Annotated in this window: 56 protein-coding genes (2 of these 56 only partly in view); 27 read left to right on the forward strand and 29 right to left on the reverse strand. The window is 67.4% G+C overall.

Going from position 1 to position 56321, the window contains the following annotated elements; all coding sequences use genetic code 11:
- Window positions 1-445, forward strand: partial view of an RNA polymerase sigma factor RpoD gene (gene rpoD / locus DES52_RS00565; protein ID WP_170130825.1) — the end only. Its footprint begins 1025 nt before the window's first position; 445 of the gene's 1470 nt are visible here — the last part of the coding sequence; the start codon falls outside the window, past its left edge; the stop codon is at window positions 443-445.
- Window positions 446-663: 218 nt separating this feature from the next.
- Here the strand turns inward: rpoD and DES52_RS00570 are convergent, their stop codons facing one another.
- The 3 genes from DES52_RS00570 to DES52_RS00580 form a co-directional block, all read right to left on the reverse strand.
- The gene (locus DES52_RS00570) at window positions 664-1530 is read right to left on the reverse strand and encodes a lincosamide nucleotidyltransferase Lnu(F) (protein WP_110884819.1); all 867 of its coding nucleotides are present in this window, start codon (window positions 1528-1530) and stop codon (window positions 664-666) included.
- A gap of 194 nt (window positions 1531-1724) precedes the next feature.
- A complete protein-coding gene (locus tag DES52_RS00575; RefSeq protein WP_110884820.1) occupies window positions 1725-3938 on the reverse strand; it encodes an ATP-dependent helicase in 2214 nt (737 codons plus the stop codon).
- A gap of 20 nt (window positions 3939-3958) precedes the next feature.
- Window positions 3959-4360: an adenine nucleotide alpha hydrolase family protein gene (locus tag DES52_RS00580; RefSeq protein WP_110884821.1), complete on the reverse strand. Its 402-nt coding sequence runs from the start codon at window positions 4358-4360 to the stop codon at window positions 3959-3961.
- 232 nt (window positions 4361-4592) lie between these two features.
- On the opposite strand from DES52_RS00580, the gene DES52_RS00585 reads away from it, so the two are divergent.
- From DES52_RS00585 to DES52_RS00600, 4 genes are all read left to right on the forward strand, one after another.
- A complete protein-coding gene (locus DES52_RS00585; RefSeq protein WP_211317834.1) occupies window positions 4593-5501 on the forward strand; it encodes an AfsR/SARP family transcriptional regulator in 909 nt (302 codons plus the stop codon).
- A gap of 119 nt (window positions 5502-5620) precedes the next feature.
- Complete coding sequence (sdaAA, locus tag DES52_RS00590; RefSeq protein ID WP_110884822.1) at window positions 5621-6469, forward strand: L-serine ammonia-lyase, iron-sulfur-dependent, subunit alpha; 849 nt, start codon at window positions 5621-5623, stop codon at window positions 6467-6469.
- A 94-nt stretch (window positions 6470-6563) separates the two neighbouring features.
- Complete coding sequence (locus DES52_RS00595; RefSeq protein WP_110885164.1) at window positions 6564-7709, forward strand: hypothetical protein; 1146 nt, start codon at window positions 6564-6566, stop codon at window positions 7707-7709.
- A 67-nt stretch (window positions 7710-7776) separates the two neighbouring features.
- Entirely contained in the window at window positions 7777-10323 is a 2547-nt protein-coding gene (locus DES52_RS00600) for a PAS domain S-box protein (RefSeq protein WP_110884823.1), read from the forward strand.
- Between the two features lie 3 nt (window positions 10324-10326).
- Here the strand turns inward: DES52_RS00600 and DES52_RS00605 are convergent, their stop codons facing one another.
- Entirely contained in the window at window positions 10327-11232 is a 906-nt protein-coding gene (locus tag DES52_RS00605) for a carbohydrate kinase family protein (protein WP_110884824.1), read from the reverse strand.
- Window positions 11233-11254: 22 nt separating this feature from the next.
- Complete coding sequence (locus DES52_RS00610; RefSeq protein WP_110884825.1) at window positions 11255-11899, reverse strand: HAD family hydrolase; 645 nt, start codon at window positions 11897-11899, stop codon at window positions 11255-11257.
- Between the two features lie 85 nt (window positions 11900-11984).
- On the opposite strand from DES52_RS00610, the gene DES52_RS00615 reads away from it, so the two are divergent.
- Complete coding sequence (locus DES52_RS00615; RefSeq protein WP_110884826.1) at window positions 11985-12752, forward strand: SDR family NAD(P)-dependent oxidoreductase; 768 nt, start codon at window positions 11985-11987, stop codon at window positions 12750-12752.
- A gap of 7 nt (window positions 12753-12759) precedes the next feature.
- On the opposite strand, the gene DES52_RS00620 is transcribed toward DES52_RS00615, so the two are convergent.
- Complete coding sequence (locus DES52_RS00620; RefSeq protein WP_110884827.1) at window positions 12760-13521, reverse strand: SDR family NAD(P)-dependent oxidoreductase; 762 nt, start codon at window positions 13519-13521, stop codon at window positions 12760-12762.
- Window positions 13518-14825, reverse strand: a complete 1308-nt coding sequence (locus DES52_RS00625; protein WP_110884828.1) for a family 1 glycosylhydrolase — start codon at window positions 14823-14825, stop codon at window positions 13518-13520. Before DES52_RS00625 ends, DES52_RS00620 begins: the two co-directional genes overlap by 4 nt.
- Before the next feature lie 379 nt (window positions 14826-15204).
- Between DES52_RS00625 and lexA the strand changes: the two genes are divergently transcribed.
- Genes lexA through DES52_RS00660 form a run of 7 tightly spaced genes read left to right on the forward strand, consistent with a single transcriptional unit; the run spans window position 15205 to window position 22354 of the window.
- Window positions 15205-15834 carry a transcriptional repressor LexA gene (lexA, locus tag DES52_RS00630; RefSeq protein WP_110884829.1) on the forward strand — a complete coding sequence of 210 codons (630 nt, stop codon included), beginning with the start codon at window positions 15205-15207 and terminating at the stop codon, window positions 15832-15834.
- Between the two features lie 59 nt (window positions 15835-15893).
- Complete coding sequence (locus tag DES52_RS00635; RefSeq protein ID WP_110884830.1) at window positions 15894-17165, forward strand: Y-family DNA polymerase; 1272 nt, start codon at window positions 15894-15896, stop codon at window positions 17163-17165.
- Window positions 17162-17437, forward strand: coding sequence for a hypothetical protein (locus DES52_RS00640; RefSeq protein ID WP_211317835.1), 276 nt, complete (start codon window positions 17162-17164; stop codon window positions 17435-17437). Before DES52_RS00635 ends, DES52_RS00640 begins: the two co-directional genes overlap by 4 nt.
- Before the next feature lie 13 nt (window positions 17438-17450).
- Window positions 17451-20615, forward strand: a complete 3165-nt coding sequence (gene dnaE / locus DES52_RS00645; RefSeq protein ID WP_245900540.1) for a DNA polymerase III subunit alpha — start codon at window positions 17451-17453, stop codon at window positions 20613-20615.
- 21 nt (window positions 20616-20636) lie between these two features.
- Window positions 20637-21323 (forward strand): 5'-methylthioadenosine/adenosylhomocysteine nucleosidase, encoded by a 687-nt coding sequence (locus DES52_RS00650; RefSeq protein ID WP_110884831.1) that lies wholly within the window; start codon window positions 20637-20639, stop codon window positions 21321-21323.
- Between the two features lie 9 nt (window positions 21324-21332).
- Window positions 21333-21686: a CidA/LrgA family protein gene (locus DES52_RS00655; RefSeq protein WP_245900542.1), complete on the forward strand. Its 354-nt coding sequence runs from the start codon at window positions 21333-21335 to the stop codon at window positions 21684-21686.
- On the forward strand, window positions 21683-22354 hold the full coding sequence (locus DES52_RS00660) for an LrgB family protein (RefSeq protein ID WP_110884832.1): 672 nt from the start codon (window positions 21683-21685) through the stop codon (window positions 22352-22354). The genes DES52_RS00655 and DES52_RS00660 overlap by 4 nt, the downstream gene beginning before the upstream one ends.
- Here DES52_RS00660 and DES52_RS00665 read toward each other — a convergent pair.
- A complete protein-coding gene (locus DES52_RS00665) occupies window positions 22326-24899 on the reverse strand; it encodes an ATP-binding protein (RefSeq protein ID WP_110884833.1) in 2574 nt (857 codons plus the stop codon). The genes DES52_RS00660 and DES52_RS00665 overlap by 29 nt on opposite strands.
- Before the next feature lie 205 nt (window positions 24900-25104).
- Between DES52_RS00665 and DES52_RS00670 the strand changes: the two genes are divergently transcribed.
- On the forward strand, window positions 25105-26496 hold the full coding sequence (locus DES52_RS00670; RefSeq protein WP_110884834.1) for an MATE family efflux transporter: 1392 nt from the start codon (window positions 25105-25107) through the stop codon (window positions 26494-26496).
- Between the two features lie 202 nt (window positions 26497-26698).
- Window positions 26699-28060 (forward strand): amidase family protein, encoded by a 1362-nt coding sequence (locus tag DES52_RS00675; protein WP_211317836.1) that lies wholly within the window; start codon window positions 26699-26701, stop codon window positions 28058-28060.
- A 9-nt stretch (window positions 28061-28069) separates the two neighbouring features.
- Here the strand turns inward: DES52_RS00675 and DES52_RS00680 are convergent, their stop codons facing one another.
- On the reverse strand, window positions 28070-29236 hold the full coding sequence (locus DES52_RS00680) for a trans-sulfuration enzyme family protein (RefSeq protein ID WP_110884835.1): 1167 nt from the start codon (window positions 29234-29236) through the stop codon (window positions 28070-28072).
- A gap of 94 nt (window positions 29237-29330) precedes the next feature.
- Between DES52_RS00680 and DES52_RS00685 the strand changes: the two genes are divergently transcribed.
- Entirely contained in the window at window positions 29331-30728 is a 1398-nt protein-coding gene (locus DES52_RS00685; protein ID WP_245900544.1) for a sensor histidine kinase, read from the forward strand.
- A complete protein-coding gene (locus DES52_RS00690; protein ID WP_110884836.1) occupies window positions 30725-31366 on the forward strand; it encodes a LuxR C-terminal-related transcriptional regulator in 642 nt (213 codons plus the stop codon). The genes DES52_RS00685 and DES52_RS00690 overlap by 4 nt, the downstream gene beginning before the upstream one ends.
- A 47-nt stretch (window positions 31367-31413) precedes the next feature.
- Here DES52_RS00690 and DES52_RS00695 read toward each other — a convergent pair whose 3' ends face one another.
- The 6 genes from DES52_RS00695 to DES52_RS00720 all read right to left on the reverse strand — a co-directional run bounded on the left by DES52_RS00695 (window position 31414) and on the right by DES52_RS00720 (window position 37030).
- A complete protein-coding gene (locus DES52_RS00695) occupies window positions 31414-33630 on the reverse strand; it encodes an AAA family ATPase (protein WP_110885169.1) in 2217 nt (738 codons plus the stop codon).
- A gap of 9 nt (window positions 33631-33639) precedes the next feature.
- Window positions 33640-33957, reverse strand: a complete 318-nt coding sequence (gene clpS, locus DES52_RS00700; RefSeq protein ID WP_110884837.1) for an ATP-dependent Clp protease adapter ClpS — start codon at window positions 33955-33957, stop codon at window positions 33640-33642.
- Between the two features lie 9 nt (window positions 33958-33966).
- Complete coding sequence (locus DES52_RS00705; RefSeq protein WP_110884838.1) at window positions 33967-34599, reverse strand: bifunctional 4-hydroxy-2-oxoglutarate aldolase/2-dehydro-3-deoxy-phosphogluconate aldolase; 633 nt, start codon at window positions 34597-34599, stop codon at window positions 33967-33969.
- Window positions 34596-35513 carry a 2-dehydro-3-deoxygalactonokinase gene (locus DES52_RS00710; RefSeq protein ID WP_170130826.1) on the reverse strand — a complete coding sequence of 306 codons (918 nt, stop codon included), beginning with the start codon at window positions 35511-35513 and terminating at the stop codon, window positions 34596-34598. Before DES52_RS00710 ends, DES52_RS00705 begins: the two co-directional genes overlap by 4 nt.
- Entirely contained in the window at window positions 35510-36670 is a 1161-nt protein-coding gene (gene dgoD, locus DES52_RS00715) for a galactonate dehydratase (RefSeq protein WP_110884840.1), read from the reverse strand. Before dgoD ends, DES52_RS00710 begins: the two co-directional genes overlap by 4 nt.
- A gap of 69 nt (window positions 36671-36739) precedes the next feature.
- A complete protein-coding gene (locus DES52_RS00720; protein ID WP_110884841.1) occupies window positions 36740-37030 on the reverse strand; it encodes a hypothetical protein in 291 nt (96 codons plus the stop codon).
- A gap of 157 nt (window positions 37031-37187) precedes the next feature.
- Here DES52_RS00720 and DES52_RS00725 point away from each other — a divergent pair, with 157 nt between their 5' ends.
- The gene (locus tag DES52_RS00725; protein ID WP_110884842.1) at window positions 37188-37418 is read left to right on the forward strand and encodes a hypothetical protein; all 231 of its coding nucleotides are present in this window, start codon (window positions 37188-37190) and stop codon (window positions 37416-37418) included.
- Window positions 37419-37715: 297 nt separating this feature from the next.
- Here DES52_RS00725 and DES52_RS00730 read toward each other — a convergent pair whose 3' ends face one another.
- The 3 genes from DES52_RS00730 to DES52_RS00740 are packed head-to-tail and all read right to left on the reverse strand — an operon-like array spanning window position 37716 to window position 38659.
- A complete protein-coding gene (locus DES52_RS00730; RefSeq protein WP_110884843.1) occupies window positions 37716-37922 on the reverse strand; it encodes a hypothetical protein in 207 nt (68 codons plus the stop codon).
- Between the two features lie 54 nt (window positions 37923-37976).
- Window positions 37977-38159 carry a hypothetical protein gene (locus DES52_RS00735; RefSeq protein ID WP_110884844.1) on the reverse strand — a complete coding sequence of 61 codons (183 nt, stop codon included), beginning with the start codon at window positions 38157-38159 and terminating at the stop codon, window positions 37977-37979.
- Between the two features lie 53 nt (window positions 38160-38212).
- On the reverse strand, window positions 38213-38659 hold the full coding sequence (locus DES52_RS00740; RefSeq protein ID WP_110884845.1) for a hypothetical protein: 447 nt from the start codon (window positions 38657-38659) through the stop codon (window positions 38213-38215).
- 162 nt (window positions 38660-38821) lie between these two features.
- On the opposite strand from DES52_RS00740, the gene DES52_RS00745 reads away from it, so the two are divergent.
- Window positions 38822-39277 (forward strand): RrF2 family transcriptional regulator, encoded by a 456-nt coding sequence (locus tag DES52_RS00745; RefSeq protein WP_110884846.1) that lies wholly within the window; start codon window positions 38822-38824, stop codon window positions 39275-39277.
- 44 nt (window positions 39278-39321) lie between these two features.
- The gene (locus DES52_RS00750; protein WP_211317843.1) at window positions 39322-40413 is read left to right on the forward strand and encodes a quinone-dependent dihydroorotate dehydrogenase; all 1092 of its coding nucleotides are present in this window, start codon (window positions 39322-39324) and stop codon (window positions 40411-40413) included.
- Between the two features lie 78 nt (window positions 40414-40491).
- Here the strand turns inward: DES52_RS00750 and DES52_RS00755 are convergent, their stop codons facing one another.
- From DES52_RS00755 to pyrR, 3 genes are read right to left on the reverse strand one after another with little or no spacing between them, the layout of a single operon-like run.
- Window positions 40492-41745: a dihydroorotase gene (locus tag DES52_RS00755; protein WP_110884848.1), complete on the reverse strand. Its 1254-nt coding sequence runs from the start codon at window positions 41743-41745 to the stop codon at window positions 40492-40494.
- Window position 41746: 1 nt separating this feature from the next.
- A complete protein-coding gene (locus DES52_RS00760) occupies window positions 41747-42664 on the reverse strand; it encodes an aspartate carbamoyltransferase catalytic subunit (RefSeq protein WP_110884849.1) in 918 nt (305 codons plus the stop codon).
- Window positions 42661-43200 carry a bifunctional pyr operon transcriptional regulator/uracil phosphoribosyltransferase PyrR gene (gene pyrR, locus DES52_RS00765; RefSeq protein ID WP_110884850.1) on the reverse strand — a complete coding sequence of 180 codons (540 nt, stop codon included), beginning with the start codon at window positions 43198-43200 and terminating at the stop codon, window positions 42661-42663. Before pyrR ends, DES52_RS00760 begins: the two co-directional genes overlap by 4 nt.
- Before the next feature lie 255 nt (window positions 43201-43455).
- Here pyrR and DES52_RS00770 point away from each other — a divergent pair, with 255 nt between their 5' ends.
- Window positions 43456-43923 (forward strand): Hsp20/alpha crystallin family protein, encoded by a 468-nt coding sequence (locus tag DES52_RS00770; protein WP_110884851.1) that lies wholly within the window; start codon window positions 43456-43458, stop codon window positions 43921-43923.
- Between the two features lie 42 nt (window positions 43924-43965).
- On the opposite strand, the gene DES52_RS00775 is transcribed toward DES52_RS00770, so the two are convergent.
- Window positions 43966-44763, reverse strand: coding sequence for a glutaminyl-peptide cyclotransferase (locus DES52_RS00775; RefSeq protein ID WP_110884852.1), 798 nt, complete (start codon window positions 44761-44763; stop codon window positions 43966-43968).
- Between the two features lie 69 nt (window positions 44764-44832).
- Here DES52_RS00775 and DES52_RS00780 point away from each other — a divergent pair, with 69 nt between their 5' ends.
- On the forward strand, window positions 44833-45177 hold the full coding sequence (locus DES52_RS00780) for a lipopolysaccharide assembly protein LapA domain-containing protein (protein WP_110884853.1): 345 nt from the start codon (window positions 44833-44835) through the stop codon (window positions 45175-45177).
- Between the two features lie 59 nt (window positions 45178-45236).
- Window positions 45237-47336 carry a single-stranded-DNA-specific exonuclease RecJ gene (gene recJ, locus DES52_RS00785; RefSeq protein ID WP_110885170.1) on the forward strand — a complete coding sequence of 700 codons (2100 nt, stop codon included), beginning with the start codon at window positions 45237-45239 and terminating at the stop codon, window positions 47334-47336.
- A 42-nt stretch (window positions 47337-47378) separates the two neighbouring features.
- Here the strand turns inward: recJ and DES52_RS00790 are convergent, their stop codons facing one another.
- The 3 genes from DES52_RS00790 to DES52_RS00800 all read right to left on the reverse strand — a co-directional run bounded on the left by DES52_RS00790 (window position 47379) and on the right by DES52_RS00800 (window position 48499).
- Window positions 47379-47894, reverse strand: coding sequence for a hypothetical protein (locus DES52_RS00790; protein ID WP_110884854.1), 516 nt, complete (start codon window positions 47892-47894; stop codon window positions 47379-47381).
- Complete coding sequence (locus tag DES52_RS00795; protein WP_110884855.1) at window positions 47891-48223, reverse strand: pilus assembly protein; 333 nt, start codon at window positions 48221-48223, stop codon at window positions 47891-47893. The genes DES52_RS00790 and DES52_RS00795 overlap by 4 nt, the downstream gene beginning before the upstream one ends.
- A 72-nt stretch (window positions 48224-48295) precedes the next feature.
- Window positions 48296-48499, reverse strand: coding sequence for a helix-turn-helix domain-containing protein (locus DES52_RS00800; protein WP_110885171.1), 204 nt, complete (start codon window positions 48497-48499; stop codon window positions 48296-48298).
- 241 nt (window positions 48500-48740) lie between these two features.
- On the opposite strand from DES52_RS00800, the gene DES52_RS00805 reads away from it, so the two are divergent.
- The 4 genes from DES52_RS00805 to DES52_RS00820 are packed head-to-tail and all read left to right on the forward strand — an operon-like array spanning window position 48741 to window position 52388.
- Complete coding sequence (locus tag DES52_RS00805; protein WP_110884856.1) at window positions 48741-49493, forward strand: DUF554 domain-containing protein; 753 nt, start codon at window positions 48741-48743, stop codon at window positions 49491-49493.
- Between the two features lie 22 nt (window positions 49494-49515).
- On the forward strand, window positions 49516-49803 hold the full coding sequence (gene gatC, locus DES52_RS00810; protein WP_110884857.1) for an Asp-tRNA(Asn)/Glu-tRNA(Gln) amidotransferase subunit GatC: 288 nt from the start codon (window positions 49516-49518) through the stop codon (window positions 49801-49803).
- The gene (serS, locus tag DES52_RS00815) at window positions 49803-51062 is read left to right on the forward strand and encodes a serine--tRNA ligase (protein WP_110884858.1); all 1260 of its coding nucleotides are present in this window, start codon (window positions 49803-49805) and stop codon (window positions 51060-51062) included. The genes gatC and serS overlap by 1 nt, the downstream gene beginning before the upstream one ends.
- Before the next feature lie 9 nt (window positions 51063-51071).
- On the forward strand, window positions 51072-52388 hold the full coding sequence (locus tag DES52_RS00820; protein WP_110884859.1) for an RsmF rRNA methyltransferase first C-terminal domain-containing protein: 1317 nt from the start codon (window positions 51072-51074) through the stop codon (window positions 52386-52388).
- Here DES52_RS00820 and DES52_RS00825 read toward each other — a convergent pair.
- The 4 genes from DES52_RS00825 to DES52_RS00840 all read right to left on the reverse strand — a co-directional run.
- Window positions 52369-53733, reverse strand: coding sequence for a leucyl aminopeptidase family protein (locus DES52_RS00825; RefSeq protein WP_110884860.1), 1365 nt, complete (start codon window positions 53731-53733; stop codon window positions 52369-52371). The two genes, DES52_RS00820 and DES52_RS00825, sit on opposite strands and share 20 nt — an antisense overlap.
- A 97-nt stretch (window positions 53734-53830) precedes the next feature.
- Window positions 53831-54616, reverse strand: a complete 786-nt coding sequence (locus DES52_RS00830) for an HAD family hydrolase (protein ID WP_110884861.1) — start codon at window positions 54614-54616, stop codon at window positions 53831-53833.
- 90 nt (window positions 54617-54706) lie between these two features.
- Window positions 54707-55510 carry an enoyl-CoA hydratase/isomerase family protein gene (locus DES52_RS00835; protein ID WP_110884862.1) on the reverse strand — a complete coding sequence of 268 codons (804 nt, stop codon included), beginning with the start codon at window positions 55508-55510 and terminating at the stop codon, window positions 54707-54709.
- 17 nt (window positions 55511-55527) lie between these two features.
- A protein-coding gene (locus DES52_RS00840; RefSeq protein ID WP_110884863.1) for an FAD-dependent oxidoreductase crosses the window boundary here: on the reverse strand, window positions 55528-56321 show its final stretch. Its footprint extends 970 nt past the window's final position; 794 of the gene's 1764 nt are visible here — the last part of the coding sequence; its start codon lies off the right edge, out of view; the stop codon is at window positions 55528-55530.

Below are 56321 nucleotides of genomic sequence, written 5' to 3' on the forward strand. Positions count from 1 at the left end.
TCAACTGCAGCAGGAATTGTCGCGCGAACCCACCTACGAGGAAATCGCCGAGGCGATGGGTCCAGGGTGGGACGCCGCGAAAGTCGAGGAAGTCCAGAAGGTCTCGCAAGAGCCCGTCAGCCTCGAAACGCCGATCGGCGACGAGAAGGACTCGTTCTACGGCGACTTCATTCCCGACGAGAACCTCGACTCGCCCGTCGAGAACGCCGCCAAGACCCTCCTGTCCGAGGAGTTGGAGAAAGCCCTCGGCAAGCTCACCGAGCGCGAGGCGATGGTCCTCAAGCTTCGTAAGGGCCTCGTGGACGGCCGCGAGCACACCCTCGAAGAAGTCGGCCAGTACTTCAACGTCACGCGCGAGCGCATTCGTCAAATCGAGAACAAGGCGCTTCGCAAGCTCAAGTACCACGAGAGCCGCACGCGCAAGTTGCGCGACTTCCTCGACTGAAGCGGGCGCCCGCGACCCTTCGACCTCCGCCCACGAGCGGAGGTCGTTGCTTACCGATGGATGCCTTCAGGAAGGCGGAGAGGCCGAGGGCACGCCGATCGAGGCTGATTTCGAAGTCGGCGTTCCAAGTTGGAAGGGTCGAGTTCCACGAGGGGCGCGGGTGCCGAGCAGCAGTCACCTTGCCTCCTGACGTTCGCGCAGCGGGCCGTCCGCCGATGTTACCGACACCTGCATGCGTTGGCCGAGGCTCGATCCTCGGGAGTTCGATCGGCTTCGGCGGCGAAAAGCGTCTCGAAGGCCACCTCGAAGACCGCGGGCCACTCCACCCCTTTCAGGCTCAGAAGCGTCCCGACCAGTTCCTTTCCCCATCCCCACGACTGAGCGTACGCGCGCTTCAACGCCCGAGGTTCCAAGGCAGACGTGCACTGGCGGAACCGCGCGTACGCCTCGGCAGACAGCTCGACTTCAGCATTTTTGCTGGGCGTGGGCCAGTGCCGTGTCGTGCCCTCCACGAGGCGGGCCAGCTGAAGGAGGTGGATGTGCACGATGCCGAGGGCGTCGAGGGCGCGGGCATGCTCGCCTCGACGCAAGACCTGCGCCCCCTGGACGTACCAGTTGATGAAGCTGTGCGCCAAACTCAGCACTTCGCTGGCCTCCCCATGCTTCGGGGGGTGGTCGTGCAGGTATCGAAGGTGCCCGTGGAGTTCCCCGGTCCGGTCGACGAGCAGCATGGCCTCGGGCGCGGGAAAGGGGCCGTTGCCGACCCAGGAGCGTACATCGCTCATCTCGCTTGCTCGCGCGAAGTGGAATTCACCTCGACGGTACCCCTCGAAGATCGCGAGGGTGAGGTGGGCCGGCAGATCGTCGAAGACCGCGAGGGTCGGCGTGACCGCCTCTATCCACCCGACACGATCGAGGTGCGCAAAAGCGTCGTCCCGGACGAAGAGCCAGAACTCGACGTCGCTGTACTGGTCACCTTCACCTTTCGTGAACGAGCCGTAGGTGAGGGCGGCCACGAGACGCTCGTCGGCCTGGGCGAGCGCACGGACTCGTTCGATCCACTCGTGCTGGACAAGGATCGTCATGCGGTCAGCGTACCCGACCTTCCGAGGTCGCTTCCAAGACGCCCTGACGCTTTGAGGCGCGCTCGCCGCCGTGGACTTGCAGAGCGGGCGAATCGTGGGTCCGTCGCGCTTTCACCACCGCGACTCGTATCCTCGGGAAACCGAGGAGGAGACTGCTGTGGCGAAACTTCCCGGTGAAGCGGGCGGCGGCGCCTTCAGGTGGTGGTGAGGTTGGCGAACTTCACGAGCAGTTTCTTCATGCCGACGGAGTCGAAGGCGACCGTGACTTCCTGCTTGTCGCCGAAGCCGGACACGGCGAGGACGCGGCCGTCGCCGAACTTCGGGTGCTTGACCTTCTCGCCGCCTTTGTATGCCATGCCCTCGGTCATGGGGCTGGTGTCCTTGCGGGCGCCTTGTTGAGGCACGTTCGGTACGGTGGGGCGCGAGTGGCGCCACGAGCTCTTTTTGTATTCGACTTTCTGGCCGTACTCGTCGATCGTCTCGAAGCCGCCGCCGAGTTCTTCGAGAAAGCGCGAGTCCTCGGTGGCGACGGTCTTGCCGTAGGTCATGCGGTTTTGAGCGGACGTGAGGTACAAGCGGTCCATGGCGCGCGTGATGCCGACGTAGAACAAGCGCCGCTCCTCCTCGATGCCGCCGGGCTCCATGAGGGCGTTCTTGCTGGGCAGGAGGCCTTCTTCGCACCCGACGATGAACACGGCGGGAAACTCGAGGCCCTTGGCATTGTGGAGGGTCATGAGGGTGATGGCTTCCTCGGGAACGTCCGAGTTTTCGCGCTTGCTGCGTCCGTCGTCGACGGAGGCGAGCAGAGCGGCGTCGTCGAGGAAATCGGCGATGGTGCCTTCGTTCTCGGCGCTCCACTCCTCGGCGGCGACGACGAGTTCTTCGAGGTTCTCCAGGCGGCCTCTTCCCTCTTCGCCTTCGGCGCGCAGCATGTCGATGTACCCCGTGACGTCCATGACGATGCGCAGAAAGCCTTCGGGCGGGTACGCTTCGACGGCGTCGGACAGTTCGCCCATGAGCTTGGCGAACTCCTCGGCCTTGCTCGCGCCGCGGTCCAAGATCTCGTCGGCTTGCGCGCAGGCGGCGAGGAGGCTCACGCTTTCCTTTTGCGCCCACTCGGCGAGCTTCGCGAGGGCTTGATCGCCGATGCCGCGTCTCGGGCGTCCGACGATGCGCCGCAGGGCGACGTCGTCGCTGGGATTGATGGAGAGGCGGGCGTACGCGAGGATGTCCTTGATTTCACGGCGGTCGTAGAAGCCGACGCCTCCGATGATCTTCGCGGGAATTTGCAGGCGGCGCAGGCTTTCTTCGAGGACGCGCGACTGGGCGTTCGTGCGGTATAAGATCGCGATATCGTCGAAGTCCATGCCTTCCGCGCGCAGGCGCGTGATGCGCTCGGCGACGAAGTCCGCCTCGCCTCGGTGGTCGTCCGAGCGGTGGTATTGCACGTCGTGCCCTTCGAGCTTGACGGGCCGCAAGGTCTTTTCGAGGCGCTCGGTGTTGTTTTCGATGAGTTTGTTCGCGAGTTGCAAGACTTTTGCGCTGGAACGGTAGTTGTGCTCGAGTCGGTAGACCTGGGCGTCGGGGTAGTCTTTCTGGAAGTCGAGGATGTTGCGGATGTTCGCACCGCGAAAGGCGTAGATCGATTGATCGGGATCGCCGACGACGAGCAGGTTCCGGTCGCGCGAAGCGAGCAGTCGGGCGAGCTCGTACTGAGCGCCGTTGGTGTCTTGATACTCGTCGATGTGGATGAACTTGGCGCGGTCTTGGATCTTGCTCAGAACGGCGGGCACCTCGTGGAAGAGGCGAACGGTCTCGACGATGAGGTCGTTGAAGTCGATGGCGTTTTGGGCGCGAAGGCGCGATTGGTAGCGGCGGTAGCCTTCGACGGCGGTGCTTTTGGGAAGGCCCGCGAGAAAGTCTTCGCCTTGGCGCTGCAGATCGTCGGGCGACCAGAGGTTGCTCTTGGCGCGGTCGATGGCGGCGCGCAGTTGCCGTGGGTTGGCGTCGGGACCCACGCCGGGAAGGTTGCCCAGGACCTCTTTCAGGAGGTCGAGTTGGTCGTCGTTGTCGTAGATGACGAAGCCGCGCCTGAGGCCGATGTACTCGCCGTAGGCGCGCAGGACGCGCACGCCCGCCGAGTGGAAGGTGCTCATCCAGAGGTCCTCGGCGCCGGGAACGAGGTGCGAGGCGCGCTCCCTCATCTCGGCGGCGGCCTTGTTGGTGAAGGTGACGGCGAGAATCTGGTTGGGGGCGACGTCGTGCGCGGCGATAAGGTGCGCGATGCGGTAGACGAGGGTGCGCGTCTTGCCGCTTCCCGCGCCGGCTACCACGAGCGCGGGCCCCTCGAAGTGAGAGGCCGCCTCGGCTTGCGCGGGGTTGAGTTGGGAGAGGAGGTCTCGGCTCACCGAAGGATTCTAGCGCTCCTTCACGGCAGGGGCGGACGCGTCACCTCGGCGGCCTTGAGCCAGCGGTCGACGCGTGGCTCGGCGCGGCTGGGCGGGACGAGCAGGAGGGGCAGGGTGGCGGCCGAGCGCAGGGCTGCGGCGAAGGACACGTTCGTGTCGACGACGAGCAAGTCGACGCGCTCTTTGTACGCGAGGGCGAGAAAGGCACGTTCGGGGTCGGCTTGTTCGGGCAGGACGACGAGTTCGGGCGTGCGCCTCGCGCCTTCGGCGAGGCTCGCGAGTCGAGAGAGCCCGTCGGCGGCGCTCGTCGACGCGACCAAGGTGACGCGGCAACCCAAGAGGCGCGCGAGGTCGAAGGCGTGCCGAGGCGCGAGGGGATCTCGAAGGCTGAGATCGATGGGCGTGAGGATAGAGCGGTACATATAGTCCTTTCAGAAGTGAGAATTGAGAGCAGAGGCGGATTTTTCCTTCAAGGTCTCGTTAAAATAGCTGCGAGGCACACGGTGTGTCGTTTCAGGTTCGACTTCGACCGCTCGTGAAGGGTTCGGTATTCCGTCAGCTTGCAGTCTCAAGCTCGCTCGTTACAGAAGTGTTACGTCCTTTTTCTTCGTCCTGCACGCGTCCGTAATGGCTTCGTAACGCCAGGAGTCCACCATGAACGACATGACCCCCCGCACCGCCGCCAAATCTTCCCGCGCCGCTCGCCGAGCGACGCCGCCCACTTCGTCGACGTTGCGAGTTCGCACGCTCGGCGCCCGGGAAGTCCTCGTGAACGGGGCTGTTGCCGAGTGGCACGCGGCGTCGGCGCGCGACTTGTTCTTCTACCTGCTGTCCTTTCCCGAAGGGCGCACGCGAGAAGAGATTTGGGAAGGCTTGTGGGAGTTGGGGCCGGACGCGGCGAGCGGCAACCGCTTTCGGGTGACGCTGCATCGTCTGCGCACGGCCCTGGGATGGCCCGAGGCGGTCGTGGAAGAGTACGGGCGGTACCGTCTCGCGCCGGAGGTCTTTCGGGCCTCGGACGTGCACGACGTGTACGCGGGCTTGCGCGACGCGGATCTCGCGGCGGGCGCCGAAAAGCTGGCGGCGTTGCAACGAGCGCTCGGAGCGTACAGCGGAGACTACTTGCCGGGCGAGAGCGCCGAGTGGGCGACGCAGGCGCGCGAAGAGCACCGCGCGGCGTACGTGCGCGCGTGCGTGGAGTTGTCGCTGCTACACTGCGAGCGCACCGAGTGCGGCGGCGCGGTGTCGGCGCTCGTGCGAGCGCTGCGCGCCGATCCGTTCATCGGGGAGAACTACCACCAAAAGCTCATGACCTGCCTCAGCGTCGTGGAAGGCAAGTACGCGGCGATCGAGCACTATCGCCGTTTCATCAAGTTTCTGCGCGACGATCTCGGCGACACGCCGATGAATGAGACGACGCAACTCGCCGAGCGCATCAAGACGGGCGAGCACATCTGCGTGGGCTCGCGTGGCAGCGACGCCACGCTGACGCTCAACTGCCCCCTCACGCCCGACGGGCATTGCCCGGGCGTACTCGGTGAGTTGCTTCAGTTGGAAGGATAAGCTAACCGATCGTGGCAAGCTCGCCGGATCGGCGAGCTTTTTTTCATGGCGGGTGCCCCGAGTCGCATTGTCTAGACGCGAACACGCTATAGTGAACCGAACGACCGTTTGGTGACGCTATGACTCTGGATGACATTCTGAACGCTCCGTCGCCCGCTTCCCAGTGGGTCCTGCAAGCCGATTGCGAGGAAACCGGCCTCTCTCCCGACGACGTGAAACGCGTCATGCGCTCGCGCATCACCGAGATGCGCGCGTCGATCGAACGCGGCCTCAAGACGGACGCGAAGAGCATCACGGGCATGGTGGGCTGGAACGCCAAGGGCTTGTGGGACGCGCCCGACGCTTTGGGCGCGCCGCTTCTCAAGCGCGTGCAGGCGTACGCGATGGCCGTCAACGAGGAGAACGCCCGCATGGGGCGGATCGTCGCCGCGCCCACGGCGGGCAGCGCGGGCACCATTCCGGGCGCCCTCCTCGGCGTAGCGGATCACCTCGGTCTCGACGACGACCGCCTCGTGATGCCCCTGATTCTCTCGGCGGGCATCGGAAAAGCAATTTCGCGCCAAATGTACATCTCGGGCGCGGCGGGTGGTTGTCAAGCCGAAATCGGGTCGAGCGCCGCCATGGCCGCCGCCGCCGTCACGGAACTGCTCGGCGGTAGCTCGCGCGCTTGCGTGCACGCCGCGAGCCTCGCGCTGATGAACACCATCGGCCTCGTGTGCGACCCGGTCGGCGGATACGTGGAGGTGCCGTGCGTGTCACGAAACGCCTTCTACGCCGTGCACGCCGTGAGCGCCGCGCAACTCGCCCTCGCGAGCCTGGAGTCGTTCATTCCGCCCGACGAGGTCGTGACGGCCATGGCGGAAGTCGGACGCATGATGCCGCTGGAGCTCAAGGAGACGGCCGAGGGCGGCCTGGCCCAGACGCCGACCGGACGGCGCGTCATGGCCGACTTGGAGCGCGGCGGTTGAGTGACGACGACTTCGATCAAAACGAACGTGAAGGCGTCTTGAGAGATGAAGGTCGGCGCTTGTCGCCTTCACGAGACGCTTGTACGCTGGTTCGGTGACGGTCGCACGCCCTCCCGAGCAACGAAAACGAATCCGGCGGCACATCGCGGCGGCCAGTGCGATCGTCGTGATCCTCGTGGCGTTCAGCCCGAGCGTCGCGTGGCTCGCGACTCAGCGCCTGGACGCCGTGAGCGCCTCGGGCCAGCTCGACGCGCCGCAACTGCCGCCCCCGAGCGCCCTCACGCTCGACGTGACGCGCGACTACGTGAAGTTCGCCGCACGGTACGAGCGCGTCCTGAACGACTCGAAAGTTTCTTCGAGGCGGCGCGTACGCTTGCTCGAAGCGCACTTCGACGTGTACCGCCACGCGCACGACTTGTTCGGAGCCGCCCAAGCGAGCGCGACGATGCGGCTGCTGGAAGTCGAGACGCGCAACCAGACGCCCGCGCTGGGACGCCGCTCGGCCTTCTCCAGCCCCGAGGCGGCCCTCGCGGACGCGTCGCGCTGGCTGGCCTTCGCGCACTTCACCTTGCACGAGGCGCCGCGCAGTGACTCGGAACGGCTCGCGCGCGCCATGACCGCGCACAGCCCCGTTCCGATGGCGCCCGACGTCGTCTTCGAGAACGCCCGCTGGATTCAGCGCGCGGCGAACGCCACGCGCTTTCCCGCCGCCGTCCTCGCGGCGATCGTCGACACCGAGCAGGGCGGCGACACCGTCGCGTACGGCTTGTCGGGCACCTTGCGCAAGGCGGCCGACACGATCGCGCTGCGCACCTCGCAAATCTACGGATCGAGCGGCGTGAGCGGCGAGGTGAGCCAAACGGTGGGCTTGACGCAGATGTCGTGGCAAGACGCCCTCGGACAAGAAGCGCGCTTGAGCGCGCTCGGAGTGACGCTGGGAGTGCCGTTTCCGCAAAACGAGGCGGACGCCCGCTCGCTGTTGATGAGGCCGTACGCAAACTTGGTGCTGAGCGCGTCGCGACTCATCGGGTACATGAATTACGTGGCGGGCATCGGGCCGAACTCGGCCGTGCCGCACGAGGACGCCTGGCTGTACTTTCTCGCGCCCGGCTGGCACAACAACCCCGCGCTCGCCTCCAGCGGGCAGACGTGGCCGTACGCTTGGAACGCGTTTTTCAAAGCCTGCTTGTACCAACGGCTGCTGGACACGCGGCGTATGACGGCCCTTGGCCTTCTTTAGGATTTCTTAAAGGAGTCGCGCACTTTATCGCGCCGCCGCGAGGCAGTCGCTACAGTCTGAGTCACTCGTGAACGGGAAATCGTCCTCACCGCATTCCTCGCTGCACAACACGCCGCGCTCCACCCTCGAATTCCTGCCCGACCCGCTTTGGCTGCTCGACGCGAACGGACGCGTCACGTACGCCAACCCGGCCGCGGGCACCTTCGCGGGCACTACGCCCGACGACCTTCTCGGCCAAGGCGTGCGGGACGCCTTGCCGTTCGCGCGCGACACCGACTTGCTCCGCGCGGTCGAGCGCGCCTCGAGCGGCGAGGTCGTCGACGGTGAGGTGACACTCGCCGTCGGTAGGGACGTCGCCTACCGCGCCTTTCCGCACGAAGGCGGCGCGGGCCTGCACGTGCGAGACGTGACGCGAGAGCGGCGTGACACCGAGACGTCGCGGACGGACGAGGCGCTGTTCCGCACGCTCTTCGAGGCTTCGCCGCGCGTCGTCTTGATGCTCGCGCCCGACGCACGCGTGCTGCGCGCCAACGAGCGATGGCAAGCGTACACGGGCGAGCGGCTCGAGCTCGGCGGGGACTGGACGGCCGTCGTGCACGACGAGGACCGCGAAGCGCTGCGAGCGCGCGTGCGAACGCACGTGGCGGAAGGCTCGCCGCTTGTCGCCGAGGTGCGGGTCAAGGGCCGCGACGGCGAGGCCCGCTGGCATCTGTTGCACATGAACCCCGTGCGGCACGAGGAGCACGTCGGGTGGGTCTTGTCCATGAACGACGTGCACGAACAGAAGCTCGCGGAGGCGCGCTCGACGATGCTGCTGAGCGAGTTGGAGGCGCGCGTTGCGAGCCGCACGGCCGAACTCGGCGCGCACGCCCGAGCTCTCGAAGCCTTCGCGACCTTCACGGAAGCGGCGGGCGGCGAGCTCGACGAGGGTGTCCTGGCGCGGCGCGCCATCGACGTGTTGCAAGACACCTTGGGATCGAACGTCGACTTGTGCTACTACGTCTTGGACGATCGGTCGGGCGGGTGGCGCGCGACGGCGTTGTCGCAGGGCTTCTCCGAGGCGGACGCGGCACGTCTGCGTGAAGGGCCCGCCTTCGAGGCGTCCACCCTCGCGAACGTCGCGAGAATTCGCCGCCCCGCCTTCTTCACGAATTTGGCGGCCGCCAACGAGTCGGAGCACGCGCGTTCCGCCATCAACGACTCGCCGTTTCCAGCGCCGACGTACCACACCGTCGCCTTCTATCCGTTCGTCTCCAACGGCGAGGCGCGGAGCATGATCGCTCTCGGCGACAAGGGCGGGCGGGCGTGGACGGACCGCGACCGTGCCGTGCTCGGCGCGGTCGGTCGCAGCCTCGCGCTCGCCTTGGAGCGCGCGGAACTCGGACGCCGCCTCGAGGAGCAACGCGACGAGCTCTCGGCGAGAAATCGCGCGCTCACCGCCTTCTCGGACCTCGCGCGTGAGCTCAGCCTCGAAGGCGACGACCTCGCCCTCATTCGGCGCGCCCTCGACCTCGTGATGGCCCTGCTTCCGCCCGGCGCCGGTCTCTACTACGAACTCGACGAGGATACGTGGCGTCTCAAAGCGCAGCACGGCAGCCTTCGCGACGACACCCTTCAAGCGGCCGTGGACGCGGGTCTGCCCAAGCGCGCCATGCCCAACCTCACGGGACCGTTCGAGACGGGCGTGCCCGATTACCAAACGCTGTACGACCGCGAAGACGACCTCGGGAACAACGCGAACCACATCGGCGGCATCGCCAACGTTCCGCTGCTCGTGGCGGGCAAGGCGCGCGGCATCTTCGGCGTGGCCCTGTTCGGACGGCACGAATGGACGCCGCCCGAACGGGCACTGCTCGAAACGGCCGTTTCGAGCCTCGGATTGGCGTTGGAGCGCTCCAGCGCGGTGCGGGAAGTGCAAGACAAGCAGGCCGCCCTGGTCGCCGCGAACCGTGACCTCGAAGCGTTCGCGTACAGCATCTCTCACGACTTGCGCGCTCCTCTGCGTCACATCTCGGCCTTCGTGGGGTTGCTGCGACGGGCCGTCACCGTGGACGAGAAGAGCGGTCGCTACCTCGACATCATCGAGTCGGCGACTACCCGCATGAACGCCCTCATCGACGACTTGCTGAGCTTCTCGCGTTTGGGACGCGGCGATTTGAAGCGCACGAACGTCGACCTCGGCGTGCTGCTCGACACCGTGCGCGCCGAACTCGCCGCGGACCTCGGCGAGCGGCGCGTTCGCTGGAACGTCGCGTCCTTGCCGACCGTTCGAGCGGACCCGACGCTGCTGCACACGGTCCTCACCAACTTGCTGTCGAACGCCTTGAAGTACACGCGCGGACGCGGCGAGGCCGTCATCGACGTGTGGGCCGAGGACCGCGGCGCCGAGGACGTGATCTTCGTGCGCGACAACGGCGCGGGCTTCAATCCGAAGTACCGCCACAAGCTCTTCGGAGTCTTTCAGCGGCTGCATTCCGCCGAGGAGTTCGAAGGCAACGGCATCGGTCTCGCCAACGTCAAGCGCGCGGTGGCGCGCCTCGGCGGCGAGGTGGACGCGACGTCCGTGGACGGGGCGGGCGCGACCTTCTCGTTCAGCCTTCCGAAAGGAGGCTGAACTTCACAGCGCCCCGACTTCCGCGAGGGTCGGAGCGTAAGCGCCGCTTCGCGTGCAGGCGGTCGCGGCGACGCGCAAGGCGAACGCGACGTGATCGGCCCACGAGCGTTCGGAACGGCTCGTCTCGCTGAAGAGGGCGCCTGCCACGAAAGCGTCCCCCGCGCCGACCGTATCGGCGACCGTCACCTTCACCGCGTCGAACTCGCGCCGCTCTGCGCCGTGCAGCAAGGTCGCGCCGTCGCCGCCACGCGTCACGACGATCGGGGCGGACGTGAAGGCGCGCACTTCGAGAAGCGCCTCGTCCTCCGAGCGGTTCGGAAAGAAGAAGCGGACGTCCTCGTCGCTGAACTTCACGAAGTCGGCGAGACGCAGGGCCGCCTCGAACACGGGACGATACGCGGGGTCGCGGTGCGAGACGCGCGCGTTCGGATCGAAGGAGACGCGTCCGCCCGCCGCTTTCACGAGGCGCGCCATGTCCAAGAGCGCCTCGTTCAAAGGCGCGCGCGCGAGGCTGACGCCGCCGATGTGCAGCCAGCGAGCCGCGCGCTCCCAGCCGTTCGGAAGCTTCGAGGCGGCGAAGGCGAGGTCGGCGGCGTTCTCGCCGAGGAAGTAGTAGGCGGGCGGGTGAAGCTCGTGCACGACGGCGAGCAGCGTGGGGCGCGGCGCGCGCTGGAAGAAGCGTTCGTCGAGGCGCGCCTCGCGCGTGGCGCGAGCGAGGTCGTCACCGAAGACGTCCTCGCCGACGGCGCCCGCGAAGCCCGTCGGCAAGCCCAGCGTGGCGCAAGCCCGCGCGACGTTCCAAATCGCGCCGCCCGGGTGGTGCGTCCACGCGCGCTCCCCGGTGCGGACGAGGTCGGCGAGCGCTTCGCCCGCGCACACGACGATCGGCAAGTTCGACGAGATCGACATGCGCGCAGTCTAAAGCAAGGCTTCAGCTTGGCAGCAAGTCGTTCAGATGCGCGAGGACCGCCGCCGCGTCGTCGAAGCACGCGAGCGCCTCCTCGGGATCGTCGAAGCCGCCCGTCCGCACGAAAACCGCCCGCACGCCCGCCTGCGCCGCCGATTGCACGTCGTACGGCGTGTCGCCCAGCATCAACACCTCGCCCGGAGGCAAGCCGAGCTTGTCGAGGGCGGCGAGCACGATGTCGGGGCGCGGCTTGCTCGCCTCGACGTCCGACGAGGTCGTGGCGGGAACGTCGAGGTCGTCGAGCTTGGCTTGCTTGAGCATGTCACCCAGCAGCGCCTCGTCGGCGGACGTTCCGTAGATGACGCGCACGCCGCGCTCCAACAAGCCTCGTACGAGATCGCGCGCCCCGTTCGTCGGCTGGAGCGTCGGAAGCTCGTCGAGGAAGTGCGTCTTCCACCCTTCCTTGAGGCGCTTGAAGCGCGCGGCATCCTCGGGTACGCCGAGGCGCGGCGCGAGCTGGTCGCCGCCCATGCCGATGAGCGACCGCACGCGGTCGTAGGTGACGTCGAGTCCTTCTTCGCCGAAGGCGCGCACCCAGGCGCGGGCGTGCGCGTCGTTGCTGCTCAGCAGCGTGCCGTCGATGTCGAGGATCATCGCTCGAATGGTCATACGGCAGGGTAGGCGCGCTCGAAGAGCCGCGAATGGGAAAGAAGCTCGGAAGGTCTTGAGGTTACGAGGAAGTTATCCTCCGGCTATGAGCAACGAACTTTCGAAGCGGCGGGTGCTCGTGACGGGCGCGGCGCGCGGCATCGGCTTCGCGGTCGCCGAGCTGTACCGCGAGCGAGGCGACGACGTCCTCGTCGTGGACGTGACGGACACCGAGGACGCCGCGCGGCGTCTCGGCGCGCTCGGCGTCACGGCCGACATTGCCACGGACGAGGGACGCGGACGTATCGGGGCGGCGGTGGGCGACGCGTTCGGCACGCTCGACGTCCTCGTTCATAACGCGGCGCATCAAGCGGCGGGCGGTTCGGTCACGACGGTCGACACCTCGGGTTGGCAGCGAACGCTCGACGTGAACCTCACGGCGCCCCTGCTGCTCACGCGCGCCCTGCTGCCCTTCATGCCGCGCGGAAGCGCCATCGTGAACGTCGCGTCCGTCCAAGGTCTGTTCGCCGAGCAGGGCAACGTGGCGTACAACGCTTCGAAGGGCGGCCTCGTGAACCTCACGCGCTCGCTCGCCCTCGACCTCGCCGAGGGCGGCATTCGCGTCAATGCCGTCGCGCCGGGCGCCATCGCCACGGAGGGCGTACTGAAGGCCATCGCGAGCAGCGACGACCCCGAGCGGACACGGCGCGATTACGAGGACTTGCACGCCTTGCGGCGCCTCGGCGAGCCCCGCGAAGTCGCCGAGGTCGTGGCGTTCCTCGCCTCTCCGGCGGCGAGCTTCGTGACGGGCGCGATTCTGACGGTGGACGGCGGCATGACGGCGAGCTTCATGATGGCGGGACGGCCCGTGTAACGCGCCTTCACAGGTGGGCGAGGCGCCCTCCGTCCACGACGAGTCCGGCGCCTTGCACGAAGGCCGCGTCGTCCGACGCGAGAAAGGCGATGGCCGCCGCGAGATCCTCGGGACGGCCCACGTCCGAGCGGTCGATCTTCTCGACGCCGCTTTTCACGTTCGGGTTGTTCCACAGCATCGGCGTGTCGACCGCCCCGGGCAGCACGGCGTTCACGCGAATGCCGCGCGGCTTGCCTTCGATGGCGGCGCTGCGCGTGAGCGACACGAGCGCGGCCTTCGCGGCGGCGTACGGCGCGACGAGCGCCTCGGTCTCGCGCGCGTGGATGCTGGAGACGTTCACGATGGCCCCGCCGGGCTTCATGACCTTCAAGGCGCGGCAGATGAACGAGAAGGCGCCCAAGAGGTCCACGGCGAGAACGCGCTGCCAATCTTGAACCGTGAGGTCGGTCAGCGGCTTGAACGTCATGAGGCCCGCGTTGTTCACGACGACGTCGAGCCGCCCGAAGCGTGACGTCGTCGCGTCGACGCACGCACCCACCTGCTCGGGGTCGGAGACGTCGCAACCCACCCCGAGGGCGCCCGACGCCCCGAGGCCCTCGGCGGCCTTCGCGGCGGCGTCGCCGTCGAGGTCGGCGATGACGACGCTCGCGCCTTCCCGCGCGAAGCGCGTCGCGGTCGCGAGGCCGATGCCGCTCGCCGCGCCCGTCAAGATCACGGCTTTGCCACGAAAGCGCTGCGGAAACGAGGAAGGATCGGTCGGCGAGGTCATGGATTCGCTCCTTTGCGGTAGGCGGCGTCGCGGGTCTCGTGGGTCACGCGAGCTTGGTCGCGCATCTTGCGCGCGGCCTCGCCTTCTTGGTCGCGCGGCGGAAAGATCGGGACGGTCAGGACGACGCTTTGGGTCGGCAAGACGTCTTTCCAGTCGGCGATGAGTTTCTTGTACGCCTCGCCGACGGGGCGGATGTTGCGGTCGAGGTCGAACAGTCCCAAGGGATTGACGCGCCCGTTGTTTTCCCGCAGGGCCGAGTCCCAATCGACTTGATCGGTGAGCGAGTACCACGTGAAGCCCACGATTGGCAGGCCGTCGTTACGCACGCGCAGGACGTTCGCCCACTCCTTGCGCAGCCAGCGCACCGCCTCGTCGCCGCGCTCTCCTTGCGAGACGTTGGTCTCCGTGTGCATGATCGGCAAGTTGTAGCGCGACGCGTACTGATTCGTGATGACCGAGTACCCGAAGATCTCCCCGCTCGCCTCGGTGTTGCCGTCGAGACGCACGAGGTGCTCGTTGGTGACGTAGTAGTCGTTGCCCATGATGCAGTGGTGCTTGACTTGTTGATCGAGGAAGAAGTGGTATTCGTCTCTCGTCATGCCGTTGTCCATGAGGTACTCGTACATTTCCGAGCCGACGCGGTGGCCGTAGTTGAGGTCGAGCGACAAGAAGCGCACTTCGTTCAGGAATTCGGCCCGCGCGATGGCGGCGGGACTGTCGGCGTGGAAGTACTCGCTGGACTCGCTTTGAATGAAGATCGCGTCGGGTCGCACGGCGAGGATGGCTTGCATCGCCAAGACGTTCGCCTTGGTGATGTGCTTGAGGGCCGTGACGAAGCCGCGGTCGGTCGTGAGTTGCTCGTTCCACCAGCCGTACTTCGCGCTGAACAGGGCGCAGATGTACATCTCGTTGACGGGCGTGTACAGCTGCACCCACGGAAAGCGCCGCGCGAACTCGCCCGCGTAACGCGCGAACTGCTCGGGGAAATCGGGATTTTGGAAGTCGCCGATCCAGTCGGGCACACCGAAGTGGCACAGATCCACGATCGGCGTGAGGTCGCGGTCGCGCAGACCCGCGAAGGTCTCGTCGGCGAAGCTCCAATCGTAGCGGTCGGGAGCCGTCCACGTCGTGTGAATGGGCGGTCCGTAGCGCAGGAACGAGACGCCGAGGTGGCGCACGAGGTCGAAGTCGCGCGCCCAGAAGTCGTAGTGACGGCACTTCGCCATCTCGTCTTGCCGCACGCGCCCGCCTTCTATGGTGGGATAGGAGTTCTCGATGCCGGTGGCGAACATGAAGTAGATCAACGGTGCACCTCCGCTGCTCGAGTGTGCAGAGCAGGCCATCATCGTTGGATGAAGCGCTGAAGAGACGCTGAAGATCGTTCGCGTTGCAAGAGGGCCGCGCTCTGCCGCCCGTTAACACAGCATTTATCCATTCGAAGTCGAGCAAGGCGCTCGTCGGCAGTGATTTTCTGCTCGCCGACTTTATGGGCGCCGGAACGTACCGTGACGGGCGGCGAAGGACTTCGAGCGAGACAGACGCCGAGGCTCGACGCTTTCACCTGCTCTTGGCCTCGGGGAAAGGTGCTTGACTTTTGCCGCGCCGTCCTTGCACACTCAAGGCAGCCATACGTTGCTATTTGTCAGTTGTCTAAAGGCAACCCAAGGGTGACAGGAGGAACGCGTGCCGCCACGCCTCACGGATCGACGCAAAGCCATTCTTCGAACGCTCGCGAAGTTGCAAGCCGACCTCGGGCGGCCCGTCACGACGATGGAGCTCGCCGCCGCCCTCGGCACGACGCGGCAAGCCGTGCAAGTGCACCTCGCCGCGCTGGAGCACCTCGGCTTCCTCGCGCCGCGCGTCGGGCACGCTCCGCTCACCCTCACCGACGCGGGACGGCGCGAGCTCAGCACCCTTCCGCTCGTCGGCGAGATCGCGGCGGGCGAACCGATTCTCGCCGACGAGCGCGTGGACGGTCACGCGGCGATGCTCAGCGACGTCCTCGACTTGCGCGAAGGCGACTATCTGCTGCGCGTGCGCGGCGACTCCATGGTCGGCGTCGGCATCAATCCGGGTGACGTCGTCGTCGTACGGCCCGGCAGCGGTTGCCTGGCGGGCGAGATCGCCGTGGTGCTGTTGCCGGGCGAAAGCACGGCGACCCTCAAGCGCTTCTACCTGGACGGCGGCACGGTGACGCTCGTGAGCGAGAACCCCGCGTATGCGCCCATGACCTTTCCGGCGGAGGCGGTGCGCGTGCAAGGCTGTCTCGTCGGGCACGTCGGTGGACCCAAGCCGCGCCGCAGCCGCGCCTGAACTTCGAAGACTCGTGACGCGGAACGCGCTCGGCGCGCCCGCGAGGAGGTGATCGTCCCTTGAACAGCACCTTCGGCACGTCCCGCACGTTCGTCGTCTGCGTGCGGCTCGAACCGTTCGCGCTGTGGCACGCTCGGCGCTCGCTGGGCTTCGCGGGTCCGCCGGTCGTCGTCACGCGCGGCGGGCGCGTCGCGCACGCCAGCGACGCGGCGACGTCGCTCGGCGTGCGCGTCGGGATGCCGTTGCACGCCGCGACGTCGGGCGCTCCGGAGCTCGCGCACGAGGAGGAGGCGCCGCCGCTTCTGGCGGGCGCGTGGGAAGCGCTGCTGCAAGACTTGTTCGCGTACTCGCCGAAGGTGGAGCCGCTGGGCGAGGGACGGGCCCTGCTCACGGTGACGCTCGGCGCGGCGCGTGAGCTCGCGGCCTTTCTGCACGCGCGCGTGGGCGCCGCGCCTTCACGTGAAAGCGCGCTTCTCGCGGCAGCGTGCGCGGCCGAAGGAACGTGCGTCACGGTGCAGAGGAGCGGCGAGGACGACTTTTTGCGGTGCGTGCCCGTGGACGCCTTGCGCGTCGTGGGCTTGAGCGAGGCGAACGCGCGACGGCTGCGTCTGCTGGGCGTGTCGAGCGCCTTCGAGCTCGCGCGCTGGAGCAAGGCGCAACTCGCCGCGTTCCTGGGGGAAGACGCGCGTTTCCTGCGACCGTTCCTGTTCGGACCGCGCGGCGACGTCGTGCGTTCGTTTCGCTCGGCGCCACGCGTCGAGGTCGGCTTCGACTTCGAAGAGCCCGTCACGGAGCCGGGCGCGTGGGAGGAGGTGCTGAGTCTCCTCGCCGGAGAAGCGCTGCAAGAACTTCGCGGGCGGCTCGCGGCGCGGCTCTCGGTGCGCGTCCGCACCGAGGGCGGGTGGCTGGAGGGCGTGCGAACCGCGAAGGAGCCGCTGAGGGACGCGGGCCGAATCGCGCGGCTCGCGTTCCTCGCCCTCGAGTCGGCTCGGGTGGGCGGACTGGGCGTGGACCGCGTCGAACTGCACCTTGGCGGCCTCGCGCGGGCCGCGAGGCAAGGCGGGCTGTGGGAGCGCGAGGCGCCCGTGGCGGCGACGGACGCGGTGCTCGCCCGCTTTCCGGACGCCTTGGTACGAGCGCGCGTGCTCGACGAGGACGCGTTCTCGTCCGACGCGCGCTTCGAGTGGCTCGGCTGGCGCGACGGCGAGCGGCGAGGACGGCGCGTTCCCGGTGCGGCCCGACCGCTGCGCGGCCCGCGCCCGCCCGAGCCGGACACCGCCGAGCCGACCTTCCGGCTCGGCGCGAACTACGCGGACGGAGGGAGCGCGTGAAAGAAGTCTTCGAGGTCGTGGACGTGCACGCCGGACCAGGCGGCGCCCCGCTCGTCGTGCGCTGGGAACGGCGAACGCTGCGAACACGAAGCGTGATCGACGCGTGGCGAGCGGGCGGCGAGTGGTGGGCGGGGCGCTTTCCGCGTGACTACTGGCTCATCGACTTCGCGCAGATCGTGGCGGAAGTGTATCGCGAGGATCGCCGCGCGCTCCTGCCGGGATTCGAGGCGGGCGGCGCGGACTTGTGGGTGCTGGCGCGCGTCGTGGATTGAGGCGAGGCGAAGCGTGTCGCAGGCGTTGAGGCTGGTCTCGTCGAAGGACCTCACGGTTCAGCTCGACGCTCGAACGGCGCGCCTCGACGCGCTGCTGACCGCGCGCAGCTTCTTCTCGTTCGGGGCGGGCGTGCGCTCGGCGAAATCACTCGTGCGCCGAGCGGCCGACCTCGGCTTCTCGGCCGTGGGACTCGCCGACGAAGGCGAGGTCGGCGGCGCGGTGGAACTCGCCTCGGCCGCCAAGGAGCGGGGCGTGAAGGGGCTCGTCGGCGCGACCGTACCCGTTCGCTTCGAAGGCGAAGCGTTTCCGATCGTGCTGATCGCCGCGTCGAGAAGCGGCTACCGCAACCTTAACGAGTTCCTGACGCTCCTCAAGGCCGATTCGTCACGCGTTCCGGACGCGCGCATTCTCGCCGAGCTTTCCGGCGACCTCTTCTGCCTCACGGGCGGGCGAGACGGATTTCCGACGGCGCTGTTCGCTCGGCGGCGTCTGCCCGACGTGCTGCGGCACCTCGACCTTCTCAGGGGCGTGTTTCGCGACCGCCTGTTCGTGCAGGTGTACCACGAGCGCGCGCCGGGCGACACGCGTCGGCGCGACTACCTGCGGGCGCTGGCGCGCGACGTCGGCTTGCCGCTCGTGGCGGCGCCCGACGTGCGGCTCGTCGAGGCGACGGACTTTCCCCTGCTCGACGCCCTCACGTGCGCGCGCCTCGGAATCGACGTGACGACGCCGCACGCGGCGCGGCCTCGCAACGACGCGACGCTGCTGCAAAGCCCCGAGACGTACGGACGGCTTCTTCCCTTTCCGGACGCCCTCGCCAACGCGTCGCGCATCGCGCGCGAGTGCGACCTCGACTTGCTCGCCGAGCGAGTCACGCCGCCGAAGTGTCACCGCGCGCCGGGCACGACGCCGCACAAGCACTTGGAGCGCTTGTGCTACGCCGCCCTCGCGGGCAAGTACGAGCCCGGGCGTTTACGAGACGCCGAGCGGCGTCTGCGTTACGAACTCGCCGTGGTGCGGTCGCTCGACCTCGCCGAGTTCTTCTTGACGGCCTTCGAAGTCGCCGAGTTCTGCCGTTCGCGCGGCATCCTCGCGGCTGGACGCGGATCGGCGGCGGCGTCGGTGCTGTGCTACCTGCTCGGCGTCACGAACGTCGATCCGATCGAGCACGACTTGTGCTTCGAGCGTTTTTTGCACACCGGCAAGACCGAGATGCCCGACGTGGACTTCGACATCTCCTCGGCGCGGCGCCGCGAGGTGATCGCGTGGGTGGAGGAGCGCTGGGGACACGCGGCGGAGGCGATGGTCGCCAACCGAATCACGTATCGTCTGCCGAGCGCCGTGCAGGACCTCGGGCGGGCCCTCGGGATGCCGCCCGCGCAACGCGACCGCTTGTCGAGGGCGCTCGGACGCGATTTTCGTTCCCTGCGGCCCGCCAGTGCCGCTCGGGCGAGCGTGGTGTTCGACGAGGTGCTCGGTGACGCGCCCGTGAAATTCGTGCTGCTCGACCTCTTGGCGCGTATGGAGCCGGGATTCGTGCGGCACCTCGCTCCGCACAGCGGCGGCGTGGTGCTCAGCGGCGAGGTCTTGGCGCACTTCTCGCCCGTGAGCCGAAGTTCGGGCGGTCTCAAGATCTTGTCGTTCGACAAGGACGACGTCGAGAAGCTCGGCCTCATCAAGCTCGACCTCTTGGGCCTCAGGATGCTGTCGGCCTTGGAGCGCGCCCGCGAGGACGTCGTGCGCCTCACGAACGAGTGGATCGACTTCCGAGCGCTTCCGAACGATCCGCGCGTTTGGGAGGACATTCGCGCGGGCGACACGATGGGCCTGTTTCAAATCGAGAGTCCCGGTCAGGTGCGCCTCTCGACGCAACTTCGGCCGCGCGACCTCACGGGACTCGCGCATCAAATCGCCCTCTTTCGACCGGGACCGATTCAAAGCGACACTGTCCATCCGTACACGCGTCGCGCGCGCGGTCTCGAGTCCGTGCCGCGCCAACCCGAACCGCTGAAGTCGCTGTTGCAAGGCACGCACGGCGTCATCCTCTTTCAAGAGCAGGTGCTGCGCATTCTCGTTCGAGTCTGCGGCTTCGACTGGAACGAGGCGGCGCGGATGCGCAAGGCGCTGTCGAACAGCGAGGACGAGGAGGAACTCGCGCAGTTGCGGGCGCGTTTCGTGGCGGCGGCGGTGTCTCACTCGGGCTGGACCGAGCAGGACGCGGCGGCGTGCTTCGCGATGTGCGCCGCGTTTCGCGGCTACGGATTCGCGGAAAGTCACGCGTGGGCGTTCGCGCAGCACAGTTACGCCTCGGCGTGGCTGCGCCGCCATCACCCCGCGCCGTTTTGGGCAGGTGTCCTCGCCGAGCATCCCGGCATGTGGCCCTTGTCGACCCTCGCGGCGGAAGCGAGGCGCTTCGGCGTGAAGCTCCTGCGCGTGTGCGTGAACCGCAGTTCGACGCGGCACAAGGCGGAAGGCACGCACGCGCTGCGTCTGCCCTTCGTGGGCGTGAAGGGCATCTCGGACGAGGTGGCGCGCGAGATCGTCTTGGAGCGCCACGCGCGCGGCAAGTTCGGAGGCGTCGACGACTTTCACGCGCGCGTACGCGTCGAGCGGGACGTGGCGGAAGCCCTCGTCCTCGCCGGGGCGTTCGACGACCTTCACGAGAGTCGGCGCGCGGCGCTTCACCGCGTCGGGGTGCTGTGGAACGCGGGGCCGAGCGGACGCGCGCCGCTGCTGCTGCCTGTGGAGGACACGCCGACGTTGCCGATGCTGAGCGACGCGGAGCTTCTCGCGCTGAACTACGCCACGAAAGGCTTGTCCGAGGACGGCATGCATCCGCTCGACTTGCTGCGCGCCGAGTTGCGCGACCTCGGCTGCGAGAGCTTGTCGACGCTGCGGCTCGGCGAGCGGGTACGCACGGCGGGCCTCATCGTCGCGCGGCAAAAGCCGCCGACGGCGCGAGGCGTGGCGTTCTTCGTGCTCGAAGACCGTGAAACGCGCGTGCAAATCGTGATCCGCCCGGACTTGTGGGAAGCCAACCGCGTGCTGCTGCGCGACGCCGCCGCGTTGATCGTGCAGGGCGTCGTGTACGGCGCGGGGCGGGCGCGCGCCCTCGCCGCCGAGCGGGTGGAGGCGCTGGAGGTCTCGGTGAGGACGCGCGGCTACGACTACGGTTGAGCCGCTACACTGCTTCGAGGTATGAGAATCGGGATCATCGGCGCGATGCGCGAGGAAATCGAGTTGTTGTCGGCAGAGTTGCGAGGACGCGAGGTCACGAGGCACCTCGGCTGCGAGTTCGAGCGAGGCGAGTTGGACGGACGGGACGTCGTCTTGACCGTGTGCGGCATCGGAAAGGTGAACGCGGCGATGACGACCGTGGCGTTGTTGTCGCAAGGCGTGGGGGCCGTGATCTTCACGGGCGTAGCGGGCGGCGTGGACCCCCGCCTGCAGGTCGGGGACGTCGTCGTGAGCACGGACCTCGTGCAGCACGACGTGGACGTCACGCCGCTGAAGTACGAGATCGGCCTCGTTCCCGGCGAGTCGCTCGCGTGGACGGCCGACGAGGACTTGCGGCGCGCGGCGGTCGAGGCGGCGTCGACGCTGGAAGGCGTGGCCGTTTTGGAGGGGCGCGTCGTGAGCGGCGACCAGTTCATTGCGGACAAGGCGAAGGTGCGTTGGCTGCGCGAGACGTTCGGCGCGGCGTGCGCCGAGATGGAAGGCGCGAGCGTCGCGCAGGTGTGCGCGAAGTTCGGCGTGCCGTTCGTGGTGATCCGCTCTATGAGCGACACGGCGGACGGCTCGGCCGACGTGGACTACCCGGCGTTCATGCCGGTCGTGGCGAAGCGCGCCAAAGCCGTCGTGCGCGCGATGCTGCCGAAGTTGTGAGGTGAAACGTTGAAGGCCGACGCGGTCCTCTCGCTCGTGGCCGGCCTCGGGATGCTGCTGGGCTTCGCGGCGCTCGGAGAAGGTGTGGCGCGCGCGTTGCAGTTGCCCTTGCCGGGCTCGGTCGTCGGGATGGCGCTGTTGTGGAGCGCGCTCTCGCTGGGACTCGTGAAGCTCGCCTGGGTGGAGCGCGCGGCGGACGCGTTGCTGTCGGTCCTGGGCTTGCTGTTCGTTCCGGCGGGCGCGGGCCTCGTCGCGTACCTCGGGCAGTGGCGCGCCATGGGCGGCTGGTTGCTGATCGTGGCTCTCGGCGTGCTGATCGGGTCGGCCGTGGCGGGCTTGCTCGCCGCGAGGCTGGCGCGGTGACGGCTCTTTTGGCGGCCTTGACGCTGCTGGGGTACGCCTTGGGCTTCGCCTTGGCGCGCCGCACCCGCTTTCCCCTCGCCAATCCCACCTTGATCGGCGTGCTGATCGTGATGATCGGGCTGCTCGCTTGGCGCGTTCCGTACGCGACGTACGCCGACGCGAACACGTTCCTGACGTTCCTGCTCACCCCGGCGGTCGTGGCGCTCGCCGTGCCGATGTACCGTCAGCGGGCCTTGCTGCGGCGCGAGTGGCGCGCGCTGATCCTCGGAGGCGGCGCGGGCACCCTCACCGCCATGCTCGTCGGGTGGCTCGGCGGAAGCTTGCTGGGCTTGGAGCGCGGCGTACACCTCGCCGCGACGACGGCGAGCGCCACGTCACCCGTGGCGCTCGCCGTGAACCGAGAGGTCGGCGGATCGGCGGCCCTGGCGGCCACCCTCGCGATCGTGGCAGGTCTCGTCGGGGCGAGCCTCGGTCCCGCGTGGCTCACGCGCCTCGGCGTGACAGGCCTCGTCGCGCGGGGCGTCGCGATCGGCAGCGTCTCTCACGGAATCGGCACGGCGCGCGTGCGCGACGAAGGCGAAGCGGCAGGCGCGGCGAGTAGCCTCGGCGTAGGCCTCGGCGCGCTCACCGTGACGCTCGTCATGGCGCTGGTGGCGCGGGCAGGGTGAACGAGAAGGTGCTGCCTTCGCCGGGCCGGCTCTCCACCGTGATGCGTCCGCCGTGGCGCTCCACGATCTTCTTCGCGATCGCGAGGCCGACGCCCGTTCCCTCGTAGCGACTGGCGGGATGCAGGCGCTGGAAGATCTGGAAGATCTTTTCGAAGTAGCGCGGCTCGATGCCGAGGCCGTTGTCGGCGACGTGGAAACACCAGCAGTCGCCGTCGCGCTCGACGGTGATCGACACGCGCGGCGGCACGTGGCGGCGGTGGAACTTCACGGCGTTCGACAAGAGGTGTTCGAACAGCAGCGCGAGTTGATCCTCGTCGGCGAGAACGGTCGGCAGGTCGCCGAAAGTCAGGAGGGCACCCGACACCTCGAACTCGGCGCGCAAACGCCTTCGCGCGAGTTCCACGGCGGCCGACGCCGCGACGGGCTTGGGCGGCCGCATCGTCGTTCCGAGGCGCGAGAACGCCAGCAGGTCGTCCACGAGGCGCTTCATGTGCTGCCCGCCCTCCACGATGTGGTTCAAGAACGTCTGTCCGCGGGCGTCGAGCCGCTCGCCGTACTCGCGCTCGAGCAGTCCCGCGAAACTCGTCGCGGCCCGCAGCGGCGCTTGAAGGTCGTGGCTGGCGATGTACGCGAACTGCTCGAGGTCGCGGTTGGCGCGTTCGAGGTCCACCGTGCGCTTGGCGAGGGCTTCGCGTTCGGCTTGCAACGCCGACACGGCGGCCGAGCGCGTCAAGGCGATACCGAGGGCGCGCACGGCGGTCTCCAAGAGGGCGCGCTCGGCCGCCGACCACGGGCGGCGCTCGTACACGCCGACGATCAGGACGCCGCGCACGTCGTCTCCGACGAGGACGGGCAGCGACGCCGTCGACCCGACATTCGTGAGGTGTTCGCGTACGACGCGGGCCGTGTCCGGGTCGTACACGTCTTGATAGAAGGGCGTGCGGGACTCGAACGGGCGATCGACGTTGGGTGTGTTCCCGAGAGGCAGGCCGCGTGACAAGGCGGGAAGCAATTCGGGGTTGTGAAACGTCCCTCGGTGGGACTTGAGACGCCAGCGACTTCCGTCGCGCTCGTAGTAGGTGCTGACGCCGTTGGGCAGCAAGGACACGAGAATCTCTTGCGCGCGACCCACGAGCGCGACGGGGTCGCGCTCCAAGGTAAGGTCACGCGAAAGCTCGGCGAACGCTTCGAGGGCGGCGTTGCGCGCGTCGAGTTCGTGGGTGCGCTCTTTGACGCGCCGCTCGAGTTGCTCGCCGTACGAACGCGCCTCGTCGTACAGGCGGGCGTTTTCGAGCGCGAGGGCGGCGCGCCGACCGAGTTCGAGGGCGAACGACACGTCGGACGGGCCGTAAGGACTCGCCGACGAGGCCCGCGTGAGGCTCAGCACGCCGAGCACGCGTCCGCGCAGCACGAGCGGAACGGTGAGCGAGGAGCGCAGGCCGAAGGCGCGCAGCAGCGTTCGCTGCTCTTCGGGAAGCGGCGCCGCGTCGAGCATTTCATCGGTGATGATCGGCACGACCATGGGCGACGCGTCGTTGAAGGTGCGGGCGACGGCGCCCGCGCCGTCCTGACGCGTCGGGAAGGCCGCGAAGTACCGCGCCGCGAGACGCTTTTGTCCTTCGTCTTGGTGCGCGAACGCCAAGGGCCGCAAGGTGCCGTCTGGACGCGGAACGTACACGGCGCACCAATCGCCGAGTTGCGGAACGGCGAGGTCGGCGAGGCGTTCCAAGGTCGCGTTCACGTCGAGATCGGCGGACAGCACTTCTCCCGCGTGCGCGAGCAGGGCGAGGCGAGCTTCGGCCTCCTTGCGCTCGGTGACGTCGTAGTTGATGCCGATCAGGCGCGTCGGGGTGTTCGTCTCGTCACGCTCGACTTGCCCGACGCCGCGCAACCAGCGCACGAGTCCGTCGGCTCGTACGACGCGGAATTCGATGTCGAACGGCACGTCGCCCGCCATCGCGGCTTTTTCGTGGGCTCGGACGCTCGCGATGTCGTCGGGATGCACGAGGCGGTAGAAGTCCTCGATGGCGTGGACGTCGCCGACGTCGCTCACGCCGAACAACTCGCGTTGCACGCCGAACCAGGCTTCGCGTCCGCTGGCAGGCTCGTACTCCCACAAGCCCAGCCGCGCGCCGTCGAGGGCGGTTCGCAGCCGCGTCTCGCTCTCCTTGAGGGCGGCCTCCGTTCCCTTGAGCGCGTCGATGTCGTGCATCACGCAGAAGATGACCGCTCGTCCTTCCCAAAGGCCGGGGTCGCTTTGGATGCAGTGCCAGCGGTACTCGCCGCTCGCCGAGCGCAACCGCGCTTCTTGTTCCACGTGTTCGCGACGCTCTCGCCCCGCGCTCAAAGCGTCGAGGGTCGGCGCGCGGTCGTCGGGATGCAAGGCGTCTCGCACGACGTCGAAGGTGAGGACGTCGGCGCCCAGCAGAGCGTGAAGCGCGCGATTGGCGAAGATGAGACGTCCGTTCGAATCGCACGCCCAGCACGGAGAGGAGAGGAAGTCGAGCGGCGAGGAAGGCACGCTCACGAGGGGCGGCTCGGGCACCGAGTCATGTTAATGCAATCGTCACCTTCGAATGTCACTCCATGAACGCTATGCCAACTTCTCATCACCAGATGAGGATTTGTATTCACCAGGAAGACGCCGCCGCCTTTTTTCTTGCCGAGGCTTTCGAATCCGTCGCCTCCCTTGAGAAGAGGCTGAAGCTCGACCGCCTTGAAAATCGGGGCTGAATCGTTACAGTAGAGCGATGCAAGTCGCTCCTGCTTCATCTTCCCACCCACCGACTTCCGAGCGACGGCAAATCGCGCGCATCGCCGTGCCCGTCAGCCTCGAGATGATCTTCGCGCTTCTCCTCGGCTTCATCGACCAGATCATCGTCGGACGCCTCGGCGCCCTCGCCATCGCCTCCGTCGGCTTCGCCAACTCCGTGACCTTCATCGGCATCCTCGCGCTCGGCTCGCTCGGCGCGGGCGCCGCCATCCTCACCGCGCGCCTGCACGGCGCCGAGAACCGAGACAGCATCTCCCGCGTCACGAGCGCCACCCTCGTCATCGGTGTGATCATCGCGGCCGTGCTCGCGGTGCCCCTCCTGCTGCTCGCCCCGACGTTTCTGCAACTCGTCGGCGCGCCCCGCGAAGTCGCCCAATCGGGCACGCCGTACTTCCAGATCGTCGTGGGCGCGTTGCCCCTCGTCGTGATCGGCGGCATCGCCAGCGCCGTGCTGAGGTCGCTTGGACACGCCCGCACGCCCATGGTCGTCACGATCATCGGCGTGCTCGTCAACACGGTCCTCGGTTACGCCCTCGTGTTCGGCCTCGGCGCCGTGCCCGCGCTCGGCCTCGCCGGGGCGGCGTGGGCGACGCTCGTCGCGCAGCTCATCAAGGCGGTCGTGCTGCTGTGGCAGCTCTACGGGCCGCGCGACCTCGTCGACTGGCGCCTTCCCGAACGCCTCGGCGCTTGGAAGACCACCACGCGAGACCTCTTCCACTTCACGCTGCCCCTCGCCTTCACGGAAGTCGCGTGGAGCGTCGGGACGTTTCTGTACGCCTTTCTCTTCGGACGCTTGTCGGTGAACGCCCTCGCGTCCAGCCAGATCGTCAACACCCTCGAAGGCATCTTCATCGTCGGCTCGTTCGGCCTCGGCGCCGCCACCACCGCGCTCGTCGGGCAAGCGGTCGGCAGCGGTGACGCCACCCTCGCCGCGCGGCGCGTCCGCCTGCTGCTCAATACCGGCGCCGTCACGGGCGTGGCCTTCGGTCTGCTGTTCGCCGCCAGCGCCCTTGCCCTCGGCGTCTTCTATCCCAAGGTCGCCGACGAAGTCCTCACGTTCGCCGTGTGGGGCATCCTCATCAACGCCGCCTTTCAGTGGGTGAAGGTGCAGAACATGATTCGCGGCATGGGCGTGCTGCCGTCCGGCGGCGACACGCGGGGCGTCATCGTCGGAGACGTCATCGGAGCGTTCCTCGTCGGGTTGCCGCTCGCGTACCTGCTGGCGTTTCCGCTGGGATTCGGAGTCCTGGGATTGTTCTGGGCGCGCATCTTCGAGGAGATCGCGAAGCTCGCCGTGTTCGCCTTGAGGACGAAGCGAATTTCGTGGGGCAAGGTCGTCGAGGGACAAAAGGAAGTCGTCACGAGTTGAAGGACGGACGAAGATCCTCGCTCCATCGACTTCCGACTTCCGCCCACCCCGAGGTGCGCCGCGCGAGAGCGGTTCGAGTCGACGGTTCCGCCTGTTCGTACAATACGAGCAGGCGGACTCGATTCATGAGGCCGCCGCTGAAGCGGCCAAGAACGTCAAACGACTCGGCGTGCGCCTCGACTCGGCGCGGAATGGAGACCCCGTGGCCCGTGATTCCATCGATTACGTTCACGCGACCGTCGCACAACTCGTGCAAGCCCTCCTCCACCGTGAGGTGAGCGCGCTCGAATTGTGCGACGCGGCGATCGCGCGCATCGAAGAACGCGACGCGGCCATCAACGCCGTCGTGGTTCGGGACTTCGAGCGAGCGCGTGCACAGGCGCGCCTCGCCGACGCACGCCTCGCGTCGGGAGAACACGCGCCCCTGCTTGGCGTGCCCATGACGGTCAAGGAAGCCTTCGACGTCGCGGGCTTGCCGACCACGTGGGGTCTGGCGCCATTTCGTGATCACGTCGCGACGCGTGACGCCGTCGCCGTCGCCCGGTTGAAGCACGCGGGCGCCGTGATCCTCGGCAAGACGAACGTTCCGACCGCCCTGGGCGATTGGCAAAGCGTCAATCCCCTCTACGGCCGCACCGTTCACCCGAAGGACGCCGCGCGCACACCCGGAGGGTCCTCGGGCGGCGCGGCCGCCGCGCTCGCCAGCGGCATGGTCGCCTTAGAGCTGGGTTCGGACATCGGGGGTTCCATCCGCGTTCCCGCCCACTTCTGCGGTGTGTTCGGCCACAAGCCGACGTACGGACTGCTGCCCCAACGCGGTCACGCCGTGCCGGGAAGTGACGGAGCCGATCGAACCGAGATCGCCGTCATCGGCCCGCTGGCTCGCAGCGCCGACGACCTCGCGACGGCCTTGGACGTCCTCGCGGGACCCGACGAGGACGACGCCGTCGCGTACAGCTCGCGTTTGCCGTCTTCACGGGTGCGGACGCTTCCAGACGCCCGAATCCTCGTCCTCGACACGCATCCGTGCGCCGCGACGGCCACGTCTCTGCGCGCGGCCATTGCCCGCTTGGCGCTCGACTTGGAGCGCGCGGGCGCCAAGGTCGCCAGGGAAAGCGCGCTCCTCCCGGACTTGGAGCGTGCTCACCACCACTACACCCGGATGCTCGGCACGGTCACGAGCCGTGGCGTGCCCGAGGCGAAGTCCATCTCGGCGCACGACTGGCTGTCGTTGATCGACGAGCAGCATCGATTGCGCGTTCAGTGGCAAACGCTCTTCGGCTCGTTCGACGCGGTGATCGCTCCGTGCTTCGGCACCGTCGCGTTCGCGCACCTCGAATCCAGCGAATCGCCGCATCGACTCTTCGTGGACGGCGTCGCGACGCCTTACGAAGATCAACTCGCCTGGCCGGGCGTGGCGACCTTCCCCGGCCTTCCGGCGACGGCGGTGCCGATCGATCAGGACGCGGAAGGATGGCCGATCGGCGTGCAAGTCATCGGCCCGAGGCTGGAGGACCGAACGCCGATCGCCATGGCCGCCTTGATCGCGAACCTGCGCGCCTGACGCATCGCCTCACACGAGCGCCCCTTCCAAATCGTCGAGCAAATCCCCGATCTCCTCGATTCCCACCGACAACCTCAGCAACCCCGGCGTAATTCCGAGCTCCATGCGCCGCTGCTCTGGAAGCGCTCGGTGCGACGTTCCCCACGGGTAACTCAGCGTCGTCGCCACATCCGCGAGGCTCGGCGCCAGCGGAATCTTTCCTTTGAGCGCCCGCACGAACGCGGGCGCGTCCTCGACTTCCAGCGCCATCATGCCTCCGAAGCCGTTCGGCATGAGGTCGTGCGCGAGGTCGAACTGCGGGTGGGACGTGAGGCCGGGGTAGTACACGGCCTTCACCCGCGGATGGTTCTCCAAGACGTCGGCGACGGCGCTCGCGTTTCCGCTGTGCGCGCGCATCCTCAGGCCGAGGGTCTTGACGCCCTGCAAGGTCATCCACGCATCGAAGGCGCTCATGGTGCCGCCGTACCGAGTGAGGTGCGCGCGGCACTTCGCGACGATCTCGCCGGACCCAAGAATCACGCCGCCAAGCGCCGTGGAGTGCCCGTTGAGGTACTTGCTGACGGAATGCGTGACGACGTCCGCGCCGAGCGAGGCGGGTTTCAGGACAGCCGGGGACGCGAAGGTGTTGTCGATGCTCAGCAAGGCGCCACCTTCGTGGGCGATCTGCGCGAGCCGCGGAACGTCCGCCACGGTCACGAGAGGATTGGTGAGGCTCTCGGCATGCACGAGCTTCGTGTCGGGCGTCATCGCCGCGCGCACCGCGTCCAAGTCGTTCGCGTCGACCCAGTCGGTGTGAATCCCGAGTTTCGGAAGTTCCTCGGCGAGCAGGGAGTACGTGACACCGTAGACGCGGTTGTCGGCGAGAATGCGCTCGCCGGGCTTCACGAGGGCGAGGAACACGGCGGAGATGGCGGCCATGCCCGACGCCGCCGTCATGGCGTCCTGGGTTCCTTCGAGGGCGGCGAGCGCGCGCTCGAGGGTGTCGCGGTTGGGATTGCCGTTGCGGTAGTAGATGTGACCGCGTTCCGAGCCGCTTTGAAAGCGTTCGAGGTGATCGAGGTCGTCGAAGGTGTAGACGGTCGTTTGGTGAATGGGTTCGATGAGGGCGCGGTTGCCGTCTTCCGGCGCGATTTCTCCGGCGCGGGCGGCGAGGGTGGAGAGGTCGAGTTCCTTCACGCGGTCAAGTCTAAGCGCTTCGGGCGCATGAGTCGGTGGATCGTTCGGACTTAAGTCGGGGGCGCCCGCCCGTCGGGGCCGTCATAATGCAGGCGTGACGACAAGTCGTTCGAGGCGCCGTTCGCTGAGCCTCGCGAGTCAGTACGACTTGGCGAGCCTCGCGGTGCTGCTCGTGACGATGCTGGTCTTGGGCTGGTGGGTCGGTCGGCAGATCGAGGTGGGCGTCGTGCATCAAACGGCGGCGGCGTCGGCGCTGTACGTGGAGAACTTTGTGGTGGCGCAGCTTCAGGAGCTCGGATCGCGCCGAGCGATCGACGCGTCGCACGTGCGCACGTTGGAGCGCATGCTCGCTCAAGCGCCGCTGGGCCGCGAAGTGGTGAGCATCAAGATTTGGGGACCCGACGGGCGGGTGGTGTTCGGCTCCGACGCGGGCAAGGCCTTCGAGATCAAGGACGAGTTGCGCCGCGCTTGGAGCGGCGAGGTGGTGTCGCACGTGAGCGACTTGCGCGACTCGGAGAACGCGGATCTCAAGGCGCGCTGGGGGCGTCTTTTGGAAACGTACACGCCGCTTCGCGTGGAAGGTTCGGACCGTGTGATCGCCGTGGCGGAGTTCTACCGAACGGTGTCGGACCTCGAACGGGACGTGCGGGCGGCGCAGGCGCGGTCGTGGGCCGTGGTGACGGCCGTGATGCTCGCGACGTACCTGCTGCTGTCGGGTCTCGTTCGGCGCGGAAGCGACACGATCGCGCGCCAGCAGCGAGAGCTCGGCGCGCAAGTGGAAAAGTTGGGCGCGCTACTGTCGCAAAACGCCGCGTTGTCGGCGCGCGTGCGGCGAGCGGCGACGCGTGTCACGGAACTCAACGAGCACGTGTTGGGCCGCGTGTCGGCGGAGTTGCACGACGGGCCCGCGCAAGACCTCGGTTACGCGCTTTTGCGCTTGGACGCGTTGTCTTCTCACGTGAGCGCCTTGCCGCCCGAACGTCGCGCGGTGGCGGAAGTCGACCTCGCGCGCATCGAGGCGTCGCTCGCGAGCGCCATGCGAGAAATTCGCGAGCTCGCGGCGGACGTGCGCCTTCCGGATCTGCACGGCTTGATGCTGGCCGAGGTCTTGGAACGGGCGGTGCGCGACCACGCGCGGCGCACCGACACGGCGGTGGAAACGACGTGGGACTCCTTGCCGATCGGTGCGCCGCTGCCCGTGAAGATCACGGCGTTCCGAATCGTCCGGGAGGCGCTGACGAACGCGTTCAAACACGCGGGCGCGCGCGGTCAGAAAGTGGAGGCGCAGGCGCGAGGCGCGGACCTCTTCTTGGCCGTCTCCGACGAGGGCGGCGGGTTCGACGAGGCTTCCGCCGACAAGGCGGGCCACTTCGGTCTCGCGGGCATGCGCGAGCGGGCCGAAGCGATCGGCGGTTCGTTCGAAGTGGAGCGGACGACCCGAGGAACGCGCGTGAAGGTGCGCCTTCCGCTCGGCGTCGTGGAGGACGCGTGAGCGAACTCGTGCGCGTCGTGCTGATCGACGACCACCCGTTGTTCCGCGAGGGCGTGGCGGTGACGCTCGGCGTGGACTCGGCGTGGAAGATCGTGGCGGAGGGAGAAAGCGCCGACGACGCCCTGCGGCTTGCCTTGGCCCACCTGCCGGACGTGATGCTGCTGGACTTGCACATTCCGGGCGGAGGCTTGAACGCCCTCAAGGCGGTCGTGGCGGCGTGCCCCGTGACGCGCGTGGTGATGCTGACGGTGAGTGAGGACGAGGCGCACGTGCTCGCCGCGCTGAAGGCGGGCGCGCGCGGCTATCTGCTCAAGGGCGTGTCGGGCGAGGAATTGCGGCGAGTCGTGCGGGCCGTACAGGCGGGCGAAGCGTACGTCACGCCGAGCCTCGCGGCGAGCATGTTGCACGAGCTCACGCGCGAAACGCGTCCCACGAGTCCGCTGGACGAACTCACGCCGAGGGAACGCCAAATCTTGGAGGGCGTCGCGGCGGGCCGCAGCAACAAGGAGATCGCGCGCGACCTCGACCTCACCGAGAAGACCGTGAAGCACTACATGACGAACGTGCTTCAAAAGCTTCAAGTGCGCAACCGCGTCGAAGCGGCGCTTTTGGCGCAAAAAGCGGCGCGCAAGGAATGAAAACGCTCCCTCCGCCGTTCGGGCGGAGGGAGTCGGCAAGGACGTTTTCAAGCGATCTCGAACTGCAGTTCTTGGCCGTCGCTGTCGACGCGTACCTCTCCCCCGTCCTTGAGCCGCCCGAAGAGGAGTTCGTCAGCCAGAGGCCGTGAGAGGCGCTCGGCGATGACGCGCGCGAGCGGACGCGCGCCCATGAGGGGATCGTAGCCGAGCGTGGCGAGGCGGTCGCGGGCGGCGGGCGAGAGGTCGAGGCGCACGTTCTTCTCGGCGAGTTGCTGTTGCAGTTGCCGCACGAACTTGTCGACGACTTTGCCCATCACGTCGCGCGACAGGGAGCGGAAGGCGACGATGGCGTCGAGTCGGTTGCGGAACTCCGGCGTGAAGGTGCGCGCGATCGCTTCCTCGGATTCGCCCGCGCGCACGGTGCGTCCGAAGCCGAGGGCGGGACGGCCCGCCTCGGCGGCGCCCGCGTTGGACGTCATGACGAGGATGACGCCTCGGAAGTCCACGACCTTGCCGGTGTGATCGGTGAGGGTGCCGTGGTCCATGACTTGCAGCAAGAGGTTGTAGATGTCGGGGTGCGCCTTTTCGATTTCGTCGAGCAGCAAGACGGCGTGCGGATTCTTCGAGACCGCGTCGGTGAGCAGGCCGCCTTGGTCGAAGCCGACGTAACCGGGAGGCGCCCCGATAAGGCGCGCGACGGTGTGCGCCTCTTGGTACTCGGACATGTCGAAACGCACGAGTTGCACGCCGAGGGTGGCGGCGAGCGTGCGCGCGAGTTCCGTCTTGCCGACGCCCGTCGGGCCGGTGAAGAGGAAGCTTCCTTGGGGTTTTTGCGGATCGCGCAGTCCCGCACGGGCGAGTTTTACGGCGCTCGCGAGTTCGCTCACCGCCTTGTCTTGGCCGTACACGCCCGCCCCGAGGTCGTCCTCGAGCGTGGCGAGAGTCTTCGCTTCCTCCTGCTTGACGCTTCCGACGGGCACGCGAGCCATGCGGGCGACGGTCGATTCGACCTCCGTGACGTCGATGGTGCCGCCCGATCCTTTGAGGGCGAGCGCGGCGCCCGCCTCGTCGAGCACGTCGATCGCCTTGTCGGGCAGGAAGCGGTCTCGCAGGTAACGCGCCGCCAACGTCACGCACGCCTTGAGGGCGGCGGGCGTGTAGGTCACGCCGTGGTGGGCCTCGTAACGCGGGGCGAGGCCTTGCAGGATCTCGAAGGCTTCGTCCTCGGTCGGTTCGGGCACGTCCACGGTCTGGAAGCGCCGCCATAGGGCGCGGTCTTGCTGCAGGTGGCGAAGTTCGGCGGGCGTCGTCGCGCCGATGACGCGCAGATCGCCGCGCGCGAGGACGGGCTTGAGAAGGTTGGCGGCGTCCAGCGCGCCGCCTTGCACGGCGCCCGCCCCGACGATGGTGTGGAGTTCGTCGATGAACAGCAGCGCTTTTTGTCCTTGCAGAGCGTTCAAAACGGCTTTGAGGCGCTCTTCGAAGTCGCCTCGGAAGCGCGTTCCGGCGATGAGGGCGCCCATGTCGAGGGCGTACACCGACACGTCCTTGAGGATGTTCGGCACGGTGCCCGCGATGATGCGCGCCGCGAGCCCTTCCACGACGGCGGTCTTGCCGACGCCGGGCTCGCCGACGAGGACGGGGTTGTGCTTGCCGCGCCGCGCGAGGACGTGCAGCATCCGCTCGACTTCCGCTTCGCGGCCGATGAGAGGATCGAACTTTCCTTCGCGCGCCATCTCGGTGAAGTTCTGGCAGTACGCTTCGAGCGGATCTTGAACGGTCGGGCCGTCCTCGGCGGTGGATTCCGCCTCGGTTTCGTTCACGCCGCGCGTGCGCTTGGGACTCCTGGCGGTTCCGTGCGAAATCACCGACAAGACGCCTAGGCGCGTCACGCCTTGCTTTTCGAGGGCGTAGCGCGCGTAGGCGTCCTCCTCGTCGAGGACTTCGGCGAGGACGCGCGCCCCGTCGGTGACTTCGTTCGTCTTGCCCGCCGCGCGCAGTTGCAGGGCGGCGCGTTGCACGGAACGCTGCGTACCGAGGGTGAACTCGGGGTCCTCGTCGCCCGTCTCGAAGTCGGAGATGAATTCGTTGAGGTCGCGGCGCAAGGCGCCGAGGTCTGCGTTGAGGGCGGTCAGGACGTCGTGCGCGTCCGGGTCGTCGAGCAAGGCGAGCAGGAGGTGTTCGAGCGTCACGAACTCGTGCGCGTTTTCGCGCGCCAAGTCGTGGGCTCGGGTGAGGGTTCGGCGCAAGTTCTCCGAGAGCACGTTCACACGTTACTCGTCAGGCTCGGGTTCCACCGTGACTTGAAGCGGGTAGCCTTCCTCGCGGGCGAGCGCCGTGACCTGCCCGACCTTCGTTTCGGCGACGTCTTTCGTGTACACGCCCGCCACGCCGCGCCCCTCGTGGTGCACGGCGAGCATGATGCGCTCGGCGTCCGCGCCGGACTTCTTGAAGTAGCGCATCAGGACGTACACGACGAAGTCCATCGGAGTGTAATCGTCGTTGAGCAGCAGCACGCGATACAGCGGAGGACGCTTCGTGGTGGTGCGTTCTTGCAGTTGGGTGTGGAAGTCGGCGTCGCGCCGCGTCATGCTGCGATTTTAGCTCAGCGCGCCGTGAGCGAGGTGGACGAGGCGTCGCGCGTGCTCGGCGAGACGCTCGAAGTCGGGATCGGCCCAATTCGCGTTCGTGATCGCTCCGCCGACGCCCGCCCCGATCGCTCCCGCCTTCAGGAAATCGGCGAGGTTGCGCTCGTCGACGTTGCCGACGACGACGACAGGCAACTCGGGGTACGGGCCGAAGAGGGCTTTGAGGTACGCGGGGCCGAGGGGACCCGCCGGAAAGAGTTTCACGGCGGTCGCGCCGGAACTCATGGCGAGGTGCATCTCGGTCGGCGTCGTCGCGCCGCACAGCATTCCGAGGCCGTGCGCGGCGGCGAGGGTGTTCACGTCGGGCGTGACGTGCGGCGTCACGAGGAAGGTGGCGCCAACGTCCATCGCGCGCAAGGCGAGGTCGGGCGTGACGACCGTGCCCGCTCCCAGAATCAGGTCCTCGGGTTTCGAAGCGGCGACGGCGCGCAAGGCCTCGAAGCCGACGTCGTCATTCAGGGCGACTTCGAGCAGGCGGATACCGGCGTCGTGAAGCGTCGCGGCGAGCGTCGGCGCGTGTTCGGGCGGCACGCCGCGCAAAATCGCGACGAGCTTGTGGCGGCGCAGATCGGCGAGAAAAGTCAAGCGACGCTCCTTTCGAGCAAGCTGAGGACGCCGTGCAGGGCGGCGAGGTCCGACGTGGCTTGCGGCACGACGTGAACGAGGCGGCGGCCTTCGAGGTGCCGGGCGAACGGCTCGGTGAGGGTCGCTCGCCCGTAGAGGTAGAGGGGCGCGTCGTCGCTCGGCACGAGGCGGGCGGTTTCGTGCGCGACCACGCCGAGCAGGAACGAACCTCCCTCTTCGCGCGTGGCGCCTCGCTGGGCGGCGAGGCGGGTGAGGAAGGCGGCGCGCGACAGGCCGTGCGCTCGGGCCGCCTCGAAGCCGCGCGTCCACCACTCGAAGTCCACCTCGCTCGGCAAGGTGGCGCTCTCGGCGAGGATGGTGTGGCGCGTCAGGGCGGCGAGAAGTTCCCCGTCGAGGTTCGTGCGCGAACCCACGACGGCGTCGTCGCTCGTCAGCACGATCTTGTCGTGCGAGCCGAAGTGCAAGAAGTTGGCGGGACCGTGCAGGTCGAGCAGACGCCGAAGGCCCGCCACTTCCGTCTCCTCGCCGCGCATGACGTCGCACGCGGCGAAATCCGGCGTGTCCGTGCGAACGCCGGGCACGAAGCGGACGGTGCCGATTTCGTCGAGTTCGACGATCTTCAAGCGCTTGGCGAGGTCGTCGAAGGTGACGGGCGCGACGAGGTGCGGCACGTCGGCGAGGCCTGACGGACTGCCGATCATGCCGCACGCCACGAGGTCGAACTCGCCGAGGGCACGTCGAGCTTCGCCGACGAGATCCGCCACCTCTCGCCGCAAGCGGTTCGCGCCGCCCTCCATGGCACCGTCGCGAGCGCCGACCGTGACGCGCCGCTCGAACGCGACTTCGCGGCCGTTCCAAACGCGCAGGCGCGTGTTCGTGGTTCCGCCGTCGAGCACGCCGAGCACGCCGCTCACCACTCCGTGACGCTGCCGTCCTCGAGACGCCACACCGGATTCTTCCACGAGTGCCCGATGCGCGCCGCTTCGCGCACGCGCTCCTCGTCGATGTCGATGCCGAGGCCGGGCCGCGTGAGACGCGCGACGAAGCCGGCGGCGTAGTGGAACACGCCCGGGTCCACGAGGTAGTCGAGGAGGTCGGAGTGGACGTTGTAGTGAATGCCGAGGCTCTGCTCTTGGATGAAGGCGTTCGGAGTGCAGAAGTCGACTTGCAAGCTCGCGGCGAGCGCGATCGGACCGAGCGGGCAGTGAATGGCGAGCGCGACGTCGAACGCTTCGGCCATCGCGGCGATTTTGCGCGTCTCCAAGATGCCGCCCGCGTGGCAGGTGTCGGGTTGGACGATGTCGACGTACCCTGCCTTCAGGACTTCCTTGAAGTCCCAGCGCGTGTAGAGGCGCTCACCCGTCGCGATCGGTGTGCTGGTGTGCGTCACGATGTCTCGCAGCGCCTCGAGGTTCTCGCTCAAGACGGGCTCTTCGATGAACATGAGGCCGAACGCGTCGAGCTCCTTGGCGAGAACCTTCGCCATGCCGCGGTGCACGCGGCCATGAAAGTCCACGCCGATCATGACGCTCGGCCCGACGGCTTCGCGGACCTCGGCGATCGTGCGGACGGCCTTGTCGACCCTCGCGCGTGAATCGATCCATTCCATGCGGTCGCAGCCGTTCATCTTAATGGCGGTGAAGCCGCGGGCAACGACGGCCTTGGCGGCGTCCGCCACGTCTTGCGGAGCGTCGCCGCCCACCCACGAGTACACGCGCATCTTGTCGCGCACCGCGCCGCCCAGCATGTCGTACACGGGCACGCCGAGCGCCTTGCCGCGAATGTCCCAAAGGGCCGTCTCGATGCCGCTGAGGGCCGACGTGAGAATTGGGCCGCCTCGGTAGAAGCCGCCTCGGTAGATCGTCTGCCAAAGGTCCTCGATGCGCGTGGCGTCGAAGCCGACGACGTACTCGGCGAGTTCCTCGACGGCGGCCTTGACGGTGCTCGCGCGCCCCTCGACGATCGGTTCGCCCCATCCGACGAGGCCCGCGTCGGTCGTGACCTTCAAGAAAAGCCACCGCGGAGGCACTTGGAAGAGTTCGATGGAACGGATGCGGTCGGGTGCGCTCATGAGCCTCCTCGGGGTCGCGGACGGGAAAAGTGCGGTCAGCGTACCACGAGGCGCGAGGGCTTCACGGCGTCAAGATTGGCCGAGTCCGGGCGTGACGTCGAGGATGTACGCCATCCGCCCGCCAAGGTAGAAGTTGATGGGGCGGCGCAGCGTCACTTGACCTTGCGCGTTTTCCATGACGTGCAGCAGGTGGGGCAAGTCGCGAATCTCGATCTTCCAGCCTTCGAGTTGATTGAGGGCGAGGTGTTCGCCGCTGCCTTCGCCTTCCACGGCGGGCACGCCGACGGGCGTGGGCACGGCGCCGATCAGCATGGGCTCCACGTGTTGAATCTGGCCGGAGCGCATCACGATGAATTCCATGGGGTGAGTGTAATTCGGGTGCTTCGCGACCTCCCTTCACGCGACTTTGAGACGAACGGCGACCGGATTCGAACGGGCCGAGCGAGCTCGAGAATCGCGACAAGGCCGCTTCACGGTCTTCTTGGAGAAAGGTTCGTACGACGTGGTCCAATAAAGCATGTCTCGAGCTTTTCTGAAGGACGGGCACGACGAACCGTGGCAAGGCAAGCCCAGCAACGACGAGGAATTCGCCGTGTACTGGGGATCGGGCGTGGCGTTGGACTCGGAGCCGGTGCGGCGCGGCGACGACCTCGTGAGCTTGGTGCGCTGGGCGTACCAGCAGCCGAGGGGCCACTACCAGATTCGTGACCGCTCGGGTCGCCGCCTCGCCGAGATCGTCGCGTCCTGACCGCCTCGGAAACGCTCGCGAAATCTGACGTCGATTCCATTATTCCTCGTGTGGAACGAGGAAAATGATGTATCGGCGGTCGACACACGCAACTTCGCTCTTCGCGGCGCTTCGAGACGAAGCGGACGGCGACGCACTTCCTGATCGCGCACGACGGGCGCGGACATTTGTTCGGGTGCGCGGCCGAACTCGGCGAAAGCGCCACGTCGTTTCGCGCGTCGTGCGAAGCGCGTGGCTGGCTGGTCGCGCGCGTGCGGGCCGAGCGACTTCAAGAGCGCTTGTCGCGCGCCGCGTGAATCAGGAAGTTTTTTCCGTCGCGTCGCGCTCTTCGCGTACCCAGCGAGCGGCGCGCCACGCGTCCACGCCGAACCACGCGGCGAGGGCGAACGCGAGGAGCGCCCACGGCCAACCCACCCAAATCAACAAAGCGACGGCGAGCAGCAGCAGGAGCGCCGCGCCGACGGCGCTGCTACGAAGAACTTGAACGGGCGAGAGACGACGCATGCGCCCATCATGGCGCGGAACGCGACTCGGCGCCATGAAAGAGCTCTCATGCGCTCAAGAATCGCGTTGGGGCCGCGTGAAGACCCACAGTTGATAAGCGTTGCGAAGCAGCAACACGGCCGCGAGAATGGCGACGGGCCACTGCTCCTTGAGACCCGCCGAGATGCCGAGCATGCCTGCGAGCGCGGCGATCGCCGTCACGAGCCAGACACGCCATGCCGGAACGTTGAACTTCAAATCTTCCCTCCGCGCTCAGCCTAGCGGCGCGAAGCGAGAAGTGCGTGTGACGGTCAGCGCTTTGTGGTTTTCAAAACGGTGATGCACAACGCCGTCATGTTCGGATCGACGTCGATCGCGGCGACGGTGGCGACGTAGTACGTGAGCCCGGCCGTCTTGGCATTCGTGAGGGTACGCCAACGCGTCGGCATGGCGTTGCCTCCGGCGAAGTTCGCCCACGCCGTCGCGCCCTTGAACCCGGCCTTGGCGAGCTTCGCGTCGAGAGTCTTGCGCACGGCGTCGGGTTTGCCGGGCGCGAGGAGTTGCATGGAGCGCACGAAGGTCTGATTTTGCGGAAGGGACTCGCGCCAGCGTTGCTCGGACGCGACGCACATCGTGGAGGCGCCCGCGTCGGCCTTGACGGTGTCGGCGAGACGAAAGAGGAAGTCGTCGATGTTCTGAGCGAGGGCGACGCCTAGGAAAAGCGTCAGGGCAGGAGCGAGAACGCGAAGATGAAGCATGAGGGTTCCTCCGAAAACCTTTGAAGTGTGTAAGCTCAGCATGACACTTTCTCGAGCCTTTTGCAGCAAGTTGTTCATCCGAGGCAAAGGTGGCGAGCGCGCTCTTGCCAACGGTCTCGCGGGGTACACTGAGCTCGACGGCCTGCGGGCCCCAGGAGCAGCATGTGGATTTCGACGAAAGCACAATACGGCCTGCGCGCGCTCATCGAGATCGGTAAACGACCCGACGAGGCCGTGCCGCTCAAGGACGTCGCCGACAAGCAGGGCATCAGCCAACCTTATCTCGAGCAACTCGCGGCGCAGCTTCGCCGTTCGGGCTTCATCCGCTCGGTGCGCGGCGCCCACGGCGGCTACCGCCTCGCGCGCGCGCCCGAAGCGATCGTCGCGTACGACGTCGTCGTGGCAATGGAAGGAAGTCTCTCGCCCGTTTCGTGCCTGGAGGAGGACGGAACGTGCGTGCGTGCGGGCTCGTGCGCGACCGAGGGCTTGTGGCGACGCGTGGACGAGGCGGTGCGGGGCGTGCTGTCGGGCACCACGCTCGCCGACCTCATCCACGAGAACCTCGTGATCGAGCAGTCGCGTCTCGTGCAGCTCGAAGCGGCTTTTCCGGCCGACTGAGCACCTCGGCGAGCGTCGCGCTAAACTAATCGCTCGTGAACCGACTGTACACCCGCGCGCTTCGGCCCCTGCTGTTCCGCCTCGACGCCGAGGACGCGCATCACGTCACGCTCGCCGGCTTGCGGCGAGCGGTTCGCGTTCCGGGCGCCCTCGAAGCCCTCGAAGCGCTGTACGGCACGCCGCCGTCCGGCGTCCTCGCGTCGACGGTATTCGGCCTCTCGTTCGCTTCTCCGATCGGGCTGGCCGCAGGACTCGACAAGAACGCAATGAGCGTCGAGGCGTGGGGCCGCGTCGGGTTGGGCTTTCTCGAAGTCGGGACGGTCACGCCGAGACCCCAAGGCGGAAATCCGAGGCCGCGCTTGTTTCGCCTGCCGTCGGACGCGGCCCTCATCAACCGCATGGGGTTCAACAACGACGGCGCGGACGTCGTCGCCGAGCGCTTGACGCGGTTGCGCGAGCGACGCGTGCCGCTCGGCGTGAACATCGGCAAGAACAAGGACACGCCGAACGAGGAAGCCGAGCTCGACTACCGAGCTTGCCTGCGCTCGCTGTACGCTCACGGCGACTTCTTCGTCGTGAACGTCTCGTCGCCGAACACGCCGGGGTTGCGCGCCTTGCAAGCGGGCGATGAGCTTGCCCGCCTGTTGCGCGGCGTGCTGAACGAGGCCGACGACCTCAGGGTGCGCCACCTGCTGCCCGCCAAGCCGATTCTCGTGAAGATCGCGCCGGACCTCACCGATTTCGAATTGGAAACGACCGTGTCGGCGGCCGTGTCGGCGGGCGTGGGCGGTTTCGTCGTGTCGAACACGACGCTGTCGCGCGATCACTTGACGCACGAGAAGCGCGGCGAGACGGGCGGCCTCAGCGGCCGCCCGTTGCGTGAGCGCAGCACGGCGCTCGTTCGCCGCGTTCACCGACTCACGAAGGGGCGCGTGCCGATCGTCGGATCGGGAGGCGTGTTCACGGGACGCGACGCCTACGACAAGATCAAGGCGGGCGCGAGCCTCGTGGAAGTGTACACGGCGCTCGTGTACGAGGGGCCGGGCCTGGCGCGGCGCGTGAACGCCGAGTTGACGGCCCTGCTGAGCGCCGACGGCTTGACGCACGTGTCGCAAGCCGTCGGCGTTGACGCCTGACGACGTCTCTCGAAAGGACGTCACGCGGACGCCTCGGCGTTCGAAGTTGCCGGGCACCCTCGGGTGCCCGGCAGGGCGTCACGCGCCGCGTTGAAAGGCGACGCGACCTGCGACGAGCGTCAAAGTCGGCCAGCCACGCAGCACTTCTCCTGCCCACGGGCTGAACTTCGCCTTGCTTCGAAACGTGCTCGGTTCCACGGCCCGCTCGGTGTCGAGGTCGAGGATCGTGAGGTCGGCGGGCGCGCCGGGTTCCAAGGTCGGCGCGTCCCAGCCCATGACGCGGGCGGCGCCGCTCGTGAAGAGGTCGACGAGCTTTTGGAGCCCCAGCGTGTCCGCGAAGCGGGTGTACATCAGCGGAAACGCGACTTCGATGGACGGAATGCCGAAGGGCGCGGTGAGAAGGTCGCGTTCCTTCTCGGAGCTCGTGTGTGGCGCGTGGTCGGTGCCGACCGCGTCCACGGTGCCGTCCGAAAGTCCTCGCAGCAACGCGGCGGCGTCCTCGCTCGTTCTCAGGGGCGGCGCAACCTTGTACTGCGCGTCGAAGCCGCGCAGGTGCTCGTGGGTGAGGGTGAGGTGGTGCGGGCAGACTTCGCAGGTGATCGGCACGCCGTCGGCCTTCGCGCGCCGCACGAGGTCGAGCGCGCGTGCGGTCGAGAGGTGCTGGACGTGCAGCCGCGCTTTGGTGAGGCGCGCGATCTCGATGTCGCGGGCGACGCGGGCCGACTCCGCCTCGGCGGGATTGCCGGGCAAGCCGAGCGCTTCGGACACTTCGCCTTCATGCATCACGCCGTCGGCTCGCAGCGTGGCGTCCTCGGCGTGCACGGACACGACCATGTCGAGGGAGGACGCGTACTCCAAGCCGAGCCGCAAGACGCGGGCGTCCTCGTTCGTGCGTCCGTCGTCGGTGAACATCGCGGCGCCCGCGTCTTTGAGCAAGGCGAGTTCGGCGAGTTCCTTGCCTTGCTGGCCTTTCGTGAGGGCGGCGGCGGGCCTCAGGCGCGCGAACCCGAGGCGCGCGGCCTTCTCGGCGAGTTGGCGCACGATCGCGGGGTCGTCCACGACGGGGCTGGTGTTCGGCATGGACACGACCGTGCCGTAACCGCCCGCCGCTGCCGCCGCGAGGCCCGAGGCGAGGTCTTCTTTTTCTTCTTGCCCGGGCTCGCGCAGGTGGGCGTGCAACTCGATGAGGGCGGGCACGATCGTGCCGCCCCCACCGTCGAGGGTGACGTCGGCGTCGACGGCGAGGTTCCAGCCGAGAATCTTGTCGCCGTCGACGAAGAGGACTTCTTCGGCGTCGCTTCCGACGCGTTTCACGTTGACGATCTTGAGCATGTCAGGCGCCCCTTCCGACGAGGAGGTGGTACAGCACGCTCATGCGAACGGCGAGGCCGTTCTCGACTTGCCGCACGATGAGGGCGCGGGGCGAGTCGGCGAGCGAGCCCGAGATTTCGACGTCGCGGTTCATCGGGCCGGGGTGCAGAACGAACGCGCCGTCTCGGGCGCGCTCCATGAGGGCCTCGTTGACTTGGTATGTCGCGGCGTACTCTTCGAGGCTGCCGAGGTACCCGGCGTTCATGCGCTCGCGTTGCAGCCGCAAGGCCATGACGGCGTCGGCGCCTTTGACGGCTTCGTTGACGTCCGTCGTGAGGGTGACACCTCGGCGGGCGAGTTCTTTGGGAAGCAGCGTCGCGGGTCCGCACAGCGTGACGCTGGCGCCGAGCATCGGAAGGAGTTCGGCGTTGGAGCGCGCGACGCGGCTGTGGCGGACGTCACCGACGATCGTGATCTTCTTGCCTTCGAGCGAGCCGAACTTCTCGCGCAGCGTGTACGCGTCGAGCAGGGCTTGCGTGGGATGGGCGCGGCGACCGTCTCCGGCGTTGATGGTGGGCTTGGCGCTGTACTTGTTCACGAGATGCGCGGCGCCCGACGCCTCGTGCCGCACGATGAACGCGTCCACGCCGAGGGCGTTGAGGGTTTCGATGGTGTCGCGCAGCGATTCGCCTTTGGACAAACTGCTCGCTCCGGCGGCGAACGTGACGACGTCGGCGCTCATGCGGCGCGCGGCGAGTTCGAACGAGAGGCGCGTGCGCGTGGAGTTTTCGAAGAAGGCCGTGCAGATCGTCATTCCCTGCAAGGCGGGCACCTTCTTGACGGGCCGCGCGAGGACTTCGTGCATGACGTCGGCGGTGTCGAAGATCGCTTGGACTTGTTCGGCCGTCCAGTCCGCGAAGTCGAGCAGGGAGCGCGTCATTCGTCCTCCCAGAGTTCCACGACGTCCGCTTCGTCGCTTTCGGCAAGCTTGACTTTCACGACCTCGCTGCGGGCAGTGGGAAGGTTCTTGCCGACGTAGTCGGCTCGAATGGGCAGCTCGCGGTGGCCGCGGTCGATGAGGACGGCGAGTTGGATGCTCGACGGTCGCCCGAGGTCGGTGAGGGCGTCGAGGGCGGCGCGCACGGTACGTCCGGTGTACAAGACGTCGTCGATGAGGACGACTTTGCGGCGCGCGATGTCGAAGGGCACTTCGGTTTTGCGGACGATAGGTTGGTGCGCGATTTCGCTGAGATCGTCGCGGTAGAGCGTGATGTCGAGCTTGCCGAGGGGCACGTCGACGCCTTCGAGTTCGCGTAGTTTCGCGCCGAGTCGCGCGGCGAGCGGGATGCCGCGCGTGTGCACGCCGATCAAGGCGAGGTCGGCGGCGCCCTTGTTGCGCTCGAGGATTTCGTGGGCGATGCGGGTGAGGGCGCGGGCGATGTCGCCACTTTCGAGGATGGTGGCCTTGAAGTTCACGTCTTGCCCTCGGTGTGGTGGGTCGGCGTGAAAAAACGACCGCTCGACGTGGGTCGGCGGCGGCGTGGTGATGCGTTCATGCGTTCTCCCTTCTCGCCTCGCGGGGCGGGGGCGGCCTCTCTGGACCGCGTTAAAGGACCTTTGGAAGGCTACGCCTCGCGGGCCGTTCGCGCAAGAGGACGAGTAAAGACGCAGTTAACTTGACAAGGTAACACTCAGGTTAGTAGTATGGTGCCTGTCAAGGAGGTCCTTCAGATGATGCGATTCGATCCTTTCCGCGAAATTGAGGAACTTCAGCAACGCGTCGACCGCATGTTCGGCACGAACGCCACCTCGGGCCGCTTCGCGCCGCTCGTGGACGTCCACGAAGACGAAGGCGGGCTGGAAATCAGCCTCGACCTTCCCGGCATCGCTCCCGAGGGCATCAAGCTCGAGGCCGAGAACAACACCGTGACGGTCTCCGCCGAGCGCAAGTACGACAACACCCAAAACCGCACCGCCCACCGCACCGAACGCGCCTACGGCACCTTCGTCCGCACTTTCAACATTCCCAGCCGCTACGACCTTGCCAAGATCGAGGCGACGCATCAGCACGGCACGCTCACCTTGCGCATTCCACGCGCCGAGCAGGCCATGCGCCGCGCCATCCCGATCAAAAGCACGGTCAGCAATCAAGGGCGGCCGCAAGCGCTCGAAGTGAGCGCGAACGAGCAACACCAGTAACGCCTCGAGCAACGACCCCGCCTTTCGGCGGGGTCGTTCGCGTTACTTCTGCACGAGCTTGACTTCGAACAACGTCGGCCAGAGCTTGCCCGTCAGGAACAAGCGCTTCGTCGCGGCGTCGTATGCGATGCCGTTGAGTACGGCGTTGGGATCGGTCGCCTTCACCTCGTCGGCGAGGTTCGTCGCGTCGATCCACGCCGTGACCCGGCCCGTCGAGGGATCGATTCGGGCGATGCGGTTCGTGAGCCACACGTTCGCGTACACCTGCCCGTCGACGAACTCGAGCTCGTTGAGGTTCGCGACTGGACCCTCGGGACTCGTCACGGCGACTTTGCGCACGACTTGGAACGTCGTCGGGTCGAGGAAGAACAAGTTCGACGAACCGTCCGAGAGGATGAGGTTCGAGCCGTTCGACGTCAGCCCCCACCCTTCGCTGAAGAAGGTGCCGACGGGGTACGCGAAGGTGCGCTGCAAGGCGAACGTCGCCTTGTCGAGGACGTACGCGACGTTCGATCGCCACGTGAGCTGCACGATCCGTCCTCCGGGCGCGGGCGCGATGCCCTCGCCGAAGTTCGACGCGGGCAAGGCGCGGCGCTGCAGCACCTCGCCCGTCTCCAGCTTCACGCGCCGCAGTTCCGAGCGGCCTTCCAATCCCGTTCCCTCGAACAGCACGCCGTTGTCCAAGAAAAGTCCTTGAGTGAACGCGCCCGCGTCGTGCACGTAGCGCTTCACGACCTCCACGCGCAACGTCGGAACGGACGCCGTGGACTGAGAGCTCGCGCAAGACGAGCAGAGCAACGAAAGGGCGACGAGCGTCGAAGCGGCGAAACGCGGAGGCATGGAGGCATGATACGCCGACGACGAGCGCGCTTTCGCGCGACCTTCAGAAAAATGGCACTACACTGGGGTGTGCGCGTCGTCCTCTTTTTGCAAGTCGTGGTGCTGCTCGCGCTCGCCGCCTACGTCGTGCTGCTGCAACTCGAAAACCCCGTGCGGGTCATGCTGCCCTTGCCGGGCGGCAACACCAGCATGCCGCTCGGTCTCGTGCTCGGCGGCGGTCTGCTGATCGGCGCGGCCTACACGGCCTTCCTCTTTTTGCCCGCCATGCTGCGCGCCGCCTCGTTGCGTCGCCAAGAGCAAGCTCGGCGCCGGGAAGCCGAGACGAAACTGGGGGCGGCCTTGCAAGCCAAGCTCGCCGCCACGCCGCCTACGCTGTCCGTCGCCGAGTCGGCAGACAGCCAGGAGGGCGCGTGACGCCGTCGGCGAAGTGGGTGCTGGCCAAGCCTTCGACACGCGAGGATCTGCTGCGAACGATGGCGGAATTCGAGGTGAGCCCCGCCCTCGCGCAAGTCCTCTTGTCCAGAGGGTTTGCCCGCGCGCACCTCACGCCCGAACTGAGCCTCTCGCCGAATCCCGCGCTTCACGAGGCCGCGCGTCGGCTCGTGGCGGCCATGCGCGCGAAGAAGCGCGTCCGCATCCACGGCGATTACGATGCCGACGGCGTCACCGCCACGGCCGTGCTGGTGATGGGTCTGCGTGAACTCGGCGCGAACGTGCACGGCTTCATTCCTCACCGGCTCAACGAAGGGTACGGCGTTCACCCCGACAAGGTCGAAGAGCACGCGCTCGCCTGCGATTTGCTGCTCACCGTGGACTGCGGCGTCACCAACCTCGCCGAGGTGCGCGCCCTTCTCGACAAAGGCGTGGAGGTCATCGTCACCGACCACCACTCGCCCGGACCGGACTTTCCGCCGTGCCTCGTCGTGCACCCCAAGCTCACACCGAACTACGACCACGACCTGCACAACCTTACCGGCGCGGGCGTCGCGTACCACCTGTTGTGGGCCGTACACGAGGCGCTGCAGCTTCCGCCGCCGCTGAAGTACGCCGACATCGCCACGATCGGCATCGTGGCGGACGTCGCGCCCCTCGTCGGAGAGAACCGCGCGCTCGTCACGGCGGGCCTCGCGCGCTTCCGCACGTCGGAGCATCCCGGCATTCGCGCCCTGATGGGTTCGCAAAAGCTGGAGCGCGTCACGGCGCGCGACGTGGCGTTCATCCTCGCGCCCCGCATCAACGCCGCGGGCCGCCTCGGCGAGGCGGACCTCGCGCTGGAACTGCTCACCACGCCGTCGAAGCAGCGGGCCGCCGAGCTCGCGGTGTACCTCGATCAGCGCAACAAGGACCGCCGCGTCATCCAAGACCGCATGTTCAAGGAAGCGCTGGACATCGTGGAGCCGAGCGATCCCGCCATCGTCGTCACGCACGAGTCGTGGCACGCGGGCATCATGGGCATCGTCGCCAGCAAACTGCTCGAGACGTTCTACAAGCCGGTGTTCATCATCGCGCAGGGCAAGGGCAGCGTTCGCTCCACGCCCGGCATCTCCGCCGTGGACGGCTTGCGCGCCGCCGCCGACCTTCTCAAGCGCTTCGGCGGACACACGGGCGCCGCCGGATTCGCGTTGTACGACGAGAACATCCCGAAACTGCGTGAGCGCCTCCACGACTTCGCGCGTCGATTTCCGCCGCCGGAACGGGTGCACCACCTCGACGCGGCCCTCCCGACGGGCGCCGCCGTGATGTCGCTGCTGAGCGAAATCGACGCGTTCGAGCCGTACGGGGAAGGTCACCGACCGCCCCTCTGGTGGCTGCGAACGGAATTGCAAGACTCGCGGCTCGTGGGCAAGAATGGCGATTCGCTGCAGTTCAAGGTGGGACGCGACAAGGGCATCCTTCACGGCACGGCGAAACTGCCCAGAGGCACGCAAGATCTGGCCGCCACCTTGCGCCGCGACACCTACAACGGTCGCGAGCGCCTCGAGTTCGCGGGCGTCGCCGTGCGGCCCGCGAACCGCGTCGAGTTGGAAGGCGCGTCCGATGGACCGCGCCTTCCGAGGCTCGAGCCGAAAGACGCCATGGGCCGCGTGCGTGGCGGAACGCTCGCCTACGCCGACGGCAGCGTCGCCGACTACCTGCAGACGAACGTGCCCGGCGTGCGCTTCGTGCAGCCCGGCGAGCGCGTGCGGCAAGAAATCGTGCTGTTCGGCTTGCCGTCCGAGGACGACTTGCGCGCGTGGTTGCGCGAGGGACACGTGACCTTCGCCTGGGGTCCCAAGACGCTCGAAGCGCTGCGAGGACGCTACGGCTACCACCGCGAAGGCTTGGCGCTCGACGCGGACGCCGACGTGCTCGCCGAACTCGGCGTGCGCAGCGCGATCGAGTTGCGCGGCGCCGAGTTGTGGCGCTCGGCGCGTTGGCGCGAGGACGCCGCCGATGCTTACCGCCGCTGGCTGTGGGCCCACTTGTACGAAGGCCTCGACGACGCGGGCTGGTCGAGCGCCGTGCTGGCGCTCACGGGCGTCCGCGCGGGCGAGCATGACGAGACGCTCGGCGTCCTCGCGCCCGGCGATTGAGGCGTCGAGGGGCGCCTGGGCGCCGCGTTCTTCGAACAGCCTTTACGCTTCGGCCACGAAGAATTCCGCGCCCACGCCACCCTCGGCCGCATCGCGCCGCGCTTCCTCGTGGCGGCCGAGGGCGCGAAGCGCGAGCACCCGCGCGGGTGAACCGAGCGCCGCACGAATCAGCGCCTTTTCGGCGGTCAGCGCGGCCTTGCTCGGCGAACCGACGCGCGCTTGCGCGAGGGCGAGCACGGCCAGCAGGTAGGCGTCCGCCGCCTCGCCCGTCACCTCGGCGACCTTGAGCCCCTCGGCGAGGGCATGCAAGGCGAGCCGCGGCTCCGCGGCGGAGAGATGCAGTTCGCCGAGCAGGGCGGCGGCGGCGACGAGCGCGGGCGCGTCCCCCTCGAGTCGAGCGAGATCGCGGGCGGCGAGGGCGTCGGCAGGCGCTTTCGTCACGCGGGCGCGCAACACGAGCACGCGGGCACTCATTGGCAACTGTTCGAGGAGCCGAGCGGCCTCTCGAAGCTTGCCCGCGTGCACGAGGGCAACGACGTGGGCGATCTCGGCGCTCAAATTCGGATGTTTCCGCCGGCGATCTGGATGCTGATCACCACGAGCGCCAGCACGCCAATCCACGCGCCGATCACGACGCCACGATTTCGGCTGCGTGACACGCCGTGCGCGATCCCGATCGCGGCGAACATCAAGATAGGATGCCAGATGCTCACGCTCGGACGGTCGAGCAGCCACAGCAACAGACCGATCGCGACGTTGATGTCGAGCAGCACGGGCGCGATTCGCTGCACCGGCTGACCGCGCCGCAGCAGAAAAAAGGCCACCACGAGCATCGGAACGAGTTGCAGCAAGTGGCCGTACCACGTGTGAACGTTGTAAAGCAGCATGCGCTCATTTTGGCCGAGGAGAGCTTCTTTGGCGAGGGACGATCCTCGCAGGCGCGCTCGAAAGCGGCGCGGTCAGGCGCTCATGGCAGAGTCGAGGCCGAGAAAACGCCACAGCGCGCGCCGCGGTACCCTGAGGCCCGCGCCGCTCTCCACGGCGGTGAGACGACCGTCGCGAATCCATCGGCGCACCGTCCGCTCGTGACAGCCCGTGTATTCGCAGACTTCGCTGACCTTCAGCAACTTCGGCAAGCTCTCGAACTGCTCGTGCAACGTCAAGGAATCACCTCCCATGAGGCGAAAGGCGAAACGACAAAAACGGCCTCCACGAGGGAGGCCGTTTTCCGAGGGGCAGTCACGTGCGCTGGACGATCATCCATCGTCGGACCGAAACCACTATCAAGCGTCTTGGCGTTCAACTTGCCTCAGTATATATCGCTCGCTCGTCAAGGCGTCGTCAACTTTTTCTCGAAGCATTCTTGATCTTTCAAGGATGGCGCCTTGAGCTACTCTTGAGATCGTGAATCTTCTCGCGCAAACGTCGGGTACCCTCGCCAACGTCGCCGCCGTCCTGCTCGGCACCGCTCTCGGCCTCGCCCTCGGCGGACGGCTCAGCGAGAAAACGCAGCGCACCTTGCTGCAAACGCTGGGCCTCGTCACGCTGTACATCGGACTCGGCATGGCGTCCGACCTCGGCAAGGTCAAGGCGGGCGTGGTCCCAGGAGTCATCCTCGCGCTCGTCACGCTCGCGCTCGGAGCGATCATCGGCGAGGCGCTGGGCGTCGAGGAGCGCCTCGCCGACCTCGGCGAGAATCTCAAAAAGCGCTTTCGAGGCGGCGGGCGCTTCACGGAAGGCTTCGTGGCCGCCAGCCTGCTGTTCTGCGTCGGCCCCATGACCATCATCGGCAGCTTGCAAAACGGTTTGACGCTCGATCCGCAAACGCTGCTCGTGAAATCGACGCTCGACGGCATCGCCTCGCTCGCCCTCGCGGGTGTGTACGGCATCGGCGTGGGCTTCTCGGCGCTCGTCATCTTGCTGCTTCAAGGCGGCATTTCCCTCGCCGCCGGCGGCCTCGCGGCAAGCTTGCCCGACCCGGCGTCCAATCCCTACATCTTGATGGTCTCGGGAGCGGGCGGACTCATCATCGTCGGAATCAGCGTGAACCTGCTGCTCGCCGGTCTCGCCCTCGAGGATCGGCGCGTGCGCGTCGGAAGCATGCTGCCCGCGCTGCTCGTCGCGCCGCTCGCACTGTGGATCGTGAGTCTCTTCTGACGCTTCCCGTATAATCCTCCCCATGATCGACGCGGCCCAGATGCAGCACCTGATGAAGCTCGCGAGGCTCGACCTCACGCCCGAAGAAGCTCAGCGGATGCAAGGCGACCTCAACAAGATCCTCGGTTACTTCGAGAAGCTCGGAGAGCTCGACACCGACGGAGTCGAGGAGATGCAGCGGCCTGTCGCGTTGGAGAACGTGCTGCGCGAAGACGTGCCGACGTCGATGTTCACGTCGAGCGAAGCGTTGTCGCTCGCCGTCGAGACGCAAGACGGCTTCTTCAAGGTGCCGCGAACGGTGGAGCAGTAATGCTGGACCTCAAGTTCATTCGCGAACATCCGGACGTCGTGCGAAGCGCCATCGAAGTCAAACGCGTCGAGCTCGACCTCGACGAGTTACTGCGCGTCGACGCCGAGCTCGTCGCGTTGCGCCAACGGCAAGAGGCGTTGCTGGCCGACCGCAACGCGAACGCCAAGCTCGTTCCGAAGGCCAGCCCCGACGAGAAGGCCGCGCTCATTCACAAGGGCAAGGACCTCGGCGAACAGATCAAGGCCAACGAACCGGCGATTCGCGCGCACGAAGATCACTTGAAAGTACTGCTGCTGCAAGTGCCCCAAATTCCCGACGACCGCGCCCCGATTGGGACGTCGGACGAGGAGAACGTCGAGCTGCGCCGCCACGGGGAACTGCCGACCTTCGGCTTCCAACCCAAGGACCACGTGCAACTGCTGGAAATGCACGGCTGGGCGGACTTCGAGCGTGTTGCGAAAGTGTCCGGGAGCCGTTCGTACCTTCTCAAAGGCGACGCCGCCCGCTTGGAACTGGCGGTCCTCATGTACGCCCTCGACTTTCTCGCCGACCGCGGCTTCACGCCCCTTTCCACCACGGCCCTCGTGCGGCCCGAGACGCTCGTCGCCACCGGCCACTTCCCGGGCGGCGAGGACCAGGTGTACAAGCTCGAAGGCGAAGAGCTGATGCTCGCCGGAACGGCCGAAGTGCCCATCAACTCGTTGTACGCGGGCGAAATCTTGAGCGGCGACGACCTGCCGCTCACCTTCGCGGGATTCTCGGGCGCGTTTCGCAGCGAGGCGGGCAGCGCGGGCCGCGATGTGCGCGGCCTCATGCGCGTTCACGAATTCAAGAAGGTCGAGCAGTATGTCCTGTGCAAGGAAGAGGACGCCTGGGGTTGGTTCGACGCGATGTTGGAGAACGCGGAGATGATGCTGCGCGCCCTTGGCCTTCCCTACCGCGTGCTCGCCAACTGCACGGGAGACATGGGGCGCGGCAAGGTGTACATGAACGACGTCGAGTGCTGGGTGCCGAGCGAAGGCAAGTACCGTGAAACGCACTCGTGCTCGTACCTCGGCGATTGGCAGGCGAGGCGCACGGGCTTGCGTTACCGAGACGCGGACGGCAAGGTGAAGTTCGCGCACACCCTCAACAACACGGGCCTCGCCGTGCCTCGCGTGCTCGTGCCGCTCTTGGAAGTTCACCAGCAAGCGGACGGGCGCATCTTCGTTCCCGAAGCGCTGCGGCCGTACCTGCGCGGCCGCGAATACCTCGGCTGAGCGCGCCGCGTGGCTGACAGCAAGTTGCCGAGCGCCTTCCTGGCACGCGTGGAAGGCCAGCTCGGCGACGACTTCGCGGCATTCTGCGCCGCCCTGGAACGAGGAGAACGCGCGGCGGGCCTCCGCGTCAATCCTCTCAAATCCGCGCGGTTGCCTTTCGGCGCCCTGGACGCCGTGCCGTGGGAACCCAGCGGCTTCTACGTCCCGCCCGACGTGCGCCCCGGCGCTCACCCGCTGCACTGGGCGGGCGCCTACTACGTTCAGGAACCGAGCGCGATGGCGGTCGCACGAATCGTGGATCCGGCGCCGGGAGAGCGGGTCCTCGACCTCGCGGCGGCGCCCGGCGGCAAGACGACGCACCTCGCCGCCCTCATGAACGGCGCAGGCCTCGTCGTCGCGAACGAGGTGACGCCTTCGAGGGTCGGCAAGCTTTTGGAAAACGTCGAACGGTGGGGCGTGCCGATCGTCGTGACCAACGAGAGCGTCGAGAAGCTCGCGCGCGCATGGCCCGAAGGCTTCGACCGCGTCCTGCTCGACGCTCCGTGCAGCGGCGAAGGCATGTTCCGCAAAGACGACGAGGCCGTCCGCACGTGGACACCCAGAAGGCCAGCGCAACTCGCTTCCTTGCAACGCGACCTCTTGAGAAGCGCCGCCGAGCTCGTGCGCTCTGGAGGCGTGCTCGTGTACTCGACGTGCACCTTCTCGCGAGAAGAAAACGAGGGCGTGATCGAGGACTTCTTGAAGCGCCACGTCGGCTGGAAACTCGAGGACGCCGCCCTGCACTCCGACTTCGACGTCGTGATGGGCGCGGCCGTGAGGTTGTGGCCGCACCGCGTTCGAGGCGAAGGCCACTTCGTCGCGAAGCTCAGAGCGCCTGGAAACGAGGACGCCGAACGTCACGCGGGCGATCTTCAAGCGGCGAGCCGAGCGGTTCGGCGAACGTGGGACGCCTTCGCGAGCCAGCACGGAACGAGCGACGTTCCCGGCACGATCATCGAGCGAAGCGGCCACTTGTACGCCGTGAGCGAGGACGCCCCCGACTTCACCGGCGTGAAAGTTCGCGCGCCCGGCTTGTACCTCGGCGAAGTCAAAGGCGAGCGCTTCCTTCCGGCGCGCGCCCTCGCCCAATGGCACGCCCTCGCAGCGACGAGCACCCTTTCCTTCGACGCCGACGTCCACCGCACCGTCCTGTCCTCGCTCGACCGAGGCGAAGCGGTGAGCTTCGACGCGCCCGAGGGCTGGCACGTGGCGACCGTGCAAGACCTAGGGCTCACGTGGGTGCAGTCGAAGAAGGGCGCGCTCCGACCTACGAAAGCGCGGTGGTAGGCGCCACGAGTTCGACCAAGGTCATCACGCCGTACCCCGTTCCGCCGCTCGGACCGAGGTCGTGCTCGCCCTCGGCGAACGCGCAGCCCGCGATGTCGAGGTGCGCCCAAGGCTTCGTGACGAACTCTCGCAAGAAGAGCGCCGCCTTGATGGCGCCGCCGCTGGGCTTGAGATCGGAATTCTTGAGGTCGGCGGGCCCTTTCTTGTAACCCTTGAGGTACGCCGAGTGTAGCGGCATCGGCCACATGCCTTCGTCGGCGCGGGCGGCGGCTTCCCGCAACTCGAACTCCACGGCGGCGTCGGACGTGAAGAGAGCCGCGAGGTCGTCGCCGAGCGCGACGACTTTCGCGCCCGTGAGCGTGGCGAGATCCACCACGAGGTCCGCGCCTTCGTCGCACGCGATCGTGAGGGCGTCGGCGAGCGTGAGCCGACCCTCGGCGTCCGTGTTCGTCACCTCGACCGTTTTGCCGTTCGCCGCGCGGAAGACGTCACCGGGCCGCATGGCCGCTCCGGAGATGGCGTTGTCGCAGGCGGGCAGATAAGCGCGCACCTCCACGTCGGGCTTCAGCAGGGCGAGAGCGCGCATCGCGCCGAGCACGGCCGCGCCGCCGCCCATGTCGCACTTCATGGTCGCCATTCCGGCAGACGTCTTGATGCTGTAACCGCCCGTGTCGAACATGACGCTCTTGCCGACGAGCGCGATCACGCGCGTGGCATGTTGCGGTTTGTACGTCAACTGGATGAACTGCGGCTCGTGCGCGCTTCCCTCGTTCACGGCGAGGAACAAGCGCATGCCGCGCACCTCGCACTCGGCCCTGCCCCACACTTCGAGCTCCAAGCCGAACTCGTCGGCGAGCTTGTGGGCTTCGCGCGTGAAGTCCTTCGGGGTGAGATCGTTCAAGGGGCGGTTGACGAGGTCGCGCGCGAGGTTCACGCCGCTCGCGACGGCCACGATTCGCTCGGCGAGCTCGTCCGTGAGGCCGCCGACGCTCACGGACGAGAGGACGGGGGCATCGTCCGACTTGAACTTCGTGAAGCGGTACGCGCCGAGCGTCACGCCGATGGCGAAGGCAGGCGCGAACTCCGGGTTGAATTCGTCGGTACTCACCGAGGTCGCGCGCACGTCCTTGGCGAGGCGCGCGATCTTCACGCCGAGCGCCCGGGCCGCCGAAACGTCGAGAGGCGGCAACGCCAGGGCGACGTCGCGCGATTCACCTCGCACCAGCGTCACCTCCCCGTCTTTGAGGGTCGTCGCGACGCGCGCGGCGGCAGGGTCGAGAGAGGCGTCTTCCGTGACGAGCGTCAGGTGCAAGTCCGCCGGAGCGGAATCACTTCGAAGTTGCATGGCGTGACCTTACCACGACCGAGCCCGGCTTCTGTCTTCATCGGCCCCGACGGCGTCGGCCGACCGCGTGGCGAGTCGGCCGTCTCTCGTGAACGCCTCAATCCGCCGCCGCGTCCGCCAATTCCCGCGAGAGGTCGTCCACGTAGCTTTCCAGCCATCCCGGCAGCCCGAGCGCCGAGCAACTCACGCGGTGCGTCGCGTGATCTGCGAGGCATTCGTGGCTGCCGACTTGCACGGCGACCGAGGCGACCTTGAACATCGCCAAGTCGTTGTCGGAGTCTCCGAAGACGACGGTGTGCGCCATGTCGACGCCGAAGTGCGCGGCGATTTCGGCGAGCGCGGTGCCCTTGTCCGCCCCGTCGGGCGTGACGGTGATGAAGCTCTCGTAAGGCGCGAGACCGCCCGTGAGATTGACGCCGCCGACGGCGAGAATCGCGTCCTCGAAGCGCCTCGCCTTCTCCAGCGTGAAGCTCATCTGCGAAATCGGCGTGGTCCCGACCTCGTCGATGTGCTTCATCGCGCGGCCTTGCAGCCACGCGGGTTGGATGCCGTCGGTGTCCCGCACGAAGATCGTGTCGTCCGAGTAAGCCCAAAGACGCGCCTCGGGAGGCAAGGCCGCGTTCACGCTTCGCACCTGCTCGGGCGTGAGGGCGTGGCGAGCGATCTCCGTCTCCCCCACTTGCACGACGCCGCCGTTGCTCGTGGCGATCGCGTCAGGCTGAATGCCCTCCAAGACGTCCTCGGGCACCCGAGCTCGTCCCGTGATCACGGCGATCTTGCAGCCGTGCTCCTTGAGTTTGGAGATGACGTCGGCGCTTCGGCGCGGCACCGTCTTGTCGTGGTCGAGGAGAGTTCCGTCGAGGTCGAAGGCGATCAAGCGCATGGCTGCGATTTTGACACGTGTGGTGTCCCCCGAGGGTGACAAGCCTACCCCTCTGCTCGTCGTTCGCGGGCGTCGAGGATCAAGCGGCGATCAAAGAGGCGCGTTGTCCTCGAAGTTCGGCGGTCGCTTCTCGCGCAGGCTCGCCAAGCCTTCCTTGACGTCGGGACCGGTGAAGCCGAGGAATTCGAGGGCGAGGCTCGCGTCGAACGTCGGGCCCATCATCCGAAGCCAGTTGTTGAGGGCGTACTTCGTCCAGCGAACGGCGGTCGGCGAGCTTCGCGCGAGCTTGCGGGCGACGTCGAAGGCGCGCTCGACGAGGTCGGCGTCGTCGACGCACAGGCTCACGAGCCCGATCCGTTCGGCTTCCTCGCCGCCGAGAGGTTCGTTGAGCAGCAGGTAGTACTTCGCCTTGTTCAAGCCGCACAGCAACGGCCATATGATGGCGGCGTGATCTCCGGCGGCGACGCCGAGGCGGGTGTGCCCGTCGAGAATGCGCGCCGACTTGGCGGCGATCGAGACGTCGGCGAGCAGGGCGACGGCGAGTCCCGCTCCCACGCACGGACCGTGAATGGCGCTCACGATCGGCTTCGAGCAGTTGACGACGTTGTACACGAGGTCGCGCGCTTCCTTCCACACCCTCGTGAGGGTGTGGAAGTCGCTCGCCATGCTTTCGATGAGCTCGAAGTCGCCGCCGCTGGAAAAGCCGCGTCCTTCGCCGCGAATCACCACGGCTTTCACCGTGTCGGACGCGTCGATGTCGCGCCACACGTACGCGAGTTCGCGGTGCGTCTTGTGATCGGCGGAGTTGAGGGTCTTGTCGTTGCGCAACACGATTTCTAGGACGCCGTCGCCGTGCAAGGTGAGGTGCAGCGTCTCGAACGCGGAAAGGTTCATGCCTTCAGGGTAGCGTCTCAAGCGGGACGGTCGGGTTGCAGGGCCTGCCAGCGCAACAGGGCGGCGCGACCTCGATCCAGACGCGGTTGATTCGCGGCGAACTGCACTCTCGGACCGCTCGGGGCGAGGGCGCGCAGCGCGTCGAGGGCGGCGACGGAGCTTAGGGGCGTCCCCTTGCCGAAGCGTCCCTTGAGGGCGTCGACGGCGTCGCGCGCCTTTTGCGACTTCACGCCCGCCGCGTGCTCGAGATCGGCGAGAAAGTCGCGCGGATCTTGCGGCTCGGACAAGTGCAGGCAGCCCTGGTAGTAGTAGGGAGTCGTGAACAAGGAGCGGCGCAGGAGTTCGACGGCCGCGTCGTAGTTCGAGTGCCGCTCGTCGTCGCAGCGAGGACGGGAGACGCGTTGCACGTCGATGAGGCCCGAGCGCCGCGCTGCGCTTCGCACGTCGTTCACCGCGCCGGGATCGGCGAGCAGCGACGGAAAGTCGAGGCGGCGGGTCCGGGCGGCCTTGACTGCCAAACCCGCCGCCTCCCCGAGGTTCATCTGCAAGGGGGCCACGCGCGCGGAGAACGCGGCGGCGGCATCGAAGCTCGCCGCTTGCGACACCACGAGGACGTTTCGCAAGTTGTTCGGCACGAGGGTCGAGAACGGCACCTCGTACGGAGCGGGCTCACCGAGAAGGTAGGGCGTCTCGAAGGGAAGGTACGCTTGACCGTCGAGAGGGTAGCCGCCCAGGGCGACGCCGTCGGGAAAGGTGCGCCCGTACAAGACGTCGTCGGCGTGCAGCCGCGTCACGCCGACGAGGTGACGGC

The organism is Deinococcus yavapaiensis KR-236, assembly GCF_003217515.1.
Classification (GTDB): domain Bacteria; phylum Deinococcota; class Deinococci; order Deinococcales; family Deinococcaceae; genus Deinococcus_A; species Deinococcus_A yavapaiensis.

Bases quoted from the DNA above. Each gene is read 5' to 3' on its own strand.
- DES52_RS00585 (WP_211317834.1), top strand. From the start codon at position 4,593: ATGAACGACATGACCCCCCGCACCGCCGCCAAATCTTCCCGCGCCGCT.
- DES52_RS00580 (WP_110884821.1), bottom strand. From the start codon at position 4,360: ATGTACCGCTCTATCCTCACGCCCATCGATCTCAGCCTTCGAGATCCC.
- DES52_RS00670 (WP_110884834.1), top strand. From the start codon at position 25,105: ATGCAAGTCGCTCCTGCTTCATCTTCCCACCCACCGACTTCCGAGCGA.
- clpS (WP_110884837.1), bottom strand. From the start codon at position 33,957: ATGACGCGGCGCGACGCCGACTTCCACACCCAACTGCAAGAACGCACC.
- DES52_RS00795 (WP_110884855.1), bottom strand. From the start codon at position 48,223: ATGCTGCTTTACAACGTTCACACGTGGTACGGCCACTTGCTGCAACTC.
- DES52_RS00835 (WP_110884862.1), bottom strand. From the start codon at position 55,510: ATGAACCTTTCCGCGTTCGAGACGCTGCACCTCACCTTGCACGGCGAC.
- DES52_RS00770 (WP_110884851.1), top strand. From the start codon at position 43,456: ATGATGCGATTCGATCCTTTCCGCGAAATTGAGGAACTTCAGCAACGC.
- DES52_RS00570 (WP_110884819.1), bottom strand. From the start codon at position 1,530: ATGACGATCCTTGTCCAGCACGAGTGGATCGAACGAGTCCGTGCGCTC.
- DES52_RS00720 (WP_110884841.1), bottom strand. From the start codon at position 37,030: ATGGAATTCATCGTGATGCGCTCCGGCCAGATTCAACACGTGGAGCCC.
- DES52_RS00650 (WP_110884831.1), top strand. From the start codon at position 20,637: ATGAGAATCGGGATCATCGGCGCGATGCGCGAGGAAATCGAGTTGTTG.
- DES52_RS00730 (WP_110884843.1), bottom strand. From the start codon at position 37,922: ATGCGTCGTCTCTCGCCCGTTCAAGTTCTTCGTAGCAGCGCCGTCGGC.
- serS (WP_110884858.1), top strand. From the start codon at position 49,803: ATGCTGGACCTCAAGTTCATTCGCGAACATCCGGACGTCGTGCGAAGC.
- DES52_RS00620 (WP_110884827.1), bottom strand. From the start codon at position 13,521: ATGACCTCGCCGACCGATCCTTCCTCGTTTCCGCAGCGCTTTCGTGGC.
- DES52_RS00725 (WP_110884842.1), top strand. From the start codon at position 37,188: ATGTCTCGAGCTTTTCTGAAGGACGGGCACGACGAACCGTGGCAAGGC.
- dgoD (WP_110884840.1), bottom strand. From the start codon at position 36,670: ATGAGCGCACCCGACCGCATCCGTTCCATCGAACTCTTCCAAGTGCCT.
- DES52_RS00605 (WP_110884824.1), bottom strand. From the start codon at position 11,232: ATGTCGATCTCGTCGAACTTGCCGATCGTCGTGTGCGCGGGCGAAGCG.
- DES52_RS00760 (WP_110884849.1), bottom strand. From the start codon at position 42,664: ATGACGCGCTCCCTGCTCGACTTCGCGGACTGGACGGCCGAACAAGTC.
- DES52_RS00745 (WP_110884846.1), top strand. From the start codon at position 38,822: ATGTGGATTTCGACGAAAGCACAATACGGCCTGCGCGCGCTCATCGAG.
- DES52_RS00775 (WP_110884852.1), bottom strand. From the start codon at position 44,763: ATGCCTCCGCGTTTCGCCGCTTCGACGCTCGTCGCCCTTTCGTTGCTC.
- DES52_RS00740 (WP_110884845.1), bottom strand. From the start codon at position 38,659: ATGCTTCATCTTCGCGTTCTCGCTCCTGCCCTGACGCTTTTCCTAGGC.
- DES52_RS00830 (WP_110884861.1), bottom strand. From the start codon at position 54,616: ATGCGCTTGATCGCCTTCGACCTCGACGGAACTCTCCTCGACCACGAC.
- gatC (WP_110884857.1), top strand. From the start codon at position 49,516: ATGATCGACGCGGCCCAGATGCAGCACCTGATGAAGCTCGCGAGGCTC.
- sdaAA (WP_110884822.1), top strand. From the start codon at position 5,621: ATGACTCTGGATGACATTCTGAACGCTCCGTCGCCCGCTTCCCAGTGG.
- DES52_RS00610 (WP_110884825.1), bottom strand. From the start codon at position 11,899: ATGACCATTCGAGCGATGATCCTCGACATCGACGGCACGCTGCTGAGC.
- DES52_RS00755 (WP_110884848.1), bottom strand. From the start codon at position 41,745: ATGCTCAAGATCGTCAACGTGAAACGCGTCGGAAGCGACGCCGAAGAA.
- recJ (WP_110885170.1), top strand. From the start codon at position 45,237: ATGGCGGAATTCGAGGTGAGCCCCGCCCTCGCGCAAGTCCTCTTGTCC.
- DES52_RS00825 (WP_110884860.1), bottom strand. From the start codon at position 53,733: ATGCAACTTCGAAGTGATTCCGCTCCGGCGGACTTGCACCTGACGCTC.
- DES52_RS00615 (WP_110884826.1), top strand. From the start codon at position 11,985: ATGAGCAACGAACTTTCGAAGCGGCGGGTGCTCGTGACGGGCGCGGCG.